This window comes from Vibrio mimicus CAIM 602 (genome assembly GCF_000338875.1).
GTDB lineage: Bacteria > Pseudomonadota > Gammaproteobacteria > Enterobacterales > Vibrionaceae > Vibrio > Vibrio mimicus.
The window spans coordinates 57672-115342 of record NZ_AOMO01000029.1 but is presented as its reverse complement, the minus strand read 5'-3'; the positions used below and the strand labels follow the sequence as shown (position 1 = coordinate 115342).

Genomic DNA, 57671 nt, shown 5'->3' with positions numbered 1-57671 from the left:
AACTCCAAGCGTCCACTGCTGCCGCGCGACTGGCAACCCTCTGTACAAGTCAAAGAAGTGTTGGATACCTGTAAGATCATTGCTGCTCAATCCAGAGATGCGTTTGGCGCGTATGTGATCTCTATGGCTCGTACCGCATCGGATGTCCTCGCGGTTCACCTGCTACTGCAAGAAGCGGGATGTCCTTATCGTATGGATGTCTGCCCACTGTTTGAAACCTTAGATGACTTGAACAATGCAGAATCGGTGATCCGTCAGTTGATGAGTATCGATCTGTATCGCGGCTTTATTCAGAACCACCAAATGGTGATGATTGGTTACTCAGACTCAGCGAAAGATGCCGGCGTAATGGCGGCAGGTTGGGCGCAGTACCGAGCGATGGATGCCCTAGTCAAAGTCAGTGAAGAAGCGGGTATTGAGCTGACGTTGTTCCATGGTCGTGGCGGCACGATTGGCCGTGGCGGCGCTCCTGCCCATGCGGCACTGCTTTCTCAGCCACCGAAGAGCTTAAAGGGCGGCCTGCGCGTAACAGAACAAGGCGAGATGATCCGCTTTAAACTGGGTTTACCTGATGTTGCGGTGAACAGTTTCAATATGTACGCCAGTGCCATTTTGGAAGCCAACCTACTGCCACCACCAGAGCCAAAGCAAGAATGGCGCGATCTGATGGATGTACTGTCTGAAGTTTCTTGTGAAGCCTATCGCCATGTAGTGCGCGGTGAGCCAGACTTTGTTCCTTACTTCCGTCAAGCTACACCTGAATTGGAATTGGGTAAATTGCCGCTAGGTTCGCGCCCATCGAAACGCAATCCAAACGGTGGTGTTGAAAGCTTGCGAGCGATTCCATGGATTTTCTCCTGGAGCCAAAACCGCTTGGTATTGCCCGCTTGGCTGGGTGCGGGTGAAGCCATTCAATTCTCGATTGATAAAGGCCATCAAGCTCTACTCGAAGAGATGTGCCGCGAATGGCCATTCTTCTCGACCCGTCTTGGCATGTTGGAGATGGTGTACACCAAGTGCAGCGCTGAAATTGCGCGTTACTACGATGAGCGCCTAGTGGAACCAGCCCTTCGTCCATTGGGTGAAAAGCTGCGCGCACAACTTCAGAAAGACATCAAAACCGTACTCAATGTGGAAAACAATGAGAACTTGATGCAAAGCGACCCTTGGGGACAGGAATCGATTCGTCTGCGTAATATCTATGTTGAGCCACTCAACATGCTGCAAGCCGAGCTGCTGTATCGCACCCGTCAATCAGATCTCCCTTCTCCAGAGCTGGAAGAGGCGTTGATGGTGACCATAGCGGGAATTGCGGCGGGAATGCGCAATACTGGTTAACAAATCGCAAAATAGCAGTGTAAAACACCAAAAGGCTGAAACTTTTCAGCCTTTTGTTTTACATTTTTGCATTATTGAGAATAATGTCAGTTTTTTGTTTATCTAGAACATTTGTATTCCACTTTATGCTTATTATTTAGATATACTATTCCCCCTCTGTGATAAGTAATGTAAAGCAATCTCACAGTCAAAGTATGCAAAGACATACGCCAATCTAGGTGATAACCGGCTTTATAAGGTGACATAAGCAGCCAGATTATTGTGCTGCGGGTATTTAAACGAACTGATATTGAGTGCCATTAGAAGCACAACAGGCGTTTAGATAGAAGTTTATGTTGACTTAATTTTTGGATTGAAGACATGTCATTACCACACGTTATCCTTACTGTTCTTAGCACACGCGATGCAACCGGGTACGATATAACTAAAGAATTTTCTGCCAGCATTGGCTACTTCTGGAAAGCCAGCCACCAGCAGGTATATCGTGAACTCAATAAAATGGGGGAACAGGGTTTAGTTACTTGTGTTCTGGAACCACAGGAAGGCAAGCCAGATCGCAAGGTTTACTCTATTACCCAAGCTGGTCGCAGCGCTTTAGGTGAGTGGTTTGATCAACCGACTGCACACCCAACCGTGCGTGATGAGTTCAGCGCTAAATTGATGGCTTGTTCAGTACAATCGGCAGAGCCTTACCGCCTGCAACTGGCTGAGCTGGTTGAAGAATCGCGCAAACTGGTTGCTCACTATCAAGAAATCGAAGCCGCTTACTACGCTAACCCTGCGGTGTTAGACAAGCAGCAACGTTTAGAGCGTTTGACTCTACGTCGTAATTTACTGGTTCGCCAAGCATGGATTCAATGGGCGGACGAAGTGTTAGCTGAATTGAGCGCGATGGCATAACGCCAAGTCGCTTGCCGATGTAAAAAAGGATGATGTCCCCATCATCCTTTTTTATTTTCTGTCTTTTACTTCTCTTCCCTATAAGCAAGGCAAGAAAATCTGATTTAAATTCCGTCACCACCAATAAAGGTTTGAGATCTGCCGTTAAATTGCTGATCCATATCCAGTGACGGTTTATCAGACTGTGGACGACCAACAATCCGTGCTGGAACTCCAGCAACAGTGGTATGCGGTGGTACCGCTTGCAACACCACAGAGCCAGAGCCAATTTTTGCCCCTTCCCCAACTTCGATGTTGCCTAAAATCTTAGCACCAGCTCCAATCATTACCCCTTCACGAATTTTCGGGTGACGATCGCCGCACTCTTTACCCGTACCGCCGAGAGTAACGTCTTGTAAGATCGAAACATCATCTTCAACCACAGCCGTTTCACCAATCACAATGCCTGTCGCGTGATCGAGCATAATGCCACGACCAATTCGTGCCGCAGGGTGAATGTCGACCTGACAAGCCACAGAAATTTGATTCTGAAAATAGGTGGCGAGTGCCTTACGCCCTTGTCGCCATAACCAGTTGGCAACCCGATAACCTTGCAGAGCGTGATAACCTTTCAGGTACAACAGCGGCATGGAATACATAGAAACCGCCGGATCTCGGTTGACCGTAGCACAGATATCGCAAGCCGCAGCTTCAGTGATATTAGGGTCAGCTTCAAACGCCTCTTCTATCACTTCTCGGACGGCCATAGCGGGCATGGAAGCGGTATTCAAGCGATTGGCCAAAATATAACTTAGTGCCGAGCTTAAACTCTCATGCTTGATAATCGTGGCATGGTAAAAACTGGCGAGCATAGGTTCTTGTTCAGACTGCTCGCGAGCTTCGGCGACAATGGTTTGCCAAACCTTGGTGTGTGCGCACTGTTTCATTACTTACTCAGTCCCAATCAGGATAGGGTGACAAGCACCCTATCGATTCAATTCCATCTCTTGCGCGGCGTATTTAACGCTCCATCTTCTTATCTCGAGCCAGCAGATCCTGAGCAGCGAGTCGCGCATCTTTTCCTTGATACAATACTTGATAAATTTGTTCAACTATTGGCATCTCAACGCCCATGCGTTTAGCGAGCATCCACACCTCTTTGGTGTTGCGATAGCCTTCAACCACTTGGCCGATATCCACTTGTGCCGTATCGACATCTTTACCTTGGCCCAACGCCAAGCCAAAACGGCGGTTACGCGATTGGTTGTCGGTACACGTCAGTACCAGATCACCCAGTCCCGCCATACCCATAAAGGTTTCTGGTTGTGCACCTAATGCAGCACCTAAACGGCACATTTCAGCCAAGCCACGAGTGATAAGAGCCGTACGCGCATTCGCCCCAAAGCCAATACCATCTGACATCCCAGCACCAATCGCAATCACGTTTTTCACGGCACCGCCAAGCTGCATACCGATAAAATCACTGTTGGCGTACACGCGGAACGTTTTACTGCAGTGGATTTTTTCTTGCAGGTCACGCACAAACTGCGCATCAGGTGAGGCAACAGAAATCGCGGTTGGCATCCCCATAGCTAACTCTTTCGCAAACGTTGGCCCTGAAAGCACCGCAAGTGGATAGTTATCACCGAGCACATCATGCGCGACGTCTTGTAATAAACGCCCCGTTTCAGGTTCCAAACCTTTGGTTGCCCAGCAGATGCGGCTATCAGCACGCAAATGCGGTTGTAAGCTTTTCAGCACAATACCAAACACATGGCTAGGCACGACCACCAGCAGATCACGACACGCTTGTACCGCTTTTTGTAGATCGGTTTCGACAATCAAGGTTTCGGGAAAAGCAATCCCCGGTAGGAACTCATGGTTAGCACGATCCGCTTCAAGGCGAGCCATATGCTCAGCTTCGTGCCCCCACAGGACAATGTTAGCTCCGTTACGAGCTAGTGAGATAGCCAGTGAAGTGCCATAAGATCCCGCACCAATCACCGTCATTTCAACAGGTTTTCCGTAACCAGTATGGTTATGTGTATCGCTCATTGTTCCGCCTATCAATAACGAAGTTGTGCTCTATTCTATACCCAAAGCATAGGCAATGGCAGTTGGCTGCTCATTCGCCTTCACAAAGCTTCTTCGCAAAATACTGAGGGTGATAAACAAAAAATGCACATCGCGGTTGCGCTGTGCATTTTACTGTAGCTTGAAACTCAATCGCGCGAATTAAGCGTTCGCTGGAGTTGCTGCGCCTTCTTGAGCTTGCTGTTGCAGATAGTTCATGAACAGTGCGTCAAAGTTTACAGGAGCTAGGTTCAGTTGTGGGAAAGTACCTTTTACCACTAGGCTTGAAATAGTTTCACGTGCGTATGGGAACAGGATGTTCGGGCAGAAAGCACCCAAGCAATGTGCCAATTGGCCAGCTTCCATCTGCTCTGCACTGAAAATACCTGCTTGTTGTACTTCACACAGGAATGCGGTTTCTTCTGCGTTTTTCACAGTAACAGTAAGACGCAGAACCACTTCGTAAACACCTTCACCCAGTTCACGGCTTTGAGTATCAAGATCCAGTTTCACATCTGGATTCCACTCTTTTTGGAACATAACTGGTGAGCTTGGCGCTTCAAAAGAAACATCTTTCAGGTAGATACGTTGGATAGCAAACTGTTGTTGCGGGGCTTGTGCTGCTTCAGCCATGGTTTCATCCTTAATTCAGGTAATTCGGTTCAAAGGTCAATATGTCCTGAGACTAACTGAGAGTATGTGGAATCACTAGGTGGGCAAGCCATTACGTGGGTGACATCACAACTCTAACCGTCAAGCGCTGACATTTTCACCAGCGCCGACTGTGTACCCAAAGTGCTTAGCGTTTACCGCGTACTAAAGGCAGGTTAGCTTCATTCCAAGCAATCAAGCCATTTTTAAGAAGATTGACCTTCTCAAATCCAGCTTTGGTCAGTAGATCAGCACTTTCACGTGCGGTTTGACCTGTTTTGCATACCACAATAATGGGGCTCGATTTATGGCTTTCAAGCCCAGCCAAGTTTCCAGCCTTAATGTCTGACGGCAAAATGTGAATTGCGTCGGTAATGTGTCCCTGTTTGAACTCATCTTTGCTGCGGATATCCACTACGATTCCGTTTTCACGGTTAATCAGATGTGTCGCTTGGGTCGCGGTCACTTCTTGGTAAGTGGCGGTGGCAGATTTATAAATGCTGGCGATTAACGCCACCAAAATACCGATCCAAGCCAGTGAAAGGATCATATTTTGCTGGAAAAACTCAATGTACTCTTGCATATCCTGTGCTCTTGCAATGGGGATTCAAATCAGACAAGGAGTATAACGAGGTTGGCTGCATGACGCGAGCGCTTACCTCGTTAAAACTGGGTCTGAAAAGGGTGAATATGTTGCAAACTGAGAAACTGATCAGGCTCGTGGAAACGGAAATGCGGTGACCTTATCAATATGATCTTCGCCCAGTGCCAACATGATCAGACGATCGATTCCCAGTGCTACCCCTGCACACTCTGGCAAACCTGCTTCCAACGCTGCGATCAAATGATAATCGATCGGCTGTTCAGCTAGCCCCATTTCTAAACGTTTGGCGTTATCAGCTTTAAAACGAGCAAGCTGTTCTGCAGGGTTATCCAACTCATGGAAGCCGTTGGCCAGTTCTATCCCTTTGAAATAGACTTCAAAACGGTCGGCTACCCGTGGGTCTGCAGGATTAATTTTGGCCAATGCCGCTTGCGAAGCCGGAAAATCATAAACAAAAGCAGGCACGGATTGGCCAATTTTTGGCTCAATACCAATGCTAAACAGCAGTTGCAATAAAGTGTCACGATCCTCTTCAGGCTCTGCGATATCACTTAAACCTAGCGTCGCGGCAACTTGCTTTAACTCACTCATCTCACCTTTTAATGGACAAACACCGAGCACATTAAGGAAGGCTTCTTGGTAAGTCATTCGCTCTGCACTGCCACAGCGCAGTACCAGTTGTAGCAAAGCGTCCATCTCATCCATCAAAGCATGGTGATCAAAGCCAATGCGGTACCATTCCAACATGGTGAACTCAGGATTGTGGTAGCGACCATTTTCTTCGTTACGAAAGGCTTTACCAAGCTGATAAATACAACCACTGCCTGCCGCTAACAAACGCTTCATATGAAATTCAGGGCTAGTCATTAGGTGCAGTGAACTGCCCTTGGCATAACCCGGCCCAACGAATTCCGTTTTAAAGGTATGTAAGTGGATATCCGTCACCGTTGCGTGACTCATGGCTGGGGTTTCCACTTCCAGCACATCACGTTCGGCAAAGAATTCTCGGATCTGGCGCAGTAAGGTAGCGCGTTGTTTTAATTGGCTTATTGATGCGGTAGGCATCCAGTCGGAACTAGTCATGATGTCGCTCAACAATTAACAGAGATAACGAATTGTACTCGTTCAGAATAAAAATCCAAACCCAATTGTGACACCAGTCACATATAGGGCAAATAGTATGCTTAAGTTTGCAATACCGAAGCAAAAACCCAACAGAATCAATTTTTCCACTTCCAAGCTCTTCTACACTACCGCTACCACTTAATGGGTGGGTGGATGCAGAAGAAAACCATGATCCCATGCGTTTGAATCACATCTAACGATTCCAGGAACCGGGCTTAAACCCAGTCCACACATAAAAAAATAATCACACTGGAGGATAACTGTGCAAATTATCACCACAGATATCGCAGTCATCGGCGCTGGCGGCGCTGGTCTTCGTACTGCTATTGCAGCGGCAGAAGCAAACCCTCATTTAGAAGTTGCTCTGATTTCTAAAGTTTATCCAATGCGTTCTCATACCGTCGCAGCCGAGGGTGGCTCCGCAGCAGTTATCAAGGATGAAGATAGTCTAGATAACCACTTCAACGATACCGTTGGCGGTGGTGACTGGCTATGTGAACAGGATGTTGTTGAATACTTTGTTGCCAATGCAACCCGTGAAATGATCCAGATGGAACAATGGGGTTGTCCTTGGAGCCGTAAAGAGAATGGTGAAGTCAACGTACGTCGCTTCGGCGGTATGAAAGTTGAGCGCACATGGTTCGCAGCCGACAAAACTGGCTTCCACATGCTGCACACCCTGTTCCAGACTTCAATGAAGTACCCACAAATCAAGCGATTGGATGAGTACTTTGTGGTGGATTTGCTGGTTGATGAAGGTGAAATCCAAGGTTTGATCGCGATTCATATGTCGGAAGGCGAACTGGTCACAATCAAAGCCAAATCGGTTGTCCTAGCCACTGGCGGCGCAGGTCGCGTTTACCACTGCAACACCAACGGCGGTATTGTGACTGGTGATGGTATGGCGATGGCTTTCCGTCACGGCGTTCCTCTACGTGATATGGAATTCGTTCAGTACCACCCAACTGGTCTGCCTGGTACCGGCATTCTGATGACCGAAGGTTGTCGTGGTGAAGGCGGTATTATCGTCAACAAAAATGGCTACCGTTACCTGCAAGACTACGGCATGGGCCCTGAAACGCCAGTGGGCCAGCCGAAGAACAAATACATGGAACTGGGTCCACGTGACAAAGTTTCCCAAGCTTTCTGGCATGAGCAGCAAAAAGGCAACACCATCAAACACCCACTGGGCGATGTGGTGCACCTAGACCTACGTCATTTAGGTGAAGAATACCTGCAAGAGCGCCTGCCATTTATCTGTGAACTGGCGAAAGCGTACGTGAACGTTGACCCAGCGAAAGAGCCAATTCCAATTCGCCCAACCGTACACTACACCATGGGTGGTATCGAAACGAATGGCGAATGTGAAACGCGCATTAAAGGTCTGTTCGCCGTCGGTGAATGTGCGTCTGTCGGTCTGCATGGTGCGAACCGTTTAGGTTCTAACTCACTGGCTGAATTCGTGGTATTTGGCCGCGTAGCGGGTGAAAAAGCGGTTGAGCGCGCAGCACAGTTCAAAGGCTGGAACGAAACAGCAATCGCTGCACAAGTGAAAGCGGTTGAAGATCGTATCGCAGCACTGATGCAACAAGAAGGTGATGAAAACTGGGCAACCATCCGTACTGAAATGGGTCACACCATGGAAGCAGGTTGTGGTATCTACCGTCAGGAAGATCTGATGCAAGACACCATCAACAAACTGGCTGAGTTGAAAGAGCGTTACAAGCGCATCAGCATCAAAGACAAAGGCAAGGTGTTCAACACTGACCTGCTATACGCGATTGAAGTCGGTTACGGTCTGGATGTGGCAGAAGCCATGGTTCACTCCGCTATCCTGCGTAAAGAATCTCGTGGTGCGCATCAACGTCTTGATGACGGTTGCACAGAGCGTGATGACGTGGAATTCCTCAAGCACTCTCTGGCGTTCTTCCAAGAAGGTCAATCACCGAAGATCGATTACAGCCCAGTGAAAATCACTAAGTCGCAGCCAAAAGCGCGTCTATACGGTGAAGCAGCAGAAAAAGCTGCGGCAGCTGAAGCGGCCGGAAAAAGCGTAGAGGAGCAAAACTAATGTCAGCACAACGTATTCAAAAAGTGGACATTCTGCGCTACGACCCAGCCAAAGATGCAGAGCCACACATGCAACGCTTCGAAGTGCCGTTTGATGAAACCATGTCGGTACTGGATGCAATTGGCTATGTGAAAGATCACTTAGACAAAGATCTTTCTTACCGCTGGTCATGCCGTATGGCGATCTGTGGATCGTGCGGCATCATGGTCAATGGTGTGCCAAAACTGGCATGTAAGAGCTTCTTACGTGATTACCCAGAAGGCGTAAAAATCGAACCGCTGGCGAACTTCCCAATCGAAAAAGACTTGATCGTAGACATGACGCCATTCATTGAGCGTCTGGAAGCGATCAAGCCATACATCATCGGTAACGATCGTAAGCCAGAAGACGGTACTAACCTACAAACTCCAGAGCAAATGGCACGCTACAAGCAATTTGCTGGCTGTATCAACTGTGGTTTGTGTTATGCCGCGTGTCCGCAGTTCGGGCTAAACCCTGAGTTTATCGGCCCTGCTGCTTTGACTCTGGCGCATCGCTACAACCTCGACAGCCGTGACAACGGTAAAGCCGAGCGTATGAAACTGATCAACGGTGAAAACGGCGCTTGGGGCTGTACCTTCGTTGGTTACTGCTCTGAAGTGTGTCCAAAACACGTTGACCCAGCGGCAGCCGTGAACCAAGGCAAAGTGGAGTCATCATTAGACTTCGTGATCGCGATGTTGAACCCTGACGGTTCACCGAAGAAAGTGGAGGCCTAAGGATGAGTAACCGTAAACCTTATGTTCGTGAAATGAAACGTACTTGGTGGAAAGATCATCCTTTCTACCGTTTCTACATGGTGCGTGAAGCAACGGTTCTGCCATTGATCCTGTTTACCTTGTTCCTAACCGTTGGCTTAGGTTCTCTGGTGAAAGGCCCTGAAGCATGGCAAACCTGGTTGGATTTTATGGCAAACCCACTCGTCGTTGCGATCAACATCGTGGCACTGGCTGGTAGCTTGTTCCATGCACAAACCTTCTTCAGCATGATGCCGCAAGTAGTGCCAATTCGCTTGGGTGGCAAACCCGTTGATAAAAAGATCATCGTGCTAGCACAGTGGGCGGCCGTGGCCTTTATCTCACTGATTGTTCTTATTGTGGTGTAAGGAGCTTATTGTGATTAATACCAACCCAAAACGTTCAGACGAACCAGTATGGTGGAGCCTGTTTGGTGCTGGTGGCACTTGGTTTGCCATGATCACCCCAATTACCATTCTGGTACTGGGCATTCTTGCGCCACTCGGTGTGATTGATGCCGAAGCACTAAGCTATGAGCGTGTAGCCAGCTTTGCAACTAGCATCATTGGTGCATTGTTCATCATCGGCACTTTAGCCCTACCAATGTGGCATGCCATGCACCGTGTTCATCACGGTATGCATGACCTGAAATTCCACACGGGTGTGGCAGGAAAAATCGCTTGCTACGGCTTTGCGACTATCATCTCAGCACTGGCTATCGTGTTTATCTTCATGATCTAACATGAAGCATCAAAAAAGCTGGCTTACAGGCCAGCTTTTTTATTGGTGTGCTCAAGCAACAAGAGCAAAACACGCATAAAAAAACCAACCGCAAGGTTGGTTTTTTCTTGTCGCCGAAGTGATTACTTCACACGGCCAACGTATTCTGCTGAGCGAGTGTCCACTTTGATCACTTCGCCGATCTGTACAAATAGAGGTACGCGAACTACCGCACCAGTAGACAGAGTTGCTGGTTTACCGCCAGTACCTTGAGTGTCACCTTTAACGCCTGGATCAGTTTCAGTCACTTCTAGCTCAACGAAGTTTGGTGGAGTTACCGCGATTGGGTTACCATTCCACAGTGTCAGCATACAAGTGTTGTTTTCTACCAACCATTTCGCATTCTCACCGACCGCTTTTGCATCTGCAGCAAGCTGTTCGAATGTGCTGTTGTTCATGAAGTGGTAGAATTCGCCATCGTTGTACAGGTAATCCAGATCGATATCGATAACATCAGCAACTTCCGCTGTGTCACCCGATTTAAAAGTTTTTTCCAGAACTTTACCAGTAAGCAGCTTACGGATTCTCACGCGGTTGAATGCCTGACCTTTACCTGGTTTTACATACTCGTTTTCGAGAATGACACAAGGCTCGTTATCAAGCATAATTTTGAGACCGCCTTTAAATTCATTCGTGCTAACAGTAGCCATTTTGTCCTCTTACTATCTTCGAGTTAAAATCAATGCCGCACATCATAACCCGAAAAGTCGTTTCTGTTGAGCAAAACTGGCTGCAACAGCTGGCAAACGCGATCTCGGATCCTGCTCAATTATTACAGCAACTCGAGATCGATCCATCGCCATGGCAAGACGGATTTGAAGCGCGCAAACTGTTTGCGCAGCGGGTGCCGCAAAGTTTTGTCGATCGCATGCAAAAAGGCAATCCTTACGATCCACTTTTACGTCAAGTTTTGCCATTGGGCGCAGAATTTGAGGTACATCCCGGCTATTCCAATGATCCTCTGGATGAGCAAAACAACGCAATTCCAGGCTTGCTACACAAGTACCAAAATCGTTGCTTGCTGATCGTGAAAGGCGGCTGCGCAATCAACTGCCGCTACTGTTTCCGTCGTCATTTCCCTTATGAAGATAACAAAGGCAGTAAAGCAATTTGGCAGCAAAGTCTTGATTACATCGCGCAGAATCCGCAACTCAATGAAGTGATCTTCTCGGGCGGTGATCCTTTGATGGCGAAGGATCATGAACTCGCTTGGTTGATTGAACGCATCGCTACGATCCCGCACATCAAACGACTGCGTATTCACTCACGATTACCTGTCGTGATCCCTGCGCGTATCACGGATGAATTGGTTGAGCTATTCGCACAAACTCGCTTGCAAGTCTTGCTGGTTACGCACATCAATCACGCCAATGAAATCAATCTGGAGCTCAAACAGCAAATGGCACGCTTACGCGCAGTTAACGTGACTCTGCTTAACCAAGGTGTGCTGCTTAAAGGCGTAAATAACTCCGTTGAAGAACAAGTTGCACTCAGTGAAACTTTATTTGATGCGGGAATTTTACCTTATTACCTGCATGTGCTGGATAAGGTGCAGGGTGCGGCGCATTTTTACGTGAGTGATGCTGAAGCACGGCAGCTTATGGCAGGCTTAATTGAGCGGGTTTCCGGTTATCTGGTACCGAAATTGACTCGAGAAATCGGAGGTAAACCCAGCAAAACTCCGCTCGATTTACACCTTGAGTGAAAAAAAAAAGCGTTGCCTTGGCAACGCTTTTTTAAATCATTACTTAGCAAAGTTAATGATTGGGAAACACTTAAAGAAACCGTTGTCAGCACAGTTGATCAAACCAATCTGTACGCCTTCAATTTTTGCAGTTTTGTTGAACAGGCCAAACTGAACAGTAGAAGTGTTCGAGAAGTTAGCCGCACCTAGGTCAACCAAGGTGTTACCTTCTGAATAGTTCACAAAACTCAAGTTAGCGCCTTTAACGTCGTTAGTCAGGTTAACCAGACCTAAGTTTGCACCGTAAGTGCTACCTGTGTTCCAGTTCAGCAGACCCAATGATGCACCAGTCATCTCTTGGTTAACTTTGCTCGCACCGAAGAATAGACCAAAGTTCACACCTGTAGTTTTGTTGGTTTCAGATAAACCAAGAATCGAGAAATCGACCCCTTTCACTTCATCAACTTTACCGTGCAATGCAGACAAACGCAGACCCGCTACTTGGTTAGCATCTGGCGTGTTGAAATTGTCGATAGAAGAAAACATGACTGGTGTTGAAGCCAGTGCTGCTGGAGCAGCCATCGCTGCAGTTAGAGCCATCAAAGCAAACGGCTTTTTCATAAAAATAACCTCCAATCAGGATGGGTAAGGGGAAAAACTAAGCAACATTATCCATATCTCTCTCGAGAATTTGTGAATATTGTGTCAGTTTTCCGCTTGAATGAGTTACTTAGGCAAGATAGAAGATGATCTCAAGCCTTGCCAGATTAAACATAAAAAAACCGGAGACTTAGCTCCGGTTTTTCAACATTAGGGGATGATGTCGGGTAGCAGTGACGCATTACTGCGCCACCGCCCCCTAAGAACCGTACGTGCGAGTTTCCCCACATACGGCTCAAGCTTTTATAAGCTTAAACTGAGTTTAAGCCAGCAACATTATCCTGTGTAACCATTACGTCTTGCATTTTCCACACAATCAGCTTTGTTTACATAGCCCTGACTAGAGGCACCAACAATACGTCCATTTGATGCAGTTCGGCGCCAACGCCATTCGTTTGAATTGTCTTTATAGAATTCCCATTTATCCATTTCTGTTACCCTGAATAATTATTAAAACAAGTGGATAAAATAGTTTCATACCCACCAGTTTCTTATACGGAATTCATATGCAACATTCAACTTTGTGACCCGCAAAATCCACATGTTACGTATGTATTTTCCTATGACAGTTTATATGCAACATCATCAAGTTCGAGCTTATGTCCGTGCCGCCATCCACTCTTCTGACGATATGGTGAATATCCCATTCATCTTCTGAGTGAAACTGCTGATGACACACCGCACATTTGTAGTCTTGTCTCTCGACAATCTTCCATAGTTTCCAGTTACCCGACAAAGATTTCTTCAACCTTTGCATCTTCAGACGCTCAAAGTATTGTTCGTTCTCAGGTAGGTAACAGTTAGCTGTTGCCCGAATTTTCACATGTTTGTCGATTTTCACTCTCGCTGCACTCAGCAAGCGGTAGTGGCCATCTTCCCCTTTCGGTTTCGGTGCGCTGAATACCCAGTTTCTATCACCCACTGTTTTAAAGTATTTCTCTTTAATCCAGCGCTTACGGCGATTCAAATGGATTCGGCGGCACCACTGCCACAACATTTTCCAGATCCGGTAATCAATATACTTGAATGTCTCACTCGCACATACCCAGCGGTGGTAGTTACACCATCCTCTGATCATCGGATTCAACTTCGCTATCACCGCTGAAGCTGGCACCGTTTTATGGCTGTTGAGATAATCTCGTACACCGCGCAGAAAATTCTTCACGTTTTTCTTTGACGGCTTAATCAACATTTTGCCGTCGTATTTACGCAAATTTTGCCCGAGAAAATCGAACCAGTCGTCTATGTGCGTAATCAGCGTTTTTTCTGCTGACAATTGCAGTCCACGTTCTGCCATAAAGGCTTCAACGATCGGTAAAACCTCATATTCCAGTAACTCTTTCGAGATCCCAGTAATGATAAAGTCATCTGCATAACGTACATAATTGACCTTAGTTTTGTAACTGGCTTTCGTGTTTTTCATCCCGAAGCGAGATTCGAGCACCGTTTCCAGTCCATCTAAGGCCATATTGGCAAGTACGGGTTAGATAATCCCACCTTGTGGTGTACCCGCATCCGTCAAGTTGAACTTCCCAGATTCCATGAATCCGGCTTTCAGCCATTTCTTGAGTATCGCCTTATCCATGGGGATATTGCCGATAAGCCAGTCATGGCTGATAAAGTCAAAACACCCTTTGATATCGCCCTCCAGCACCCAACTCGCACTAGCCTTGCGGCTGAGATTCACGAAGCATTGTTCGATGGCATCAGCACAAGAGCGATTCGGGCGAAAGCCATAGCTGTTTCTATCCGCCGTGGTTTCCGATATGGGTTCAAGAGCTAACAGGTATAGTGCCTGCATTGCTCTATCACGCATGGTTGGTATTCCCAGCGGCCTACGCTTGCCATTAGCTTTAGGAATATAGACTCGCCTCAGCGGACTTGGCTTGTAGCCTTTACGCATCAGTTGGTTTATGGCTCCCCATTTCAAAGCAGGAGTGTTCCAGATTTCTCCATCAACACCCGGTGTGTTTTTCCCTCTGTTTTCAGTGACGCGCCGAATGGCTATCACCTTGGCAGCAAACGAACGAGTTAACATGCGTTGCAGTCTTTTGACCTGTCGCCAGTCAGACTTTTTCGTTGCCTTTGCGATCCGTACCTGTAGCCCTCTCACCGTGCGATACATTAGTGACCAGTCGATGCTGTGCCACTGCTGTGTCTGGTGGGAGGATGCAGATACGTCAATTTGCATTGAAGTATGCACCTTGCTTTCCTCCATTAACGATAAGTTAAACAAGCAACACAAGGCGCATCTGTGCCCCATAGGGCAGAGATTTACCCTATGAGGCTTGAACTTGTTGCTGACAGTACCCGAGATCCTCAAATAGGAAAGGTAACGCCCACAATTGGACTCTGACAGTTTCAACTACCGTAAAACTTGACGGCTTTACTGATTTTCACGCAATTAAAGACCAAGCAGACGTGGGCCCCGTTTCCGGTGAAAGCACGTTGGCTTTCTATCCAGCTCATTACAAGCTGGCTTTCGCTTTTTCTGCTCTCCTGTGCCCGCATCCTCAACAGCGCCTCTTACGAGTTGCCTGCCCTATTGGGGCAAAGATACGGGGTTTCCGAGTTCCGTTTTCATTACACGAGTTACTTAGGTTCTACCTATCCACCGATGGCGCATAAGTCAGCGTATCCCCAGATGTAAAAGAGATAACCGGCCATATACCTTTTGGTCAGAGCGTTAGTGATGACTAATCTTCCCAAGGGATAATTAGTCGTCACGACAATAGCGTTACGCTCGTCGCGGCTGACGGTGTTTATCAGTAGTTCACTTACGTTAACCATATAACCCAGCCTAGCCCCTAAACCGCCTGCTATTGGCGATTGTCTTAACCTTCACTTCGCAGCAAGGATTAACCACTTTCGTGGGGGTACATTATCAGGAAGCTCCGCACACCGCGTTACCGCAGATGCACTATCCCTAGGCTACTATTGGCTGAACAACAGGTCTTACTGTCCAATAACCTACCCGTCCGAGTAAGAAATTGGCTAAGACAATAATGAAAACAGCTTCGCACCGTGCTGGTGGCTCAAGCTTAAATAAGACACGAATATTCCCGTTACTTCACAGACACTGATAGCGCTGCTTCAACGTATATCATTCGCCTAAAGCGAGGGACACAAACTTTCGCCCATGCCTAAAATCGGACCTCTTACGAGGACCGATATTCGGGCTTGGGTTAAGCCCGAATATCGGGTTTTATTTATTTGCTATTTCGGCGGGTGGGATAGTAACCACAACATAAAGTTAGTGGTTACTATGGACGTAGCCCGCTCGGCTAGCTACCTACGCGACTCTCGTCGCACTACATCATGCCGCCCATGCCACCCATGCCCATGTCTGGCATTGCTGGTGCATCTTTCTTCGGCAGTTCAGTAATCATCGCTTCAGTCGTGATCATTAGACCAGCAACAGAAGCTGCGAATTGCAGAGCAGAACGGGTTACTTTGGTTGGATCCAGAATACCCATTTCGATCATGTCACCGTAAACGCCAGTTGCCGCGTTGTAACCGTAGTTACCTTCGCCTGCACGTACGTTGTTCGCAACCACTGACTCTTCGTCACCTGCGTTTTTCACAATTTGACGCAGTGGTGCTTCCATTGCACGTAGTGCAACACGGATACCTACATTTTGCTCTTCGTTGTCACCAACCAGAGAAGCCAGCTTAGACGCTGCACGGATTAGTGCAACACCACCACCCGCTACCACGCCTTCTTCTACCGCAGCGCGAGTCGCGTGCAGAGCATCTTCTACGCGGTCTTTCTTCTCTTTCATTTCAACTTCAGTTGCAGCGCCCACTTTGATTACAGCAACGCCACCGGCCAGTTTAGCCACACGCTCTTGCAGTTTCTCTTTATCGTAGTCAGACGTTGCTTCTTCGATTTGTTGACGGATCTGTGCAACACGACCTTGGATCGCAGCTTGATCGCCTGCACCATCAATGATGGTTGAGTTTTCTTTCGTGATAGAAACGCGCTTCGCTTGACCTAGGTCTTCCAGAGTCGCTTTTTCCAACTCCAGACCGATCTCTTCAGAGATCACTACGCCACCAGTCAGAATCGCGATATCTTGCAGCATCGCTTTACGACGATCACCAAAGCCAGGTGCTTTGACTGCCGCTACTTTCACGATACCACGCATGTTGTTCACAACCAGAGTTGCCAGCGCTTCGCCTTCCACATCTTCTGCAACGATCAGCAGTGGACGAGATGCTTTTGCAACGCCTTCCAGCACTGGCAGCAGTTCACGGATGTTAGAGATTTTCTTGTCAACCAGCAGAATGAATGGGTTGTCCAGTTCTACACTGCCTGATTCTTGGTTGTTGATGAAGTATGGTGACAGGTAACCACGGTCAAACTGCATACCTTCTACAACATCCAGCTCGTCTTGCAGCGCTTGGCCTTCTTCAACCGTGATAACGCCGTCGCGACCGACTTTTTCCATTGCTTCAGCAATGATGTTGCCCACGCTAGAGTCTGAGTTAGCAGATATAGTACCTACTTGAGCAATCGCTTTAGTATCCGCACAAATTACTGACAGCGCTTTCAGCTCTTCCACAGCAGCCACAACCGCTTTATCGATACCGCGCTTCAGATCCATTGGGTTCATGCCTGCAGCAACCGCTTTTAGGCCTTCGTTCACAATCGCTTGAGCCAGTACTGTTGCCGTTGTTGTGCCGTCACCCGCTGCATCGTTCGCTTGTGAAGCCACTTCTTTAACCATTTGTGCGCCCATGTTCTGGAATTTGTCTTCCAGTTCAATTTCACGCGCAACCGATACACCATCTTTAGTAATGGTTGGTGCACCGAAAGATTTATCTAGAACCACGTTACGGCCTTTAGGGCCTAAGGTTACTTTTACCGCATCCGCCAGAATGTTTACGCCTTCTAGCATTTTTACACGAGCGTCATTACCAAAACGTACGTCTTTAGCAGCCATTTTTCATTTCCTTTCTAAATTCAGTTATTGATTTCGTTGGGATTCAGAATCAATTATTCAACGATTGCCAAAATGTCATGTTCAGACAAGATCAACACTTCTTTGCCATCGATCTTTTCTGTTTTTGTGCCGTAGCTTTCTGCAAAAATCACGGTGTCGCCTACTTTCACGTCCAGAGGTTGAACTGAACCGTTCTCCAGAATGCGGCCTTTACCAACAGCCAACACTTTACCGCGAGTTGATTTTTCCGCCGCAGAACCAGTTAGAACAATTCCACCAGCAGATTTTGATTCAACTTCTTGGCGTTCAACGATCACTCGGTCATGTAATGGACGAATATTCATCGGTCGTCTCTCCTGATTTAATTTTCCGTATGGTTGATAAAACGCTGATCATCAGCATGTGTCACTTATGTGGGGTAAGTTGTGCCATATCCCAAGGGGGGAAGCGTAAAAAAACGTGATTAAATTAACATTTTCAAACACCAAATCCTTCTGTCCTTATCTGCAAGACTTTGAATGACTTGATCGATCTATCCCAACCAACTTGGCGTTGTTGGTAAGCGTGAGTGAATATTCATGAGCATGTATAAGCGCCATAGTGTGATACGTAACGCAGCCAAAACAATAACGGCTTCAAGTCTGTAGGGCATAGTAAATGGTTTGCTTTATTTAATTCACATTCCATAATAACGACAGAGCAAGGTACGCCGAAGCGGGATAGATAAAGGCGAAAACCAAGCACTTTTTAGGAACAAGGATAATGAGAGACGATGAAAACGGTTGACCGCATTCTTCACACCATTAAACGTGAAGGCACCGTAACCGCCAAACAGTTGGCTGAAGACCTAGGCATTACGACCATGGGCGCTCGTCAGCATTTGCAAAGTTTGGAGGATGATGGCGTACTCTCATTTCATGATGTGAAAGTGAAAGTCGGCCGCCCTACTCGTCACTGGTCTTTGACAGCTAAAGGGCACAATCAATTTGCAGATCGCCACGGTGAGCTAACCATTCAAGTCATCGATGCGGTTGAGCATCTTTTTGGTAAAGAAGGATTGGCCAAAGTTGCCGCTGAGCGAGAGGCACAAACTCTACGCAGTTACCAAGCCGCTTTAAAAAGTTGCCACTCACTTGAAGAAAAACTGCATAAATTGGTGCAGTTGCGTGAGCAAGAAGGCTACATGGCCGAACTTGAACAAACCGACGCAGGATTTATGTTGGTGGAAAATCACTGCCCAATTTGTAAGGCTGCTACTCGCTGCCCTAACTTGTGCCAATCAGAATTAACTATTTTCCAATCATTACTGGGAGATAGCTACCAAGTACAGCGTTTAGAGCACATTGTGACTGGTGAACGACGCTGCGCTTATCTCATCTCTGCTGCTTGAATGGCGTCTTATTTATAAGAAGGGCGACTTTCGTTCCGCACAACTCACTGATAATCGATTATGCTTGGATTGTTGATAAAGTAATCAATTTTAGCATCTGGCGAGGTGAGAGCGATGACCACTCCTCCAACTGACATTCCATATATTCAAGCACTTCCGCCTTTTGACGAATTGGTTGAGCTGGCAAAACATAACCCTGAAGCCTTCACTCAGTTCAAAAAAGAGATGTGTGAAGAGATGATCCTATCTGCCTCTGAATCGATGCAGCAAAGGTTGTGGGCACAACAGAGCCACATAGATCGAGTGGTGGGTCAGTGCAAAAACCCTGTGCATACCAATGTGATTCTCATGCGTGAACTCAGCCAACAGATGGTGCGATTTCGCAATGCATTGGATGGGGATCTCCAACAAGATTCCGTCGCTGAAGTTGTTCCGTTTCGACCAAGAGCGAATTCTAATGACGAGTGGCGATAATTGCTCGCACAGTAAAAACTGAAAGAGGAGGCGAATGCCTCCTCTTTTTAATCGGTTTAATGGTTTAGCCTTTCTTCATCGGCTTAGGCTGTGGCCCGAATCGGTTACTGCCCTCGCTGCCAGCAAGAAATCCACATTCCACTAAAATCCACGCTCCACAGAGCAAAGCAGCAAAAGAAATCAGAGTTTCCGCCATTCCTGGTTGGGTATTCACCGCCAGTTCACCCGCAGGAATGGTCATTCGACCAATCACCAAAGGGACATTGAGCAACAACCACCAACTCGATTTGTCTCGGTCATGCCAACGTTTGGCTGTGATAGCCAGATCCGGCACCAAAACAAGCAACAGAAAGATCGGTAAGATCAGGTGCGCAACGCTAGGAAATAGCTGATTAGAGCCAATCGCAAAGCCTGCAATCATGGCGTAATAGCAGATATTCCACAGCCAGAAGGTTTGACGCCCAATGCGCCCCTGAAAAGAAAACAACAGTGTTTTTAACGACATGATTTTTACCTAAACACGGTCATCCATTGATGACTTTTTGAAAGCAGTCGATATCCATATCTCGGATATTAATGGTCAAACTGCGCACATGGCTGGCTTTATCCACCAAAATCTCCATCAGCTTGCGCGATAAATCGCGCTTTTGTTCAGCGCTGCGTCCGGCTAATAGCTCAAAGCTGATGTGAATAAAATCTACGCTATCGCCTTCATTACCAATCAACCAATGATGGCAGCGCAGTGCACGGGATTTTACCGAACTTGCATCAAACAGTCCTGAATCAATCGCAGCTTGATGTAAATCTTCCAGTAATCCTTGCACATTAATACGCTCATCCACTGAATTTGAGTATTCCATGACTAAGTTTGGCATTGCTTTTTCCTTGCTTACGGTTGATAAAAATCGTTCTGTACTAGATAGATGGATAGTAATAACAAGTTAAACCTAAAAAACCGAGCCACTACCGAATAATCTGTCACTCAGATCACTGGATTACTGATTTGTCGCGCCTGTGAGATCCCATAAAGACATGATGCGAGTCATGATCTGACGAATTTATTCTGCTATAGTCCTGCGAGTTTATTTTTTACATTGATTAGATATGGAGATATTCCTATGCGTCGTCCTGTTGTGATGGGTAACTGGAAACTGAATGGCAGCAAAGCTATGGTCACTGACCTGCTAAACGGCTTGAATGCAGAACTTGAAGGTGTTGCGGGTGTTGATGTAGTAGTTGCGCCACCAGCGATGTATTTAGATCTGGCTGAGCGCCTGATCAAAGAAGGCGGCAACAAGCTGATCCTGGGTGCACAAAACACAGATACTCACAACAGCGGTGCTTACACTGGTGATATGTCTCCAGCAATGCTGAAAGATTTCGGTGCTTCTCACATCATCATCGGTCACTCTGAGCGTCGTGATTACCACAAAGAATCTGACGAGTTCGTAGCGAAGAAATTTGCTTTCCTGAAAGAAAATGGCCTAACTCCAGTTTTCTGTATCGGTGAAACTGAAGCACAAAACGAAGCAGGCGAAACTGAAGCAGTATGTGCTCGCCAAATCAACGCAGTTATCGACACTTACGGTGTTGAAGCACTGAACGGCGCAATCATCGCTTACGAACCAATCTGGGCAATCGGTACTGGTAAAGCAGCAACAGCGGATGATGCACAACGCATCCACGCTTCTATCCGCGCACTGATCGCAGCAAAAGATGCAGCAGTTGCAGAACAAGTGATCATCCAGTACGGCGGTTCTGTAAAACCTGAAAACGCAGCCGCTTATTTTGCACAACCAGACATCGACGGTGCGCTGGTTGGTGGTGCATCGCTGGATGCAAAAGGCTTTGCAGCCATCGCAAAAGCAGCAGCAGAAGCGAAAAAAGCATAATTTGCTACTCACGCATGATTCAAGGCCAGCATATTGCTGGCCTTATTCTTTTTTATCCCCAAACGATTTGGAGTTATAGGTAGACGGCAAGTGAGTAAATCCCCATGAGCATAGACAAATTCTATGATTGAGGTGAACGAACATAGCCAACACCGCAACTACTTCATGTAGGAAGGGGATAGCATTCGCTGAATGTGTTCCAGCCCATACATTCTTGCCCTTACCTAGTCCCTGTTTTTAAGTTCAGGTATGCTAGGCACCTTGTTCCTTCGCGCACTCCATCCTATGCAAGATAAACACGGCCTGCTTTCTGCACCTATTCCTACCGTTTTACGGCAAATGACAGTACCGATGATCTTCGGCTTGGTCGCGATTTTAATGTTCAACCTTGTTGATACTTTTTTTATCTCGTTGCTGGGAACACAGGCGCTGGCAGCCATCAGTTACACCTTTCCCGTTACCTTCGCGGTCAACTGTATCACCATGGGTATTGGAGTTGGACTTTCTACCTGCATAGGCCGTTTGCTTGGACAAGGCGATGGACGACAAGCAGCTCGCGTTTCTAGTCATGGGTTATTACTGGCGTTATTGCTGGTGGCCGCTGCTTCGACACTTGGTTTACTAACGATTGAACCGCTGTTTTTACTACTCGGCGCCAGTCATGACCTCATCCCACTCATCAAGCAATACATGGTAGTGTGGTATTTAACTATTCCGTTGCTGGTGCTACCTATGGCAGGTAACAGTGCGATTCGAGCCACAGGCGATACCAAAACACCAGCCAAAATTATGATGCTGGCAGGTTTTATCAATGGAGCGCTCGATCCACTGCTGATTTTTGGTTACGGCCCATTTCCTGAACTAGGCATTCAAGGGGCGGCGATTGCCAGTGCCTTCTCCTGGCTTGGAGCTTTGTTCGGATCGCTCTATGTATTGATCAAGCGAGAAAAGTTACTGGCGATGCCGTCTTTGCCGCATCTTCGCCATGACTGGCAACAGATTTTAAAAATCGGCACTCCCGCCGCGCTGTCTACCGCAATGAATCCTATCTCCGGCGCCTTACTGATGATGATGCTCTCCAGTCACGGGACTGCTGCGGTTGCTGCGTATGGCGCTGCACAGCGTATTGAATCGATTCTGATTTTGGTGCTGATGTCGCTGACCTCAGCACTTACCCCATTTATGGCACAAAATCTTGGTGCACAAAACCCAGCACGCAGTTTTGCAGGACTCTTTCTGAGCCTGCGCTTTTCACTGCTGTTTCAGTTAATGGTGTTTGTGATGATGGTGCCACTGAGTATTCCGCTGGCAGCGTTGTTTTCTCAAGAACAAGCGGTACGCGATCTGCTATGGCATTATTTGTTAGTGGTGCCAATCAGCTACGGCTTTCAAGGTGTGGTAATGATGCTGGTTTCCGCTCTCAACGCCTTACATCAGCCACTGAAGGCTTTTCAATGGAGCTTTATGCGCCTGTTTGTGTTCACCCTACCCGCCGCTTGGATTGGTGGCGCTGTGTACAGCATCGAAGGGCTATTTATCGGGATTGCTGTGGGTAACGTACTGGGCGGGCTATTGGGTTATCTGTATGCGCTGAGATTACGCCGTCAGCACTTAACGTCGGATTCTGTAACTAACGTTTGATTCAGAACACCAACACCTCTTCCAACTCACAGCTGTAACAGTGTTGGTTGCAACACTGTAGTTTAAGGAATCAATGGATACGTAAGATGACAAAAAGCTGATGTATTCGACATCGGCTTTTTTTATTCTTCGGGCAAATGAATCAGCTACAGCAGCTCATCTTCCTCTTCTACACCCAAGTCCGCGCTCAGCGGCTCTTGTGAGATGATGATGCCAGTATTATCGGCATACAGATAATCTTCAGGCAGGAAGGTGACGCCACCGAAGTTGACTGGAATGTCCACTTCACCGACACCTTGTGAAGTGGCACCCACTGGAATTGATGCAATGGCTTGAATGCCAATACTCATTTCTTCCAGTTCATCCACTTCACGGACACTGCCATACACCACAATGCCTTCCCACTCATTTTCTTCCGCTAGAGCTGCCAGTTCTGCATCAATCAATGCACGACGCAGTGAACCACCGCCGTCGATCAGCAAAATACGGCCTAAACCATCTTGCTCAAGCGTTTCACGGATCAAGCCATTATCTTCATAGCACTTGATTGTAGTGATCTGACCGGCAAAAGAAGCACAGCCACCAAAGTTGCTGAACATAGGCTCCACGACATCGACTTGGTCGAGATAGATATCACACAGCGCTGAAGTATTGTATTCCATAGCTTTGTTCTCTTAGCGAAAGTCTTCCAACGAGTATATAGAGTGATAGTGCCATTGCAATGACAGAGTGCAAATTAACTTGTCAGAGTTTGGGCAATGATCACTCCTACAAACAAAAGGTTGGTGATCACAGAAGTTTTTACAACAACCGGCATCATAGGTGCAATTTGCGCTGGTTGTTCTGTAAACCAAACCTCACGGCCATGGCGTGTCACTACGAATAAACAGAGCAAAAATGGCAAGCTAATCCACAGTGCTTTATCCTGCAACACCAAGTAAGCCGCGAAAGCCAACACTGCGCCAAATAAGAGAGCAAAATGATATTGCTTGGCACGTACCTGCCCTAAACGCACCGCAACGGTACGTTTACCGCAAATCGCATCATTTTCAATGTCACGCATGTTGTTTACATTGAGCACAGCTACTGCGAGTAAGCCGCAGCCCAAGGAAGGCAGAAGCAAACTCCACTCGATATAACCAGTATGTAGGAAAAAGCTCCCCGACACGCCAAGCAGACCAAAGAACAAAAATACCGACAGGTCACCAAGCCCTACATACCCATAAGGTTTATTGCCAACGGTATAAGCAATTGCCGCGAGAATCGCCAGCACACCCAGCGCAATAAACACCAAGATATTTTGCAAATTATCTAAGGCGTAAAACACTAAAATCAGCCCCATGATAATGGTCAGCAGCACATTGATTCCCATAGCCAGCCTCATATCTTTTAAGCTGACAGCACCGGATTGAATAGCGCGCATTGGCCCAAGTCGAGATTCGTTATCCGTCCCCTTCACCGCATCGCCATAATCGTTGGCTAAGTTGGATAATATTTGCAGTAAGGTCGCCGTTAGCAGCGCTAACACAGCCACCAACCAATGAAAATGTCCTGCTGAGAAAGCTAGTGCGCTCCCCGTTAAAATTGAGATCAGAGCCAGAGGCAAGGTTTTCGGACGCGCCGCATCCAACCAAATTTGCACAGAGTTATTCATGATAATGAGAGTATGATCAACATGGCGTCAGTATACGCGGAAATACCCCAGATAAAAAAGCCCACCAATTTGAGGTGGGCTTCTTGGCTTCTAAAAATAGAGCTTTCTAAAGAATGAAACGGCTGAGATCTTCGTCTTCTACCAGTTCACCCAAACGCGCTTTCACGTAGGCGGCATCAATCACAAACGCTTGCCCGGCTTTTTCAGTCGCATCAAAGGAAATTTCGTCCATCAGGCGCTCCAGCACGGTATGCAGGCGGCGCGCTCCGATGTTTTCAGTGGTTTCGTTAACTTGCCATGCCGCATCCGCAATTTGCTTGATGCCATCTTCGGTAAACTGCACATCTACTTGTTCAGTTTTCATCAAGGCGACATATTGCTCGGTGAGTGATGCTTTCGGCTCAGTCAGAATGCGTTTGAAATCGTTACTTGATAGCGCTTCCAGCTCAACGCGAATCGGTAAACGACCTTGCAGCTCAGGGATCAGATCCGATGGTTTTGCCACTTGAAATGCACCAGAAGCAATAAATAGGATGTGATCGGTACGCACCATACCATGCTTGGTGGATACCGTGCTGCCTTCAATCAAAGGTAAGAGATCGCGCTGTACCCCTTCACGAGAAACATCAGGACCCGATACCTCACCGCGTTTACAGATTTTATCGATTTCATCGATAAACACGATGCCGTTGTTTTCGACATTGTAAATCGCCTGTTCTTTCAGCTCTTCCTGATTCACCAGCTTAGCGGCCTCTTCTTCCACCAAAACTTTCAGCGCATCTTTGATCTTCATTTTGCGCTTTTTCTTGGTATCGCCGGCTAGATTTTGGAACAGCCCTTGCAGTTGATTGGTCATCTCTTCCATGCCCGGAGGAGCCATGATTTCCACACCCATTTGTGGTGCAGAGACATTGATTTCAATCTCTTTGTCGTTGAGCTGGCCTTCACGAAGTTTTTTACGGAAAACTTGGCGCGTACTCGAATTCTCTTCTTTCTGCTCGGCTTGTCCCCACGCATCGCGAGCAGGCGGTAGCAAAGCATCCAACACACGCTCTTCCGCAAGTTCTTCCGCGCGGAATTTCACTTTTTCCATCGCTTGTTGATGAGTCAGCTTAACCGCTACATCCGTCAGATCACGGATGATCGACTCCACTTCTTTACCCACATAACCCACTTCAGTGAATTTGGTGGCTTCAACTTTAATGAAAGGCGCATTCGCTAATTTAGCTAAACGGCGGGCAATTTCGGTTTTACCCACACCAGTTGGGCCAATCATCAGAATATTTTTTGGGGTCACTTCAACACGCAAGCTTTCTTCAAGCTGCATACGACGCCAGCGGTTACGCAGAGCAATTGCCACTGCACGTTTCGCTTTGTCTTGACCAATGATGTGGCGATTCAGCTCGCTCACTATTTCGCGGGGAGTCATTTCAGACATGATTTAAATCCTTCACTCAGCTTATCGGGCACTATCTTGTGATTATTGACCTTGCGGCAACATGGCCTGCGGAATTTCGAGTTCTTCGATAGTGTGATTATGATTAGTAAATACGCAAATATCGCCAGCAATGTTCAGTGCTTTCTCAGCAATGGTTCGTGCATCCAAATCCGTATTTTCAAGTAATGCAATCGCCGCCGCTTGCGCATAGTTGCCGCCAGAGCCAATCGCTATCAGATCATGTTCTGGCTGCAATACATCACCGTTACCTGTGATGATCAGTGATGCTGTTTCATCGGCGACCGCCAAAATGGCTTCCAAACGACGCAATGCGCGATCGCTACGCCAATCTTTGGCCAGCTCGACCGCCGCTTTCGTTAGATGCCCTTGATGCATCTGCAACTTACTTTCAAAGCGCTCAAATAAGGTAAACGCATCAGCGGTGCCACCAGCAAAACCTGCCAGCACTTTGTTGTTGTATAGGCGGCGCACTTTACGTGCATTACCTTTCATGACGGTATTACCTAGCGATACCTGCCCGTCACCAGCGATGACAACTTTATTATTACGACGCACTGATACGATAGTAGTCACAAGAGGCCTCTTTATTCTTTATAGGAGAGTTAACGCTTATATGTGGCTATCGAAGGAGAATTTCAAGCCAGACCGGAGAAGTTGACTTAATACCAACAAAAAAGCCTGATCGACATCAGGCTTTTTTGTTTTTAAGAGTAATTACTGCGTTTCTTTCCAAATCGCACAAGGCTCAATCTTCGCTCGTTGCAGCTTATGTTTATCACGCTCAGCATCGCGCTTAAATTTGTATGGCCCCAGAACGACGCGATACCAACTGCTGTCCGCTTTTTTGCGAATGTGGCTGCTGATACCTTGGAATGCGATATCCAGTTTACGAGCTTCGGCTTGCTCCGACGTTTTGTAGGCGCCACATTGCATCACGTAAGGAATGTCAGAGACTTCCTGCTCTTTCGCCACCACTTCAATCTCACGATTGGGCAATGAATCCACATAATCCCACTTCTCTGTCGGTGGGGGTGGCAACGTTTCTGTTGGTTTCGGTTTACTGGTTGATGTTGTTGGAGTCTTCGAGACTGGTGTGCTCGTCTTTGGCTCAGGGTCGTTATTGAGTAGATACAAGCCATAACCAAACACGGCCAGTAACACTATTGCTACTAAACCACTGCGCCAAGGTTTACGACGCGGAGCTGCTTTTTTTCGGGTCGGCTTCTTCGGACTACGACCGCCTCTTACATAATCTCTATTAGCCACGTTGTTGTTCGGAAATTAACAAAATTGTCCACATGTTAATGCAGATCGCGGCCAGATAACAGAGTTATACCCAAACAACTTGGCCTTGTGGCCGACATCGCTGCTGCTTTAAAAGGAGGGATTAACCGAGCCAAAATGGCAAGCCGGATGGCTCGGTTCACGTTGTGATTTATTTTTTGCTTGGCGGCGCAGCACTCTCACGTACCACGAGTTTGGTTTCAAGCAAACGTGACCCGGCACGTACATCATGTCCACGCAGTAGCTCTAACATCATCAGCATAGCTTGGCGACCAATTTCATAACGAGGTTGCGAGATAGTGGTCAGCGGTGGATCACAGTACTGAGCAAACTGAATATCATCAAAGCCGACGACGGAGAGATCTTGTGGTACTCGCAGACCCAGTCGTTTAGCTTCCTGAATCGCCCCAATCGCCATCGTATCATTGTGACAGAAAATGGCGGTTGGTTGCTCTGGCAACGCCAGTAACTGGCGCACCGCTTTTGCCCCGGCTTCAAAAGTGAAATCGCCAAAAGTGCAGTAAGTCGGGTTCATAGTGATGCCAGCACGACGCAACGCCTGTTGATAGCCTTGATGACGGAATTGGCACAATGCCGCATGTTGTGGACCAGAGATCTGTGCAATGCGCTTATGCCCAAGCTGAGTCAGATAGTTCACCGCTTCAAATGCAGAAGTCAGGTTATCGATATGCACCGTCGGTAATTCAAGCTCAGGAGCAAATTCACACGCCATCACCATAGGCGGCAGATTTTTTTGTTCAGGCTTACTCACATCAAACGGTAAATCTGTACCCAGCAGTAACATGCCATCGGCTTGTTTCGTAAACACAAGGTTTACAAAGGAATTCTCCCGACGCTTTTGTTGACCACTGTCACCCAACAACACCAAATAGCCGTGCTCCATCGCCGCATCTTCAATACCGCGGATGATCTCAGAAAAGTAGGGATCACAGATATCAGGAACAATAGCAACGATGGTTTTTGACTCATTGCGGCGCAAATTGCGCGCTAAAGAATTTGGTGAGTAACCCGCTTCCAGCACCGCCTCTTCCACTCGTTTACGAGTTGATGAGGAGACTTTTTCAGGGTTCATCAACGCACGAGACACGGTCGCGGTTGAGACTCCGGCAAGCTGGGCAACATCCTTCATTGTCGCCATTTCTTTCTACCCTCTTTTCTTTATTTGGTGATGATATGCATCACACCCTAATGATGACTGTTTTATTCAGTACTAACCCTGACCAGAAAACGTTTTCATTCTGCAGATCATGGCGAGAACCGTAACATTTTGCTTAGCGAAAACGATTCACTGAGCAGATTTTACCGATAGTCTAAGGGATTCAGAACAGAAAGTTACGGCGAGATTAACAAATCTTGCACAGTCACTGTGATTCTTATCACGATAATAAGCATTAATTTGCTGACAAAATTAACACACAGCCACTTTAGAAAATGAAATACGGATTAACTGAGATCTTGCGGATCAATATCGATCGACCAACGCACTTTGCTCGCCAGCGGAAGTTGTTGCAATGCAGGACGTGCGCTTTGCAATATTTTCTGCATTAAGCTGCGATTCGGCGTTTGCAGTAACAGTTGCCAACGGAATTTTCCGGCTCTTTTCGCAAGCGGGGCGGGTGTTGGGCCAAGCACCATGCATTCGCTGTCAAACCAAGGGTTACAGCGCAAAGTTTCTCGCACTTGGCGTAGAAAATCTTCAACTTGTGCTGTTTGATTGGCTTCGGCTCGAAATAAGCTAAGGAAAGAGTATGGCGGCAACTGAGCAAGCTTGCGCTCCTCCAACGCAGTGAGAGCGAACTGATGGTAGTCTTTATGCAGTAAGGCTTGTAGCAAACTGTGCTCAGGATGATGCGTTTGTAAAACCACTTCACCCGGTTTACTGGCTCGCCCTGCACGCCCTGCGACTTGGATGAATAACTGCGCCAAGCGTTCGGCGGCACGAAAGTCACTGCTATATAGTGAGCCATCCACATCCAACAAAGCCACTAACGTAACATCGGGGAAATGGTGCCCTTTCGCGAGCATTTGTGTACCAATTAAAATCTGATATTCGCCTTTGCGGATCGCGGTTAACGCGGATTCCAAACTGCCCTTGCGCCGAGTGCTATCACGATCAATCCGAACCGAACGATACTCAGGAAACAGTGTGTGTAATTGAGCTTCAAGCTGTTCCGTACCAACGCCGACAGTAACCAGTTGAGTCGAGCCACACCCTTTACATTGATGGATCACAGGACGCTGTGAACCACAATGATGGCAGCGGATTTCATTACTGTGTTGATGGTAGGTGTAATACGCATCGCAGCGCTGACATTCCGCGATCCAGCCACATTCGTGGCACATCAAAGCCGGAGAAAAACCGCGACGGTTTAAAAACAGCATCACCTGATTGCCAGCCGAAAGATGGCGGCGCATTTCCGCAATCAAAGGAGCTGAAAGGCCACTTTCCAGATACAACCCTTTCACATCCAACACATGATTACGCGTTGGCAACGCATTCCCTGCACGCTGCGTCAGTTGCAGATGGTGGTATTTACCACTTAGAGCATTATGTAGGGTTTCCAGTGCAGGAGTCGCCGAGCCGAGCACAATCGGGATATTTTCAAGATGGGCACGCATCACAGCAACATCACGGGCGTGATAACGCAGACTATCTTGCTGTTTATAAGAGCTATCATGCTCTTCATCAACGATGATAATGCCCAATTTGGCAAACGGTGTGAGCAGTGCCGAACGTGTACCAATCACAATACCCGCGACTTTATCGCGAGCTGCCAACCAAGCATTGAGGCGTTCTGTATCATTCAGCGCGGAATGCATCACTTCCACTGGCACACTAAAACGCTGACGAAAGCGATTGATCGTTTGTGGGGTCAAGCCAATTTCAGGCACCAACACCAAGGCTTGCTCGCCGCGTGCCAACACAGGCGTGATAAGGTTGAGATAGACTTCGGTTTTGCCCGACCCCGTTACTCCTTCCAGAAGAAAGCAGCCGAAACCTTGGTGGCTATTCACTGCGGCAATCGCAATCGCCTGTTCTTGATTGAGTTTAGGTTTATCCACTTTGGCTTCAAGCTCTTGCGGCCACGGCCGCACAACAGGCTTACGCTCTTCACACTCAATCCACCCTTTCTCAACCAAAGCTTTCAATGTGCTGCTACTTACCTCTTCATCAAGCAAGGCTTGGTGAGATAAGGCTCCGTGCTGCAACAAATGGAGAACTTGTGCTTGTTTTACCGCGCCACGCTTCACGCCAAGCATCAGTTGCTCTTGGCCTAAAGCCGTCAAACGCCACTCTTTATGGCTAGTCAGCTCTGCTGCTTTCCCTTTTCGCAAGGCGCCGGGCAAAGCATTAGCATAGGTTTCACCAAGTGGATAATGATAGAACTGGCTGCACCAATGCAGCAGTGACTGCAGTTTCTCTGGCCAGACTGGTGCTTCATCCAATACGGCTTGCAGTGATTTGAGCTGTTCGATAGGAAAATCAGATTGATGAGTGAGCGACTGGACGATACCCACTAAGGTTTGTCGCCCAAAAGGCACTTGTACGCGTCCACCCAGCACAGGAAATAGATGAGCCGGGATCAGATAGTCAAAGGACTTATCCAGAGGTACAGGTAGGCAAACTCGGGCAATGGTGGGGCGCATCAGGGTCCAAAACAGCGAAAAATCAAACGGATCACAGTCTACTGGAAGCGTAGCAGAAATTCGACCTGCGCTTTTGGTGAAATAATCAGCGAGATCGATTGATCCGAAACCCGAGATTCATTAATATATCGCGCCTTACGGCATCCTAGAGGGTTGACCCTCTGGATATGCAAACTCGTTATTTTTAACACTACGTGTGGTGTCCGACGACAATCGATTCGGATGGCGACACGGCCTAAATTGAGGTTATCCCATGAAAGCTGGTATCCACCCAGAATACAAAGCAGTAAACGCAACTTGTTCTTGCGGCAACTCTTTCGTTTTCAACTCTACTCTAGGTAAAGATTCAATGCACCTAGACGTATGTGACAAGTGCCACCCATTCTACTCTGGTAAGCAACGTATCGTTGACACCGGTGGTCGTGTTGAGCGCTTCAACAAGCGTTTCGGCGCACTGTCTGCGAAGAAGTAATTTCTGCTTTACGCAAGATTTTGAAAAAGGACGCTACGGCGTCCTTTTTTCATTCATGAGATTTTAAAGCTCCTCGACTTCTCCCTTTACAATTCAAGTACTGTTCTCCCACTCACTCATCTGCATATAAAACTCTATTCGGCGAAACGTTTTGGCTATTTATTCTCCACCATTCACATTTCTACTGGTCTTATCAGCAAGATCTCCGTTTTTTTTTGTACGCTTAGCTCAGTGTCTAACCTAGGCAGTTTGCAATAGTTACTTTAAAATTTGCGACCTTTCCCATAAATAACAATAAGAGAACAGCCCTATGTCCGATGACAATCGCCTCAACCCAACTCCTGAAGAACAATTTCGCCAACGAGCTTTGGATTACCATGCTTACCCAACTGCGGGCAAAATTGGTATTGCGCTGACTAAACCTGCTGATTCAGCAGCGGATCTTGCACTGGCCTATAGCCCTGGCGTAGCAGAGCCGGTACGCGAAATCGCGCAAAACGTAGACAACGTTTATAAGTACACTGCAAAAGGCAACACAGTTGCCGTGATCTCTAACGGTACTGCGATTTTAGGATTGGGTAACTTGGGCCCTATGGCCTCTAAGCCTGTCATGGAAGGCAAGGCGCTACTGTTTAAACGTTTTGCAGGACTTGATTCAATTGATATTGAAGTCAAACATCGCACCATCGATGAATTTGTTGATACTGTAGCCAACATTGCCGATACCTTCGGTGGCATCAACCTAGAAGACATCAAAGCACCAGACTGCTTTGAGATTGAACGCCGCCTGATTGAGCGTTGTGATGTACCAGTATTCCACGATGACCAACACGGCACAGCGATTGTTACTGCAGCGGGCATGCTGAACGCTCTGGAGCTGCAAGGTAAACAACTGAAAGACTGTATCATCGTCTGTCTTGGTGCTGGCGCAGCCGCTGTGGCTTGTATGGAACTGCTGATCAAGTGCGGTGCAATGCGTGAGAAGATCTACATGCTGGATCGCAAAGGCGTGATCCACACTCGCCGTGACGATCTCAACGAATACAAACAGCTGTTTGCGAACAATACAGATAAACGCACCTTGGAAGATGTTATTGCCGGTGCAGACCTATTCTTGGGCGTATCTGGCCCTAACCTGCTGCCAGCCGACGCGCTCAAACTGATGGCAGACAAACCAGTCGTGTTTGCTTGCTCAAACCCAGATCCAGAAATCAAACCTGAACTGGCACACCAAGTACGCAATGACATGATCATGGGTACAGGACGCAGCGACTATCCAAACCAAGTCAACAACGTTCTCTGCTTCCCATTTATTTTCCGTGGTGCGCTTGATGTTCGCGCAAGTGAAATCAACGACCAGATGAAGCTGGCTGCAGTAGAAGCCATTCGCCAACTGGCTAAAGAGCCAGTACCTGCGGAAGTATTGGCAGCCGCTGGCGTTGATAAGCTGAGTTTCGGTATTGATTACATCATTCCAAAACCAATGGACCCACGTCTATTGCCACGTGTAGCTCGTGCGGTAGCGGAAGCCGCGGTGGAATCGGGCGTTGCTCGTATCCCAATGCCAGAGAATTACATGCAGGCTTAATCCACTCGCATAGTGAATTAATACAAAAAAGCCCCTCGTATGAGGGGCTTTTTTATGAATGTTATTTTTTCACTTAGCGATTTTCGCTAACGAAATTCATTACTCATCATAAGATTCGAACTCAATACCCATTTCGGTCATCAAGCGTTTGGCTTCAGCAGGAATGTCATCAGGGCGATCTTTACGCAGATCTTCGTCCGTTGGCAGAGGCTGACCTGTGTAAGCATGCAAGAAAGCTTCGCACAGCAATTCACTGTTGGTTGCGTGACGTAAGTTATTGACTTGACGGCGTGTTCTCTCATCCGTTAGCACTTTGAGAACTTTCAGCGGAATGGATACCGTGATTTTTTTTACCAACTCGCTCTTTTTCCCATGCTCTGCATAGGGGCTGATATATTCGCCATTCCAGTCTGCCATTGCGCACCTTCGTTATTTTTGGTTCGAATCGAAATTTCAAAGGCCCTAATTTTAGCGGGATTTACCGCCATAAGCAAAGACATGTAGACGTCTAGAAGTGTTGACGTCTTTATTTAACACCAGTAAAGTGTCGAGTATTTTATGGGCAACAGATAAACCTTATACCCAAACTCGGTGAAGTGGCTGTAAGACAACCCACACTGCAGCTTCAAGCAGGAAAGGTATATGATGACGCTCTCTAGGACAGAATAGCCAGCAAGGAAACTCCATGACCACACGCAAGCCAGCCACCATTGCGGTTCGTACCGGGATTGAATCCGATACTCAATATCATGCCGTTGTACCACCGATTTATCTTTCGACCAACTATGGTTTTCCCGCGTTTGGTGAAGTACCCAAATACGATTACACCCGCTCAGGCAACCCAAACCGTGGTTTGTTAGAACAGACCCTGTATGAGCTTGAATGCGGTGAAGGTGCGGTGGTGACGAACTGTGGTACCTCCGCCATCAATTTGTGGGTCACGGCGTTGCTAGGCCCTGAAGACCTGATTGTAGCACCACATGACTGCTATGGTGGTACTTACCGTTTGCTCAACACTCGCGCTAAAAAAGGCGACTTCAAAGTGCAGTTTGTCGACCAATCCAACGAACAAGCACTCACGCAAGCTTTAGCACGCAAACCAAAGTTACTGTTAATTGAAACCCCCTCCAACCCTTTAGTGCGAGTGGTGGACATCGCTCATCTTTGCCAATTAGCCAAAGTGCAAGGTACTTTGGTTGCGGTAGATAACACCTTTTTGACTCCAGTATTCCAAAAGCCTCTCACCTTAGGGGCGGATTTTGTTCTGCACTCCACCACCAAATACATTAACGGTCATTCCGATGTGATTGGCGGTGTGTTGATCTGTAAAAACAAACAACATGCTGAAGAGTTTGCTTGGTGGGGTAACTGTTTAGGTTCAACAGGCACCCCGTTTGATAGCTACATGACCTTGCGTGGCATTCGCACTTTAGGCGCGCGGATGCGTATCCATGAAGAAAGTGCACAGCAGATCTTAGCCTATCTGCAGACTCAATCATTGGTTGGCAAAATTTACCATCCAAGCCTACCCAACCACCCAGGCCATGAAATTGCGAAAAAACAACAATCAGGCTTTGGCTCTATGCTCAGTTTTGAGTTTGCAGGCAGCTTTGAGCAGTTGAAATACTTTGTTGGCAAGTTGGCGCTGTTCTCACTCGCCGAATCGCTGGGTGGAGTAGAAAGCCTGATTTGCCACCCGGCCTCCATGACTCATCGTGCGATGGGTGAAGAAGCATTAGCCAAAGCTGGAATTTCACAGCAATTGCTACGCCTTTCGGTTGGTCTTGAAGATGCCTCAGATCTCATTGCCGATCTTGACCAAGCCTTTCAGCAAACTCTTTCAGCGAATTAAGGAGACCTGTGAATGACTCACGCTCGTCAACTGCATAAATTTGGTGGTAGTAGCCTTGCCGACCCAGAATGTTATCTGCGTGTCGCGAAAATTCTTAAAAGTTATTCGAAGAGTGAAGATCTCGTGGTGGTTTCCGCGGCTGGCAAAACCACCAATCGCCTGATTAACTTTGTGGAAGAACTTAGCAAAGATGGTCGAATCGCCCATGAAACACTGCATGCGTTGCGCCAATATCAGTCCGATTTGATCACCAAACTACTGACAGCCGAAGCGGCCGAACCGCTACTCACCCAACTGCAACAAGAGATTAGCGTGTTAGGTGAGCTCAATGCCCCTCTGAGCAGCGAGCAATACGCTTGGGTGCTTGGCCATGGTGAGCAGTGGTCTGCACGCTTACTCGCAGCATTATTGAATCAGCAAGATTTACCGGCAGTGGCACAAGATGCTCGTGCATTTTTACGCGCCGAAGCGGGAACACAACCGGAAGTGGATCGCGCTCGTTCTTACCCATTACTGAAAGCAGTGTTGGCACAACATACTCAGCGTCGTGTTGTGATCACTGGTTTTATGGCGCAAAACGAACAGGGTGATACCGTACTACTGGGTCGTAATGGTTCGGATTATTCAGCGACCGTTATCGGCGCTCTGGCCGAAGTTTCACGTGTCACCATTTGGAGTGATGTGGCTGGCGTGTACAGCGCCGATCCACGCATCGTCAATGATGCATGTTTGCTACCATTATTGAGACTCGATGAAGCCAATGAGCTGGCACGCTTAGCCGCGCCAGTGCTGCATAGCCGCACGCTACAGCCTGTGGCGCAGAGCACCATGGAGCTGCATCTGCGTTGTAGCCATCAACCAGAATCCGGTTCAACTCGTATTGAGCGTGTGCTGGCCTCCGGTCGCGGTGCAAAAATCATTACTTCACTCGATGATGTGCTGCTGATTGAACTGAGTTTTGCGCATCACCATGATTTCCAACGCTTACAAGAAGATGTGTTACAACACTTGCTGCGCGTTCAACTGCAACCTCTGACTTACGAAGCGCAGCCTGATCAATACCGCTTACGCTTAGCTTACACAGCAGAAATTGCCCCCGGAGCGTTTTCAGCCCTGCAAGATGCCGCTTTCGAAGCTGAGATTAAACTGAAAGAAGGCTATGACTTAGTCGCCGCGGTCGGAGCTGGTGTCACCAAAAACCCGAACCACTGCTATGGCTTCTACCAACAACTGAATGCCTTGCCAGTCGAGTTTATCAGCGCGTCAGAATCTAGCCTCAGTTTGGTCGCCGTACTACGCCAAACACCAATCAACCAATTAGTGAATGGCATCCACAATCAACTGTTCCAAGCCCAAAAACGCGTCGCGATTACACTGTGTGGTAAAGGCAATATTGGTTCAAGTTGGCTCAAGCTGTTTGCAGAGCAAAAAGAGAAGCTGGAGCAACGCCACGGCATGAGTTTTGAACTGGTTGCGGTGGTTGATAGCCAAACCTACTGGTTTAACGAACAAGGCATCGACCCCACTCAAGTTCCAACGCATTTCCAAGACGAAGCACTGCCGAACCAAGATCAAAGCTGGCTGAAAAAGCTTGGCGCGCTGGAAGGCTACGATGAAGCCGTCGTGCTTGATGTCACCGCCAGCGAAGAGCTTGCCGAGCAGTATCTCGAAATTGCCGAACAAGGTTTGCACCTGATTTCCGCCAACAAAGTGGCAGGTTCCGCGCCAGGTAACTACTACTATCAGGTTAAAGATGCGTTCCATAAAATTGGCCGTCACTGGTTGTATAACGCTACAGTGGGCGCTGGCCTGCCGATTAACCACACCGTACGCGACCTTCGTGAAAGCGGTGATGAGATCATGGCACTCTCGGGGATTTTCTCCGGCACACTCTCATGGCTGTTCCAGCAATACGATGGCAGCTTACCATTTAGTGAACTGGTGGATTTAGCGTGGCAACAAGGTTTAACTGAACCCGATCCACGTTGCGATCTGGATGGTTCTGACGTGATGCGTAAATTGGTGATCTTAGCGCGGGAATCTGGACTTGAAATCGAGCCAAGCAGTGTGAAAGTGGAATCACTTGTACCCGCTGAGCTGCGTTCAGTGTCACTGGATGATTTTCTCGACAACAGCAAACTGCTCAACGAGCAACTGGCTGAGCGCCTAGCTCGTGCACAGAAGCAAGGCAAAGTACTGCGCTATGTGGCAAGGCTGGAGAAAAATGGCAAAGCCAGTGTTGGGGTTGAAGCGCTAGAGCAAGACCATCCACTCGCAAACTTGCTCCCATGTGACAACATCTTTGCGATTGAGAGCAAATGGTATCGTGATAACCCACTGGTGATCCGAGGCCCCGGTGCAGGACGTGAAGTGACTGCGGGCGCAATTCAATCGGATTTAAATCTGCTCGCTAGCCTGTTGTAGTTCTAAAGTAAAAGCTCGTCAAAATGACGAGCTTTTACTTCTATCTTCTATACTTTTCTGCATTAAAAGCATCATTCTCTATCTCTCTTATCTTTTAGCCACACATAGCGCTCAATTGCTTTTTCAAGCTTGAATCTACTTCACGATCAACATGAGAAATATTCATAATGGTGAGGTTGACATCAAAGCACATTCACGACATTCTACAGCCATATAGACGTCTAAACGTCAATTCGGATTCGGGCAGTGACACTCAGTCACAGGGAGTACAAGATGGGATACACACACGCTAGCCATATCGATGCATTGAACCAGAACATTGCGGAGCTTTCCGACATCAATGTTTCATTTGAGTTTTTTCCACCAAGTTCACCACAAATGGAAGAAACGCTTTGGGGCTCTGTACACCGTCTGAAAAATCTCAAGCCTAAATTTGTTTCAGTGACTTATGGCGCAAACTCAGGTGAGCGTGATCGCACTCATTCGATCATCAAAGCCATCAAAGATAAAACCGGTTTAATTGCTGCACCACACCTGACTTGTATTGATGCGACTCGAGATGAGCTGATCCAGATCGCCGATGACTACTGGCATAACGGCATTCAAAATATTGTTGCGCTGCGTGGCGATATTCCTCCGGGTGGCGGTAAACCAGACATGTACGCTTCAGATCTGGTGACACTACTGAAATCGCGTCATGATTTTGATATTTCAGTTGCCGCCTTCCCTGAAGTACATCCTGAAGCCAAAAGCGCACAAGCGGATCTGCTGAATTTGAAACGTAAAGTGGATGCGGGAGCCAACCGTGCCATCACTCAGTTTTTCTTTGATGTAGAAAGTTACCTGCGTTTTCGCGATCGCTGTGTCGCGGCAGGCATTGATGTTGAAATCGTCCCCGGAATTTTGCCCGTTTCTAACTTTAAGCAAGCGTCGCGTTTTGCTGCGCAAAACAACGTTAAAGTCCCCAATTGGATGGTGAAGCAATTTGAGGGATTGGAAGACGATCCTGTGACTCGTCAATTGGTGGGTGCAAGCCAAGCGATCGACATGGTGCGCGTGCTGTGCCGTGAAGGGGTAAAAGATTTCCACTTCTACACACTCAACCGTGCAGAAATGACCTATGCGCTATGCCACACTCTGGGTGTAAGACCACAAGCTTAAAAGAATACTTCTCGCCAAGATCAAAAACGCCGACATCACTGTCGGCGTTTTCATTAGGAGAATTACTCCACGTCTTCCATTTTGCCCAGCAGGCTACGGATGCGCTCTTGCCATGCCGCATGCTCTTGCTGAACTTGCTGTGCGCGTTGCTCAAGAGCTTCACGCGCTTCACGCAGCTCTTGCGCTTCACTTTGCAGCTGTTGCTTTTCTTCTTTCAGCTCTTCAACTTCCATTTGCAGCAGTGCAATGGTGTCGACTGCGGTTTGAATTTTCGCTTCCAGTTTTTCTAATACTTCAAAAGACATGACGTTTTACCCTTGTTGATTCGGTTGAGGTGAAGTGGGCTTCACTGATTGAGATCATTCTACTCAGCCCTGTGCACAGAAACACGCCCTAAGTTCGATCTTTTTCGCTATTCGGTTAAAAAAACCGCGCAAATTGACGCAAGCTTAACTTAAGTGACCGTCAAGCCAGCTTTGCTCCGGCCTATTCGATCAAAATTTAGCTTTTTTCGTTCGATCTTGATCAAAGGCAAAGGCCAGCGCCTGCAAAAGGCAAACGTTTACTTTGGAGTGTGGTAGAATGCCGCGCAAAATTTCTCTCTTGGTTTGGAGCAAACATGAAACGCGATTTAGCAATGGCTTTTTCCCGCGTCACCGAAGGTGCCGCACTCGCAGGCTATAAATGGTTAGGACGTGGCGATAAAAATGCCGCTGATGGTGCCGCGGTAGAAGTAATGCGTGCCCTGCTCAATCAAACCGAAATCAGCGGCGAAATTGTGATTGGTGAAGGCGAGATCGATGAAGCGCCTATGCTCTACATCGGTGAGCAAGTCGGCTTGGGTGGCGATGCGGTAGACATTGCGGTCGATCCTATCGAAGGAACCCGCATGACGGCCATGGGACAATCCAATGCACTGGCGGTGCTGGCCGCGGGCGAAAAAGGCAGCTTCCTGAAAGCACCCGACATGTATATGGAAAAATTGGTGGTCGGCCCAGGCGCGAAAGGCTGTATCGACCTTCATTTGCCACTCCAAGATAATCTACACAATGTCGCCAAGGCACTGGGCAAGCCATTAACCGATTTAGTGGTGATCACCCTTGCTAAACCGCGTCACGACAAAGTCATCGCTGAAATGCAGCAAATGGGGGTACGTGTTTTTGCGGTGCCAGATGGCGATGTGGCGGCTTCCATTCTGACTTGTATGCCAGATAGCGAAGTAGACATGATGTATTGCATTGGCGGCGCACCAGAAGGTGTGGTTTCTGCTGCGGTGATCCGCGCTCTGGATGGAGATATGCAAGGTCGTTTACTGCCTCGTCACCAAGTCAAAGGCGATACAGAAGATAACCGTATCTGGGGTGCTAAAGAGCTCGAACGCTGCCAACAAATGGGGGTTGAGGCGAACAAAGTGCTGAAGATGGAAGACATGGCACGCAGTGATAACGTCATTTTCGCCGCAACCGGTATTACCAAAGGCGACTTGCTCGATGGCATCAGCCGCAAAGGTAATATCGCAACGACAGAAACTCTGCTGATCCGTGGTCGCTGCCGCACGATTCGTCGTATCCGCTCGATTCACTATTTAGAGCGTAAAGATCCGCAAGTGCGTGACATCATTCTCTAACTCAGAAACCCGCGCATAAAAAAGACCGCCTTGGCGGTCTTTTTTGCATCTGTATTTTTTGTATCTAGATATAGAGCGCAATTCAGCTTAGAACAGCTCTTCTGCTACTTTGTACAGATCAGTGCGTACTGGACGCTTCATGTTCTCAATCGCATCAATGATGTCGTGATGAACCAGTTGCTCTTTCTGGATGCCGACACAACGACCACCATGACCTTCCATCAGGAGGTGCACCGCATAGTTACCCATGCGTGACGCTAGCACACGGTCAAATGCCGTTGGTTTACCACCACGTTGAATGTGGCCTAAAACGGTAGCGCGAGTTTCACGACCAGTTGCGGCTTCAATCTCTTTCGCCAGCTTGTTGGCATCCATCATCAGCTCAGTCAGCGCGATGATCGCATGCTTCTTGCCTTTGGTGATGCCATCTTTGATGTTAGAGATCAACTGTTCCATGTTCAGGCCAGTTTCTGGCGTGATGATGTATTCACAGCCACCCGCAATCGCTGAAGTCAGAGTCAGGTCACCACAGTGACGGCCCATGATTTCTACGATAGAGATGCGTTGGTGTGAAGAAGAAGTATCACGCAGACGGTCAATCGCTTCGATAACGGTGTTCAGTGCCGTCAGGTAACCGATAGTGTAATCTGTACCTGCGATATCGTTGTCGATGGTGCCTGGCAGACCGATACATGGGAAACCCATTTCAGTCAGTTTTTTTGCACCCATGTAAGAACCGTCACCGCCGATAACCACGAGCGCTTCAATGCCGTGTTTTCTCAGGTTTTCAATCGCCTTTTCGCGGACTTCAACTTCGCGGAATTGTGGAAAACGCGCAGAACCTAAGAAAGTACCACCACGGTTGATCACGTCAGAAACACTTGAGCGGTCTAACTGCTTAATGCGATCTTCGTACAGCCCCATATAACCGTCGTAAATACCGTACACTTCTAGGCCTGCGCCTAGTGCTGTACGGACTACACCACGAATGGCTGCGTTCATACCTGGGGCATCGCCACCACTCGTCAAAACACCGATTTTTTTAATCATGCTCACCCTCGAACTTTGCGAATCGAATATCAATTTCTACGCCGTCTGGCCTGTAGGGAGCCAGACAGAAAAATTCAAAAAAACTGTGCGTAATGTTACCTTCCCCGATTAGGAATACTACTGTTATTTGCACTAAGTTCTGTAAGTTTTCTACTTATGTAAGAGTATTACAGTTTTGTACCGACCCAGTGTTGATTCATGTCAGGATTGCCGTTTTTTTGCCAACTTGGGGAAAAGATAGCCAAACTGACGGCTTTTGTCGCCTTACTGCTGAGTTTTTTATCGATGCTCCGTCTCCATCACGACAGAATGTGGATCTTGATGGATTAAAACATCAGCACCAACAAAGGCATCTCGCAATTTATCTTCTACCCGATCTGATATCTGATGTGCTTCGAGCAACGAAATGTTGTCATCCAGTTCCAAATGTAGCTGGATGAATCGGACAGGGCCTGACATTCGCGTGCGCAATTGATGCATTCCAATCACCCCTGCAACACTTAAACAAAGTGCGTGGATTTGCTCGATCTCTTCATCTGGTAATTTACGGTCAAGCAGGGTCTGTACCGCATCATGCACCATTTTAAAGGCACTAAATAAGATATAAAGGCCGATCCCGATCGCAAATACAGCATCCGCTTGCCCGAATCCCCACCAACTTAGACCAAGAGCAACCATGATCGCCGCGTTCATCAAAAGATCCGATTGATAATGTAGTGAATCGGCGGCGATGGCTTGGCTGCCCGTTTTCTTCACCACATAGCGTTGAAATAGCACTAAACCGAATGTGACCAACATAGCGAGCGCACTGACATAAATGCCCAACTCAGGCGCATTCAGCTCATGTGGGCGGAAGAAGCGATCGACACCATTGAGGATCAAAAAGCAGGCAGAACCAGAAATAAACATCGCCTGCGCCAAAGCTGCGAGCGATTCTGCTTTACCGTGCCCAAACGCATGCTCATGATCGGCAGGCTGCAGCGCAAAGCGTAATACGATGAGGTTAACCACAGAAGCAGCAATATCGAGCACCGAGTCGATCAAGGAAGCCAAGAGGCTCACCGAACCCGTTACCCACCACGCTACCACTTTGACCACCAATAACAAGGTAGCTACCGCGGTTGCGGTCCAAGCTGCCATAGTGACCAAACGGGCGTACTCTTTTTTCATCGCCTCACCTTTTATATTCGTTTATCTAAAAGAAGCCCGAGTATATACCCAAACTAATTGAAGTTGCAGGTCGGTGGAGAATCAGACAAAAAACCACAAGGCAGCCTAAAGCTGCCTTGTGGTTTACGATACGCATGCGTTTTTTATTGGTGACGTGGCTTACCTTTACCGTGTTCACCATCCATCATGCATTGATCCATTTTCGCTTGTTGCAAACTCTGCAACTTAGTTTTCTGCTCTGCAGTTAAAATGCTCATCATTTGATGGTGTTTTTCCATCATGTTCACTCGATGCGCCACTTGTTGATCTACCATCTGCTTAGCCAGATTTTCTGCCGCCGCTTGATCAAAATCGGCAGACAGCACTAAAGCACGCTCTTGTGTATGCAAAGCTTTCATCACATCACGGTTTTGCCCACGATTCGCTCGCATCTCTTCACGATTAGCGTCGCGCATTTCTTTGAGCTGAGTTTGCTGCTCAGCGGTTAAATCAAGCTGTTTCCAAATTCCACGTTCACCGTGACCACCACAAGGGCCATCGCCTTCTTTATCCCAGCCGTGGCCGCCGTAAGCAAATGCGGCTGTGGTACCTAAAGTGAGTGGGAGGATTGCAGCAGCGAGAGTCATTTTTTTAGCCAGTTTCATTGTTCGTTCCTCTACATTACGTTATGGATTTCATGGCTGCGGGTACAGCGCTTAAACATAGAGTACGACTTGCAAGGTCAAGTGACGTATAGGGAGCGTAAAGAATCGTAAAGAGCTGATTGCTCACTGATCTCAGCTCTTTTTTCACGGTAAACTTACCTTAACCCCGCAATGAAGAGGCAGCTATGGCACACATACTTCTGATCGATGATGACACCGAACTGACCAGTTTATTAACTGAGGTATTACAGTACGAAGGCTTTGAGATTTCTGAAGCCAATGACGGCGAAGCCGGATTGGCCGCCGTGACCGATCAGATAGATCTGATTTTGCTGGATGTGATGATGCCAAAGCTCAACGGCATGGAAACGCTTAAACGCCTACGCGAAAAATGGGCCACTCCGGTGTTAATGCTGACCGCTAAAGGCGAAGAGATCGATCGCGTGATTGGCCTAGAACTCGGCGCGGATGATTATTTGCCTAAACCCTTTAGCGATAGAGAATTACTGGCGCGCATCCGGGCAATTTTGCGCCGCACGCAGAACGCCCTTGCTCCCAAACATACAGACGTGATCGAATGTCAGGATATCCAAGTTTATCCCGGTAAGCAGGAAGCCTATTGTCAGGGGCAACTGCTCGATCTCACCACCACGGAATTTGCGCTACTCACCCATTTTGTACAGTCTCCCGGTGAAACGCTCACTAAAGAGATGCTCAGTATTGAGGTATTGGGTAAACGCCTCGCCGCATTTGATCGAGCGATCGATATGCATGTATCCAACCTACGCAAAAAACTGCCAGAACGGCTGGACGGCAAAGCTCGAATCAAAACCCTACGTGGCCGCGGTTATTTGATGGTACAGGAGGAGTGATGCGCTTACCCAAGCTGAATAACCTATATGGACGAATCTTTGCCATCTTCTGGTTTACTATGCTGTTGGTACTGTTTGCGGTACTGACACTACCTCATCTCGATCCACGCAAACCTCGTGACCTGTCTCCAGAAGCCCACCAACGCTTATTGAATAACAAAGCGCGCTTTGAACAGGAGTACAAAAATAGAACAGACCTGGGCAAAATTCTGTTTCAGCTTGAAGGACGAGGCACACCACAGCGTGAACATGATGGTCGACCACGCTTTTTTGTGACGGATTTGGAAGGCAATGTTCTGACCTCATCCAAGCATGCCGATTTTCGCCTAAAAGCACTGCAAAACTTCTCTTCCAGTATTGAATCGGTGGAGAAGCCACAACAACGGCTTTATGGCCGCTATATGTTGGCAGGCCCGGTTCCCATTACTTTAGCCAAGCAGGATTTACTGCTTTATGTCGGTATGCGTTGGGATGAGCCACCGCCATTTTTATTGCGTCTATTTGATAAGCCGTTCCAACTGCTGCTGGCTATCATGCTGGTCAGCACTCCGTTACTGCTTTGGTTGGCGTGGGCATTGAGTAAGCCCGCACAAAATTTGGCTCAGGCCGCTCAGCGCGTGGCTCGTGGTGAGTTCGTGCATGACCCAAAACTGGAACGTGGTACCGCCGAGTTTCAACAAGCCGGACGCAGCTTCAACCAGATGGTGGATGCGGTCAATCAGATGGTGTCTGGACAACAGCGACTGCTCTCCGATATCTCTCACGAATTGCGTTCCCCTTTAACTCGTTTGCGTATGGCCAATGCCTTAGCGATGCGCAAACTCGGAAGCAGCAGCGAATTAGAACGCATTGATACGGAAGCCCAGCGTTTAGAACAAATGATTGGCGACTTACTCGCATTATCGCGCATGCAAACCAACAGCCACCTGATGCGTGAAGTCCAGCCATTAAGCAGCTTGTGGGAAGAGCTTCTCAAAGATGCTGAATTTGAAGCGGAGCAGATGAACAAAACGCTCACCTTTGATGCGATTCCAGATCGTAAGATCAGTGGCACTCCCAAACTGCTTATGAGTGCCTTGGAAAACGTAGTGCGTAACGCGATTCACTACGGACAAAAGCAGATCCACGTGGCGTTTACGATTCAAGATAACGTACTCAGTATCAGCGTCGATGATGATGGCGAAGGTGTCCCAGAGGAAGAATTGGCCGACATTTTCCGCCCGTTTTATCGGGTTTCTACCGCGCGCGATAGGCACAGTGGTGGTACAGGCCTTGGACTTGCCATTACTGAAAGCGCTATTCGCCAGCACAGCGGTACGATCAGTGCGACACGCAGTGCATTGGGCGGCTTGCAGGTACGCTTTACTTTACCTTTGCAGGCATCGTAATACTTTCCAACAAGGGGCAGTAATACCCGCACAATCTTCAGGTTGTTAATGATATTAATTATCATTAACATGAATTTATACCCTTCCTATAGGTTGTTCTTATAGGAAGGCGATATTCATCCAAGGAGGATTTTGCATGCCCCACTTATTTCCCGATCTGCCTTACGCTTACGATGCACTAGAACCGTACATTGATGCCAAAACGATGGAAGTGCATTACAGCAAACACCATCGCACTTATTACGATAAATTTCTCTCCGCCATTAAAGGCACAGATTACCAAGATCAGTCGCTTAGCGAGATTTTTGCACGTGTTTCAACGCTTCCCGCGGCTGTGCGTAATCATGGTGGCGGTTACTACAACCATATTTTGTATTGGAACTGCATGAAACCGAATGGTGGCGGTGAACCTCAAGGCGAACTTGCAGCAGCCATTGAACGCCACTTTGGCAGCTTTGCTCAATTTAAAGAGGCGTTTTCACAAGCCGCTGTCAATACTTTTGGCTCGGGATTTGTGTGGCTGATCGTGCAAGAGGGTCAACTGAGCATCAGCTCAACCAGCAACCAAGATAATCCACTGATGGATGTGGTTGCAGTGCGTGGTGAGCCGATCCTAGCCTTGGATGTTTGGGAGCACGCTTACTACATTCGCTACCAAAACCGCCGTCCTGAGTATATTGATGCGTGGTGGAGTGTCGTGAACTGGGAAGCCGTCAGCGAAAACTACGCTATTGCTCTCACGCAAGCTGCGTAAATAAACAGAAGGGGCTATACTCGCCCCTTCTTTGCATTCACTTGTCGTCTGTTATGTTTGATATCGCTCTCTACGAACCAGAAATCGCACCCAACACGGGTAACATCATTCGTTTATGTGCCAACTGTGGCGCGAACTTGCATCTGATCGAGCCTCTGGGTTTTGATCTGGAAGAGAAAAAAGTTCGCCGCGCAGGTTTGGATTACCATGATTTAGCACGCGTGACTCGCCATAAAGATTACGCAGCGTTTGTGGAATATTTGCAGCGCGAGCGCGGTACTTTCCGCCTCTTTGCTTGCACCACCAAAACCACACAACACCATGTTGATGCGAAATTTCAACAAGGTGATGTGCTGATGTTTGGCCCAGAGACTCGCGGTTTACCTGCCGAGTTGATTACCAGCTTGCCTGCCGAGCAGCGCATTCGCATCCCCATGATGCCGGAAGCACGCAGCCTCAATCTTTCCAATGCGGTAGCGATTATTGCCTTTGAAGCGTGGCGTCAAATGGGGTTTGATGGCGCAATGTAATGCGCCAATTGACTCTATGATTTACTTCAGGCGGTTCTGATCTTGATCGTCTTTACGCTCAAACTCGCCTTCATAGGTCGTTCCGTTAGAGTTTGAGCGATCGGTAAATGGGTTAGGCTGTTCAAAACCTTGCCCACCCGTATGGATGTTGCGTACTACCACACGGCTCATCAAATGATTGGCCAGATAAGCCCTTGGCGCAGGCAGCAAGATCAGCATACCCATTATGTCGGTCAAAAAGCCGGGGGTAAGCAACAAAACGCCCGCCACCGCCAACATCACACCTTCTAAAATCTGCTGCGCTGGCAGTTGGCCTTGTGCCAATCGCTGCTGCACTGTAAGTAACGTCTGCAAACCTTGGCTACGCACCAGTGATGCCCCAACCACAGCCGTCAGCAACACTAAAGCGATGGTTGGCCATAAACCGAGCACACCACCAACCTGAATAAACAGAGCAATTTCAATCACAGGGACTGCAATAAATAAGAACAGTAATATCGGGAACACAATGCCTCCTTGGTTTGTCGTCAGTGTATGCTTTACGCCCCCCTCAACCAAATCGGAGGGTGTAAAAAAGTGTGTGCTTTCACATCCTGACGCTCAAAATCATCATCCATACATACTCTGTTCATACTTTGCCAAACTATGACTCGATAAAACCTCAAATAGTGATCCAGTTACTATTTTTAATATGCAGTTACAGTATTATGTGCATCGCAAGTCAGGACGGATTTCCAGCCAAAAACTCTGACGAATGGATTCTTATATTACAGAAATGGCTATTAATTTAGTTTTTTACCAGAATAATTATCTAAGGATCCCCTTATGGCTACCCTATCTGAAGCGCCTAAAACAGCGACTCCGGCTACCCGCATTGAAGAAGATCTGTTAGGTCAACGTCACGTTCCTGCTGATGCTTACTACGGCATTCATACCCTACGCGCTGTAGAAAACTTCAATATCTCTAATGTTACGATCTCTGACGTACCTGAATTTGTACGCGGTATGATCATGACCAAAAAAGCGGCGACTCTGGCGAACAAAGAGCTGGGCGTAATTCCAAAAGATGTGGCGAACTACATCATCCAAGCGTGTGATTTGATCCTTGAAACAGGTAAGTGCATGGACCAATTCCCGTCAGATGTATTCCAAGGCGGTGCTGGCACATCAGTGAACATGAACACGAACGAAGTTATTGCGAACGTGGCTCTAGAACTGATGGGCAAAGAAAAAGGTCAATACGAGTTCATCAACCCGAATGACCACGTGAACAAAAGCCAATCTACCAACTGTGCTTACCCAACTGGTTTCCGCATCGCGGTTTACAACAGCATCCTGAAAGTCATTGATGCGATCGAATACCTGAAAGGCGCATTCGAACTGAAAGCGATCGAGTACAAAAACATCCTAAAAATGGGTCGTACTCAGTTGCAAGATGCAGTGCCTATGACGGTAGGCCAAGAATTCCACGCATGGGCAGTCACTCTGAATGAAGAGATTCGTGCTCTGCAATACACTTCAAAACTCTTGCTGGAAGTGAACTTAGGCGCAACGGCTATCGGTACTGGCCTTAACGCAGCACCTGGCTACCAAGAGCTAGCTGTAAAATATCTGGCTCAAGTGACTGGCCTAGAAACTGTACCAGCAGAAGATCTGATCGAAGCAACATCTGACTGTGGTGCTTACGTGATGACTCACGGTGCCCTGAAGCGTCTAGCGATGAAGATGTCTAAGATCTGTAACGATCTACGTCTGCTCTCTTCTGGTCCTCGCGCGGGTCTGAATGAAATCAACTTGCCTGAACTGCAAGCGGGTTCTTCAATCATGCCAGCAAAAGTAAACCCAGTAATCCCAGAAGTAGTAAACCAAGTTTGCTTTAAAGTGTTTGGTAACGACAACACCATCACTTTCGCAGCAGAAGCAGGTCAACTGCAGTTGAACGTTATGGAGCCAGTGATTGCTCAAGCAATGTTTGAGTCTATCTCTCTGCTGACTAACGCGTGTGTGAACCTACGTGACAAGTGCATTGATGGCATCACAGTGAACAAAGAAATTTGTGAAAACTACGTGTTCAACTCAATCGGTATCGTCACTTACCTAAACCCATACATTGGCCACCATGAAGGTGACATTGTTGGTAAGATCTGTGCTGAAACCGGTAAGAGCGTACGTGAAGTGGTACTTGAGCGTGGTTTGCTTACCGAAGAGCAACTCGATGACATCTTCTCGGTTGAAAACCTGATGCATCCTCAGTATAAAGCGAAACGTTACGAATAATCGCTCTGTTAAAGCCCCCTCCGTTGGGGGCTTTTCACATTGCACTCAATGTGTGTGATGAAAGCATTATTTGAACGCTCGTTGTGTGAGTGTTGAGATAATTTTTTCATCTTTAAATGAGGTAATCATTATGATTTGGGTCGAACTGGTCGTTGTTCTTCTCTTCATTTTCCTGGGCGCACGGATTGGCGGTATCGGCATTGGTCTTGCTGGTGGTGCCGGTGTGATCGCCTTGTCATTAATCCTTGGTGTACCAACCAAACAAGCCTTTATTCCAGTTGATGTTATTTTGATCATCATGTCTGTAATCACGGCTATCGCAGCAATGCAAGTTGCTGGTGGTATGGATTGGTTGGTGCAATTAGCAGAAAACTTCCTGCGCAAACATCCGGAAAGAATCACCTTCTATGCCCCAATCGTCACTTTCCTGATGACATTGATGGCGGGCACAGGCCACACAGCATTCTCCACTTTGCCTGTGATTGCTGAAGTGGCGAAAGGCCAAGGTGTACGTCCTTCACGTCCACTCTCTATTGCCGTTGTGGCTTCGCAAATTGCTATCACAGCATCGCCAATTTCTGCTGCTGTCGTTGCATTTGCCGCTATGTTGGTGCCATTTGGTGTGGATTATCTGACTCTGCTCGCTATCTGTATCCCAACCACGTTTGCGGCTTGTATGGTCGGAGCCTTTGTTTCTAACTACATGGGTTGTGAACTGAAAGACGATCCAATCTATCAAGAGCGTCTGGAGCAAGGTTTGATCAAGCTGGCTGGCACACAAAAACGTGAAATTCTGCCAACCGCGAAAACCGCAACTTACATTTTCTTGGCTGCGATCATTCTGGTGGTGTGCTACGCCGCGGCGATTTCAAACTCGATTGGTTTGATCGAAAACCCAGCGCTTGGCCGTAACGAAGCGATCATGACTTTCATGCTGGCAGCCGCTGCAGGTATTGTGCTGTTGACCAAAATTGATGCTGCGAAAATTCCAGCCGCTTCCACTTTCCGTTCAGGTATGACGGCTTGTGTCTGCGTACTTGGTGTAGCTTGGTTAGGTTCAACGTTTGTAAACGCGCACGTGGATGGCATCAAAGAAGTCGCAGGTACTTTACTGGCTGACTACCCATGGATGCTGGCGATGGTACTCTTCTTCGCTTCTATGCTGCTTTACTCACAAGGTGCAACCACTGTAGCGCTGATGCCTGCGGCTCTTGCCATTGGTGTTGCTCCTCTGACTGCAGTAGCGTCATTTGCGGCAGTAAGTGCGCTGTTCGTACTACCAACTTACCCAACTTTGTTGGCGGCAGTAGAAATGGATGACACGGGTTCAACTCGTATTGGTAGCTATGTGTTTAACCACCCATTCTTCATTCCTGGCGTGGTGACTATCGCTAGTGCAGTGGCATTTGGCTTTGCCTTTGGCAGCCTGTTTATCTAAGAATAAAGTGCAAAATCACGGGAGCTTCGGCTCCCTTTTTTATTGTTGTGAAACTTATTGGCGCATCCGAAGGTCTGATTAGGTTACTATGACAACCAAATGATTGATAACGATTTGACCCATGCGCACACTGTTACTCTGTTTTTCGCTGTTGTTCGCCCTGCTCACTCAACCAGCTTGGGCGCTGTTTGGTAATAACTCGAGCACCAGCACGCCAAGTTTTGCCTCTAGCTCAAACCGTTTTGTTCCGGTCGATGAAGCCTTTCCGTTTAACGCTTTCCAGCAAAATAACACCTTGTTTATCGACTGGCAGGTGAAAGAAGGCTACTACCTATATCAAGACCGAATCAGCATCAGCGGCGAAAATATTCAACTTGGCGAGTACTTGCTAACGGAAGGTGAGCCCTACCGCGATGAGTTTTTCGGTGATGTGAAGATTTACACCACACCACTTTCCGTTCCTTTGCAGTTAAATGAATACCAAAACGGCGCAAAAGTGATCGTGCAGTATCAAGGCTGTGCCAAAGCGGGATTTTGTTATCCACCGGAAACTCGGGTTATTGATATCACCCCCTTTAGCACCAGCGACTCCGCCAATACGCCAGACTTCAATATAAGTACAACGTTGTTCGACAACACAACGACAGCCGATACCACGCCATCACCAACTTCAGCACACGACTCGCTGGCTGATAAACTCGCACAAAACTGGTGGACGCCACTGCTGTTTTTAGCGCTGGGTGTTGGCCTTGCCTTTACTCCTTGCGTGCTGCCTATGTACCCAATTTTGACCAGCATAGTGCTTGGTGGCGCGCAGCTTACCCAGCGCCGTGCTCTGCTGTTAAGCGTGATTTACGTGCAAGGCATGGCACTCACCTACACTTTGCTCGGTTTGGTAGTCGCCTCCGCTGGATTGCAATTTCAAGCCGCGCTGCAACACCCGTATGTTTTGATTGGGCTGAGTGTACTGTTCGTTGCCTTAGCGCTTTCTATGTTTGGTTTGTACAGCTTACAACTGCCTAGCAGCATGCAAACTTGGTTGAACTCACTGAGTAATGCACAGCAAGGCGGTAGCCTGCCCGGTGTATTCGCTATGGGTGCAATCTCCGGCTTGGTGTGCTCACCCTGCACCACCGCTCCGCTTTCCGGCGCACTACTTTATGTCGCGCAAAGTGGCGATTTGCTCACGGGTGCCGTTGCGCTCTACGCATTGGCCATCGGCATGGGAATTCCGCTGATTTTGGTCGCGGTCTTTGGTAATAAACTACTACCAAAAGCAGGCAACTGGATGGAACGCGTGAAAACCCTGTTCGGTTTTGTGTTGCTCGCAGCCCCTATCTTCCTGTTAGAGCGCATTCTTCCTGAGTTTTGGTCTACCTTGCTTTGGTCTGTTCTCGGTTTAGCGGCATTTGGCTGGCTATATCATGTCAAAAACAGCCTACCGTTTGGCGGCTGGAAGCAGAGCTTGATTGGGATTGTGGCAATTTTAGGGCTACTCGCCTCAGCACAACCTGTTCTCAATCATTGGTATTCACCTAACCAAGCAGCGCAGCGCGTTAGCCAAGTTCAATTTACACGCATTGCGAACCTAAGCGAGCTGCAAAACGCACTGGCGGATGCCAAAGCACAAGGCAAACCCGTCATGCTCGATTTCTATGCCGATTGGTGTGTGGCTTGCAAAGAGTTTGAGAAGTACACTTTCCACGCCGAACAAGTGGAAACCAAGCTCAGCAACTTCGTATTGCTGCAAGCGGATGTCACCAAAAATCAGCCGCAGGATATTGAACTGCTGAAAGCATTAAATGTGCTGGGTTTGCCCACCATTGAGTTTTGGAATACGCAAGGTGAAGCCATTCCGAATGCGCGGATCACGGGCTTTATGGCGGCAGAGCCTTTTATCGAACATCTTGCACAACACGGTTTGTAACGTGAAGCCCCGCTCACAGAGAGAAATAATGTGATTGGGGCAGCCAACATCACTGTGGCTTCAAGTCGGAATAAAAAACCAGAAGTCAGCAGGGGTTATTCAAGCTTATGCATTTAAAAAGGGATACAGTTCAGACTTTTAACAGGTAAAGATTGTTCACTCAGGTAAAGAGAACAATAATTTGGTTAACTGTTTGGTAAACCTGTTGTGACGTCATGGACTCGACCTACACCATCATCATTGCTGATGACCATCCACTGTTTCGTAATGCGCTGTTTCAATCCGTGCACATGGCGATCAGCGGTGCGAATTTGCTGGAAGCAGATTCACTTGATGCTTTGCTGCATCTACTCAATAAGGAGTCGGAGCCCGATTTGCTCCTGCTCGATCTCAAAATGCCCGGCGCGAATGGGATGTCTGGTTTGATTCATCTGCGTTCCGAATACCCCGACTTACCGATCGTAGTGATCTCGGCCAGCGAAGAGCCAAGCGTGGTTTCGCAAGTCAAGAGCCACGGCGCGTTCGGTTTTATCCCCAAATCAAGCGATATGCGCAGCCTCATTGCCGCGCTAAATCAAGTACTCAATGGTGAGCCTTATTTCCCTGCTCATTTATTGGTGGATGGGTTTGTAGGCAATGATTTAGCCGAAAAAGTGGCAGCACTCACGCCGCAGCAATATAAGGTGTTGGGCATGCTTTCGGATGGACTGCTCAACAAGCAGATTGCTTATGAACTGAATGTTTCGGAAGCGACCATCAAAGCGCATATGACGGCGATTTTCCGCAAACTTGGGGTGAAAAACCGTACTCAAGCGGTGATCTTACTAAAAGAAATGAGCGAGTAATCCACTCGCTCATTTCTTCTTACTTGCTCTATACCCAAACTACTTGGAGTTGCAGGTAGGTGGCAAGTGAGTGAATCCCTATGAGCATAGATACGCTATGTGATTGGGGTGAAGGAACGCAGCCAACACCACTGCTGCTTCAAGTAGGAAGGGGATTTTTACTCCGCACCTTCTTGCAACTCTTCTTCAGGCGGAAGACGCAGGCCAATTTTCGTCACTTTCCAATCCACCACGTCAGCCACTACCCATTGCAAGCCGCGCCATTCAAAGTAGTCACCCAACACAGGGGTTTCGCCTAAGTGCTCTAGCACCAAATCTTTTAACTTGGTTTCAGCAGTTAACTCACCTAAATCCAGACCATAGAGCAAAGCCACATCTTGCAGTTTCGCTTCAATATCGAGGAAGAAGTCTCCAAAGAAGCGAACTAGTGATGCTTTTTCTGGGGCTTCACTGAACAAGCGGCTGAGTGATTCAAGATCGCGCTCTTGCGCCATCACACACAAAGTGTCGCCTTCGCATAACTCGGTACTGCCCGATGGGTGCAACAGTTGATTATCACGAAACACAGCAGCAATCCGCGTGCCTTCTGGCATAAACAAATTGCGCAGCGGCTCACCAATACACCACTTATCTGCTTTCAGTTTGTAAATAAACAGCTCCCACTCGCTGGTCGGATAAATTTCCACACCCGTTCGTGAAATCGGCTCCGGTTTCGGCGGCAGTTCAACTTTGGCTAGTGTCATCGCTTTGGTTAGCGTTCCACCCTGTACCACCAGCGACACCATAACCACGAAAAACGCGAGATTGAAGTAAAGCTGAGCATTCGGCAAACCCGCCATCATTGGGAATACGGCTAAGATGATTGGCACAGCGCCACGTAAGCCAACCCAAGAGACAAACCATTTCTCACGGGCAGTAAAGCTCTTAAACGGTGCCAAACCAATCCATACCGCAATGGGGCGAGCAAAGAGGATCATACCCACTGCCAGTGCTAGGCCAGGTAGCGCAATCTCCATCAACTCCGATGGTGTTACTAACAGACCAAGTACCAAGAACATGCCGATTTGCGCTAGCCAAGTCATGCCATCAAGCACGTTGAGAATGGAATGTCGGCTACGGGTTGGGCGGTTGCCAAGCAACAAACCTGCAAGATAGATAGAGAGAATGCCACTGCCCCCCAACGCGTTGGAGAGAGCAAAGATCATCAAACCGCCACTCACCGCAAGAATGGAGTACAAACCTTCAGGCAATTGGTTGCGGTTTATCAGCCACCACAAAATCCAGCCCCCCGCTAAACCGAGCAAAGCACCAACACCAAATTGCTGCACGAAATTGAGCAGTAAAAAGCCCGCACTGAGATTTGCTTCGGCACTGCTGAGTACAGCGATTAAGGTTACAGTCAGAAACACCGCCATAGGGTCGTTGGTGCCCGATTCGATTTCCAAAGTCGCGCCAACCCGTTCATTGAGGCTACGGCCTTTGAGTAGAGAAAATACCGCCGCCGCATCCGTGGAACCAACAATCGCGCCCACTAACACACCTTGCAGTAAGCTCAGATCAAACAGCCACATTGCCAGCAAACCAGTGAGCAAAGTGGTAATGGCAACACCTAGCGTCGCCAGCGACACAGAAGGCCAGAATGCCACTCGAAAACTCGCCACACGGGTGCGCATACCACCATCGAGCAAGATGATCGCGAGAGCAAGGTTACTGACTAAATAGGCGACTGGGTAATTATCAAAAGCAATCTTCCCAATGCCATCTTCCCCCGCCAGCATTCCCACCGCGAGAAAAACCAACAAAATCGGAATACCCAATTTCGAGGAGACAGGACTGAGCAATACGCTGATGCCTATCAATAAGGCACCTATCATAAAAAAACTGTTAATCGTAACGGCGTCCACTCTCCCTCCCAATCTGTTGCTAACGGATTGTCTTGTTTAATCAAGTAATTTGAACGTCTATTGTGCACGAATTCGTGACATCAATGAGAAAAGTTTATGTAAACAAATCACGCTTTACCGGACTTTTTACTATAAAAAGCTCAATGAATAGGAATGCCCCCTTATACTTTCGGCTAACTTAACATCTAATTAACATCTCTTTTTTTGCCGTTTTCTATACCAAAATGGTTTGCTATCACAGCTAATTCGCAAGTAAAAACACACTTCTAGCATAAGCAGAGTTGTGCCATTAAAGTGAATAAACCTAGCCAACATCGCGGCTGTATCAAGAACGAAGAGAGATCGGTAAGCTCTCGGTTTCGTGTCATTTTTCGCCTTTTCTCCCCCGACTAAAGTTGCACAGATCCCTTGTCATTCGGCTGCTAACCTAAGACACGTAACATTGTGTTAACACCTCTAACGGAATAACGAAAAGGAAGGAGAAGGCCATGGCGTTCGAATCATCAGAACATGCTCAAGCCTACTGGAAGGAAAACTTGGGGATCATGGGCTCACTGCTTGCAGTGTGGTTTTTAGTCTCATACGGCGCGGGAATTTTATTTGTCGATGCGCTCAACACCATTCAATTTGCCGGGTTCAAACTCGGGTTCTGGTTCGCGCAACAAGGTTCTATCTACACCTTTGTTGCCCTGATCTTTATCTATGTTGCGCGCATGAATGCGCTCGACAAGAAATACAACGTACAAGAAGACTAAGGGGCTGAACATGGATATTCAAACCTGGACGTTTATTCTGGTCGGCATCACTTTTGCGCTCTATATCGGTATTGCGATTTGGGCGCGTGCCGGATCAACCAGTGAGTTCTATGTCGCGGGCGGTGGCGTTCATCCTGTTGCAAACGGTATGGCGACCGCTGCGGACTGGATGTCAGCAGCTTCTTTCATTTCAATGGCTGGCATCATCTCTTTTATCGGCTATGACGGCACCGTTTACCTAATGGGTTGGACGGGCGGTTATGTGCTGCTTGCACTTTGCCTAGCCCCTTATCTGCGTAAGTTCGGTAAGTTTACTGTGCCTGATTTTATCGGGGATCGTTACTACTCAAGAACCGCGCGTATGGTTGCCGTATTCTGTGCCATCTTCGTGTCGTTCACTTATGTTGCAGGCCAAATGCGCGGTGTAGGCGTGGTGTTTGCGCGCTTCCTCGAAGTCGACATCAACGTTGGTATCGTGATCGGTATGGCAATCGTGTTCTTCTACGCGGTTATGGGCGGCATGAAGGGCATTACCTATACCCAAGTTGCGCAGTACTGTGTACTGATCTTCGCTTTCTTGGTTCCAGCCATCTTTACTTCGCTGATGATGACAGGCAACCCAGTTCCACAAATCGGTTTTGGTTCTACCCTCTCTGGCACTGACCAATATCTGCTGACTAAGCTTGATGGACTCACTCAGGAGCTCGGCTTTACCGCCTATACGGACGGTTCAAAGAGTATGGTTGATGTCTTCTTCATTTGTGCGGCGTTAATGGTGGGTACCGCAGGTCTACCACACGTAATCATCCGTTTCTTCACTGTACCAAAAGTATCGGATGCACGTATCTCTGCAGGTTGGGCTCTCGTGTTTATCGCTTTCTTGTATACCACAGCACCTGCGGTAGCAGCATTTGCTCGTGTGAACATGATCGATACTCTGAACGGCCATGACATGAAAGGTGTACCAGCGGCTGAAGCACCAACGTGGTTCCACAACTGGGAAAGCACCGGACTTGTGAAATGGGAAGATAAGAACGGCGACGGACGTCTGTTCTACTCAGGCGATGCGCGTAACGAGATGACCATCAACAATGACATCATCGTTCTGGCTTCACCTGAAATTGCCAAACTACCAAACTGGGTTGTGGCTCTGTTGGCTGCGGGTGGCCTTGCGGCAGCACTATCTACCGCTGCGGGTCTACTGCTGGTTATCTCAACGGCGATTTCTCATGACTTGTTGAAGAAAGGCTTTAAACCCAATATGACCGATAAGCAGGAGTTGCTCGCCGCGCGGATTGCCGCAGCGTTAGCCATCGTCGGTGCGGGTTATCTGGGTATCAACCCACCAGGATTCGTGGCTCAGGTAGTTGCCTTTGCCTTCGGTCTGGCAGCCTCCTCCTTCTTCCCAGCGATCATCCTTGGCATCTTCTACAAGAAGATGAACAAAGAAGGGGCGATCAGCGGTATGTTGGCAGGTATCTTGTTTACTGCGGCTTACATCATCTACTTCAAGTTCGTGAACCCAACCGCCAGCGTTCCTGCTAACTGGTGGTTTGGTATCAGCCCAGAGGGTATTGGTACACTCGGTATGTGCTTGAACTTTGTGGTCGCGATTGTTGTGAACAAGTTCACCGCAGAAGTTCCAAGTGATGTACAAGAAATGGTTGAATCCATCCGCTATCCAAAAGGTGCGGGCGCAGCACACGACCACTAATGCTTGAACTATGATGCTTTATTGAATTGTAGGGATTCAGATAAAGCAAAGCCCGAGGTGATAACCTCGGGCTTTCTTTTTCCTCGCATCCACATTCCCAATCCATCGCTCTAAACAAAATTGACGATGAATTGGAACCATGAACTTAACTAGGCTTTGACGCTCGCCATGGCAAAATTAGGGTTTACCGCAGTCAGCTTTTTGATCAGGTAGTTGAGCAATACACCAT

Annotated in this window: 54 protein-coding genes and 1 pseudogene (2 of these 55 cut by a window edge); 27 read left to right on the top strand and 28 right to left on the bottom strand. The window is 47.8% G+C overall.

Translation table 11 applies throughout. The features are described 5' to 3' along the window. Both ppc and D908_RS10230 read left to right on the top strand, forming a co-directional pair. On the top strand, window positions 1-1338 hold the 3' portion of the coding sequence (gene ppc, locus D908_RS10225) for a phosphoenolpyruvate carboxylase (RefSeq protein ID WP_005524351.1). It extends 1293 nt beyond the left edge of the window; 1338 of the gene's 2631 nt are visible here — the last part of the coding sequence; its start codon lies off the left edge, out of view; it ends in the stop codon at window positions 1336-1338. 360 nt (window positions 1339-1698) lie between these two features. Then, complete coding sequence (locus tag D908_RS10230; RefSeq protein WP_000056566.1) at window positions 1699-2238, top strand: PadR family transcriptional regulator; 540 nt, start codon at window positions 1699-1701, stop codon at window positions 2236-2238. 104 nt (window positions 2239-2342) lie between these two features. Here D908_RS10230 and cysE read toward each other — a convergent pair whose 3' ends face one another. From cysE to epmA, 5 genes are all read right to left on the bottom strand, one after another. After that, window positions 2343-3164 carry a serine O-acetyltransferase gene (gene cysE, locus D908_RS10235; protein WP_000806521.1) on the bottom strand — a complete coding sequence of 274 codons (822 nt, stop codon included), beginning with the start codon at window positions 3162-3164 and terminating at the stop codon, window positions 2343-2345. A gap of 73 nt (window positions 3165-3237) precedes the next feature. After that, window positions 3238-4272 (bottom strand): NAD(P)H-dependent glycerol-3-phosphate dehydrogenase, encoded by a 1035-nt coding sequence (gene gpsA, locus D908_RS10240; protein WP_005524349.1) that lies wholly within the window; start codon window positions 4270-4272, stop codon window positions 3238-3240. A gap of 180 nt (window positions 4273-4452) precedes the next feature. Beyond that, a complete protein-coding gene (secB, locus tag D908_RS10245) occupies window positions 4453-4923 on the bottom strand; it encodes a protein-export chaperone SecB (RefSeq protein WP_000796510.1) in 471 nt (156 codons plus the stop codon). A 166-nt stretch (window positions 4924-5089) separates the two neighbouring features. After that, entirely contained in the window at window positions 5090-5524 is a 435-nt protein-coding gene (locus D908_RS10250; RefSeq protein WP_005524342.1) for a rhodanese-like domain-containing protein, read from the bottom strand. 129 nt (window positions 5525-5653) lie between these two features. Continuing rightward, complete coding sequence (gene epmA / locus D908_RS10255) at window positions 5654-6628, bottom strand: elongation factor P--(R)-beta-lysine ligase (RefSeq protein ID WP_005524340.1); 975 nt, start codon at window positions 6626-6628, stop codon at window positions 5654-5656. A gap of 304 nt (window positions 6629-6932) precedes the next feature. On the opposite strand from epmA, the gene frdA reads away from it, so the two are divergent. The 4 genes from frdA to frdD are packed head-to-tail and all read left to right on the top strand — an operon-like array spanning window position 6933 to window position 10258. Further along, window positions 6933-8741 carry a fumarate reductase (quinol) flavoprotein subunit gene (gene frdA, locus D908_RS10260; protein ID WP_005524337.1) on the top strand — a complete coding sequence of 603 codons (1809 nt, stop codon included), beginning with the start codon at window positions 6933-6935 and terminating at the stop codon, window positions 8739-8741. Further along, window positions 8741-9499, top strand: a complete 759-nt coding sequence (locus tag D908_RS10265) for a succinate dehydrogenase/fumarate reductase iron-sulfur subunit (protein ID WP_005524335.1) — start codon at window positions 8741-8743, stop codon at window positions 9497-9499. The genes frdA and D908_RS10265 overlap by 1 nt, the downstream gene beginning before the upstream one ends. A gap of 2 nt (window positions 9500-9501) precedes the next feature. After that, on the top strand, window positions 9502-9885 hold the full coding sequence (gene frdC / locus D908_RS10270; RefSeq protein WP_000071095.1) for a fumarate reductase subunit FrdC: 384 nt from the start codon (window positions 9502-9504) through the stop codon (window positions 9883-9885). Window positions 9886-9895: 10 nt separating this feature from the next. Then, window positions 9896-10258: a fumarate reductase subunit FrdD gene (gene frdD / locus D908_RS10275; protein ID WP_005524333.1), complete on the top strand. Its 363-nt coding sequence runs from the start codon at window positions 9896-9898 to the stop codon at window positions 10256-10258. A 122-nt stretch (window positions 10259-10380) separates the two neighbouring features. Here the strand turns inward: frdD and efp are convergent, their stop codons facing one another. After that, complete coding sequence (gene efp, locus D908_RS10280) at window positions 10381-10947, bottom strand: elongation factor P (protein ID WP_000246892.1); 567 nt, start codon at window positions 10945-10947, stop codon at window positions 10381-10383. Window positions 10948-10979: 32 nt separating this feature from the next. On the opposite strand from efp, the gene epmB reads away from it, so the two are divergent. Further along, entirely contained in the window at window positions 10980-12002 is a 1023-nt protein-coding gene (epmB, locus tag D908_RS10285; RefSeq protein ID WP_001120186.1) for an EF-P beta-lysylation protein EpmB, read from the top strand. A 39-nt stretch (window positions 12003-12041) separates the two neighbouring features. Here epmB and D908_RS10290 read toward each other — a convergent pair whose 3' ends face one another. From D908_RS10290 to D908_RS10300, 5 genes and pseudogenes are all read right to left on the bottom strand, one after another. Further along, window positions 12042-12602, bottom strand: a complete 561-nt coding sequence (locus tag D908_RS10290) for a VC2662 family protein (protein ID WP_000742820.1) — start codon at window positions 12600-12602, stop codon at window positions 12042-12044. A 315-nt stretch (window positions 12603-12917) separates the two neighbouring features. Beyond that, on the bottom strand, window positions 12918-13070 hold the full coding sequence (locus tag D908_RS20445) for a YegP family protein (protein WP_005524330.1): 153 nt from the start codon (window positions 13068-13070) through the stop codon (window positions 12918-12920). A gap of 115 nt (window positions 13071-13185) precedes the next feature. Further along, window positions 13186-14832: pseudogene (gene ltrA / locus D908_RS0119335) on the bottom strand (group II intron reverse transcriptase/maturase). A 1120-nt stretch (window positions 14833-15952) separates the two neighbouring features. After that, window positions 15953-17587 (bottom strand): chaperonin GroEL, encoded by a 1635-nt coding sequence (gene groL, locus D908_RS10295; RefSeq protein WP_000729141.1) that lies wholly within the window; start codon window positions 17585-17587, stop codon window positions 15953-15955. Window positions 17588-17640: 53 nt separating this feature from the next. Then, a complete protein-coding gene (locus tag D908_RS10300) occupies window positions 17641-17931 on the bottom strand; it encodes a co-chaperone GroES (RefSeq protein WP_001026275.1) in 291 nt (96 codons plus the stop codon). Between the two features lie 428 nt (window positions 17932-18359). Between D908_RS10300 and D908_RS10305 the strand changes: the two genes are divergently transcribed. Beyond that, window positions 18360-18977, top strand: a complete 618-nt coding sequence (locus D908_RS10305) for a helix-turn-helix transcriptional regulator (RefSeq protein ID WP_000859354.1) — start codon at window positions 18360-18362, stop codon at window positions 18975-18977. A gap of 114 nt (window positions 18978-19091) precedes the next feature. After that, window positions 19092-19451 carry a DUF3135 domain-containing protein gene (locus D908_RS10310; RefSeq protein ID WP_000211145.1) on the top strand — a complete coding sequence of 120 codons (360 nt, stop codon included), beginning with the start codon at window positions 19092-19094 and terminating at the stop codon, window positions 19449-19451. A 64-nt stretch (window positions 19452-19515) separates the two neighbouring features. On the opposite strand, the gene D908_RS10315 is transcribed toward D908_RS10310, so the two are convergent. Both D908_RS10315 and D908_RS10320 read right to left on the bottom strand, forming a co-directional pair. Further along, window positions 19516-19956 (bottom strand): DUF805 domain-containing protein, encoded by a 441-nt coding sequence (locus tag D908_RS10315; protein WP_000054145.1) that lies wholly within the window; start codon window positions 19954-19956, stop codon window positions 19516-19518. A 19-nt stretch (window positions 19957-19975) separates the two neighbouring features. Continuing rightward, the gene (locus D908_RS10320; protein WP_001133281.1) at window positions 19976-20326 is read right to left on the bottom strand and encodes a 5-carboxymethyl-2-hydroxymuconate Delta-isomerase; all 351 of its coding nucleotides are present in this window, start codon (window positions 20324-20326) and stop codon (window positions 19976-19978) included. A 243-nt stretch (window positions 20327-20569) separates the two neighbouring features. Here D908_RS10320 and tpiA point away from each other — a divergent pair, with 243 nt between their 5' ends. Next, the gene (gene tpiA, locus D908_RS10325; protein WP_001254173.1) at window positions 20570-21343 is read left to right on the top strand and encodes a triose-phosphate isomerase; all 774 of its coding nucleotides are present in this window, start codon (window positions 20570-20572) and stop codon (window positions 21341-21343) included. A 285-nt stretch (window positions 21344-21628) separates the two neighbouring features. Further along, a complete protein-coding gene (locus D908_RS10330) occupies window positions 21629-22984 on the top strand; it encodes an MATE family efflux transporter (RefSeq protein ID WP_167733107.1) in 1356 nt (451 codons plus the stop codon). Between the two features lie 146 nt (window positions 22985-23130). On the opposite strand, the gene rraA is transcribed toward D908_RS10330, so the two are convergent. The 7 genes from rraA to priA all read right to left on the bottom strand — a co-directional run bounded on the left by rraA (window position 23131) and on the right by priA (window position 31050). Continuing rightward, window positions 23131-23646 carry a ribonuclease E activity regulator RraA gene (gene rraA, locus D908_RS10335; protein ID WP_000456240.1) on the bottom strand — a complete coding sequence of 172 codons (516 nt, stop codon included), beginning with the start codon at window positions 23644-23646 and terminating at the stop codon, window positions 23131-23133. Window positions 23647-23720: 74 nt separating this feature from the next. Continuing rightward, window positions 23721-24638, bottom strand: a complete 918-nt coding sequence (locus D908_RS10340; protein WP_005512015.1) for a 1,4-dihydroxy-2-naphthoate polyprenyltransferase — start codon at window positions 24636-24638, stop codon at window positions 23721-23723. Between the two features lie 106 nt (window positions 24639-24744). After that, complete coding sequence (gene hslU / locus D908_RS10345; protein WP_005524323.1) at window positions 24745-26076, bottom strand: HslU--HslV peptidase ATPase subunit; 1332 nt, start codon at window positions 26074-26076, stop codon at window positions 24745-24747. 42 nt (window positions 26077-26118) lie between these two features. After that, window positions 26119-26670: an ATP-dependent protease subunit HslV gene (hslV, locus tag D908_RS10350; RefSeq protein ID WP_000208246.1), complete on the bottom strand. Its 552-nt coding sequence runs from the start codon at window positions 26668-26670 to the stop codon at window positions 26119-26121. 141 nt (window positions 26671-26811) lie between these two features. Further along, window positions 26812-27363 carry an SPOR domain-containing protein gene (locus D908_RS10355; protein WP_005524321.1) on the bottom strand — a complete coding sequence of 184 codons (552 nt, stop codon included), beginning with the start codon at window positions 27361-27363 and terminating at the stop codon, window positions 26812-26814. 169 nt (window positions 27364-27532) lie between these two features. Then, window positions 27533-28540 (bottom strand): DNA-binding transcriptional regulator CytR, encoded by a 1008-nt coding sequence (gene cytR / locus D908_RS10360; protein WP_000224452.1) that lies wholly within the window; start codon window positions 28538-28540, stop codon window positions 27533-27535. A 305-nt stretch (window positions 28541-28845) separates the two neighbouring features. Then, window positions 28846-31050, bottom strand: a complete 2205-nt coding sequence (priA, locus tag D908_RS10365; RefSeq protein ID WP_005524318.1) for a primosomal protein N' — start codon at window positions 31048-31050, stop codon at window positions 28846-28848. Between the two features lie 253 nt (window positions 31051-31303). Here priA and rpmE point away from each other — a divergent pair, with 253 nt between their 5' ends. Together rpmE and D908_RS10375 are read left to right on the top strand one after the other, a co-directional pair. Then, window positions 31304-31522, top strand: coding sequence for a 50S ribosomal protein L31 (rpmE, locus tag D908_RS10370; protein ID WP_000643443.1), 219 nt, complete (start codon window positions 31304-31306; stop codon window positions 31520-31522). Between the two features lie 310 nt (window positions 31523-31832). Further along, the gene (locus tag D908_RS10375) at window positions 31833-33110 is read left to right on the top strand and encodes a malic enzyme-like NAD(P)-binding protein (RefSeq protein ID WP_005524317.1); all 1278 of its coding nucleotides are present in this window, start codon (window positions 31833-31835) and stop codon (window positions 33108-33110) included. Between the two features lie 99 nt (window positions 33111-33209). Here D908_RS10375 and metJ read toward each other — a convergent pair whose 3' ends face one another. After that, the gene (gene metJ / locus D908_RS10380) at window positions 33210-33527 is read right to left on the bottom strand and encodes a met regulon transcriptional regulator MetJ (protein ID WP_000796267.1); all 318 of its coding nucleotides are present in this window, start codon (window positions 33525-33527) and stop codon (window positions 33210-33212) included. 268 nt (window positions 33528-33795) lie between these two features. Here metJ and D908_RS10385 point away from each other — a divergent pair, with 268 nt between their 5' ends. The 3 genes from D908_RS10385 to metF all read left to right on the top strand — a co-directional run bounded on the left by D908_RS10385 (window position 33796) and on the right by metF (window position 38547). Beyond that, entirely contained in the window at window positions 33796-34962 is a 1167-nt protein-coding gene (locus D908_RS10385) for an O-succinylhomoserine (thiol)-lyase (protein ID WP_005524315.1), read from the top strand. A 12-nt stretch (window positions 34963-34974) separates the two neighbouring features. Continuing rightward, complete coding sequence (locus D908_RS10390) at window positions 34975-37386, top strand: bifunctional aspartate kinase/homoserine dehydrogenase II (protein ID WP_005524314.1); 2412 nt, start codon at window positions 34975-34977, stop codon at window positions 37384-37386. A gap of 273 nt (window positions 37387-37659) precedes the next feature. After that, the gene (gene metF / locus D908_RS10395; protein ID WP_005524313.1) at window positions 37660-38547 is read left to right on the top strand and encodes a methylenetetrahydrofolate reductase; all 888 of its coding nucleotides are present in this window, start codon (window positions 37660-37662) and stop codon (window positions 38545-38547) included. 62 nt (window positions 38548-38609) lie between these two features. Here the strand turns inward: metF and zapB are convergent, their stop codons facing one another. Then, window positions 38610-38852, bottom strand: coding sequence for a cell division protein ZapB (gene zapB / locus D908_RS10400; RefSeq protein WP_000007391.1), 243 nt, complete (start codon window positions 38850-38852; stop codon window positions 38610-38612). A 314-nt stretch (window positions 38853-39166) separates the two neighbouring features. On the opposite strand from zapB, the gene glpX reads away from it, so the two are divergent. Then, window positions 39167-40174, top strand: a complete 1008-nt coding sequence (gene glpX, locus D908_RS10405) for a class II fructose-bisphosphatase (RefSeq protein ID WP_000817532.1) — start codon at window positions 39167-39169, stop codon at window positions 40172-40174. A gap of 87 nt (window positions 40175-40261) precedes the next feature. Here the strand turns inward: glpX and pfkA are convergent, their stop codons facing one another. The 3 genes from pfkA to D908_RS10420 form a co-directional block, all read right to left on the bottom strand. Then, a complete protein-coding gene (gene pfkA / locus D908_RS10410; protein WP_000591799.1) occupies window positions 40262-41224 on the bottom strand; it encodes a 6-phosphofructokinase in 963 nt (320 codons plus the stop codon). A 279-nt stretch (window positions 41225-41503) separates the two neighbouring features. Next, on the bottom strand, window positions 41504-42394 hold the full coding sequence (fieF, locus tag D908_RS10415) for a CDF family cation-efflux transporter FieF (RefSeq protein ID WP_000712640.1): 891 nt from the start codon (window positions 42392-42394) through the stop codon (window positions 41504-41506). Window positions 42395-42537: 143 nt separating this feature from the next. Then, the gene (locus D908_RS10420; RefSeq protein WP_005524312.1) at window positions 42538-43038 is read right to left on the bottom strand and encodes a CpxP family protein; all 501 of its coding nucleotides are present in this window, start codon (window positions 43036-43038) and stop codon (window positions 42538-42540) included. Between the two features lie 185 nt (window positions 43039-43223). Between D908_RS10420 and D908_RS10425 the strand changes: the two genes are divergently transcribed. The 4 genes from D908_RS10425 (at window position 43224) to trmL (ending at window position 46582) form a co-directional block, all read left to right on the top strand. After that, entirely contained in the window at window positions 43224-43910 is a 687-nt protein-coding gene (locus D908_RS10425; protein WP_000940149.1) for a response regulator, read from the top strand. Beyond that, the gene (gene cpxA, locus D908_RS10430) at window positions 43910-45298 is read left to right on the top strand and encodes an envelope stress sensor histidine kinase CpxA (protein WP_005524311.1); all 1389 of its coding nucleotides are present in this window, start codon (window positions 43910-43912) and stop codon (window positions 45296-45298) included. Before D908_RS10425 ends, cpxA begins: the two co-directional genes overlap by 1 nt. A 136-nt stretch (window positions 45299-45434) precedes the next feature. Beyond that, window positions 45435-46052 carry a superoxide dismutase gene (locus tag D908_RS10435; protein WP_001120288.1) on the top strand — a complete coding sequence of 206 codons (618 nt, stop codon included), beginning with the start codon at window positions 45435-45437 and terminating at the stop codon, window positions 46050-46052. A 53-nt stretch (window positions 46053-46105) separates the two neighbouring features. Then, the gene (trmL, locus tag D908_RS10440; protein ID WP_005524310.1) at window positions 46106-46582 is read left to right on the top strand and encodes a tRNA (uridine(34)/cytosine(34)/5-carboxymethylaminomethyluridine(34)-2'-O)-methyltransferase TrmL; all 477 of its coding nucleotides are present in this window, start codon (window positions 46106-46108) and stop codon (window positions 46580-46582) included. A gap of 21 nt (window positions 46583-46603) precedes the next feature. On the opposite strand, the gene D908_RS10445 is transcribed toward trmL, so the two are convergent. Next, window positions 46604-47089 (bottom strand): FxsA family protein, encoded by a 486-nt coding sequence (locus tag D908_RS10445; RefSeq protein WP_000483996.1) that lies wholly within the window; start codon window positions 47087-47089, stop codon window positions 46604-46606. Between the two features lie 318 nt (window positions 47090-47407). On the opposite strand from D908_RS10445, the gene aspA reads away from it, so the two are divergent. The 4 genes from aspA (at window position 47408) to D908_RS10465 (ending at window position 53069) form a co-directional block, all read left to right on the top strand. Next, window positions 47408-48859 (top strand): aspartate ammonia-lyase, encoded by a 1452-nt coding sequence (aspA, locus tag D908_RS10450; RefSeq protein WP_000224046.1) that lies wholly within the window; start codon window positions 47408-47410, stop codon window positions 48857-48859. A 130-nt stretch (window positions 48860-48989) separates the two neighbouring features. Next, a complete protein-coding gene (locus D908_RS10455) occupies window positions 48990-50297 on the top strand; it encodes an anaerobic C4-dicarboxylate transporter (protein WP_000638386.1) in 1308 nt (435 codons plus the stop codon). Between the two features lie 121 nt (window positions 50298-50418). Further along, the gene (locus D908_RS10460) at window positions 50419-52224 is read left to right on the top strand and encodes a protein-disulfide reductase DsbD (protein ID WP_005524309.1); all 1806 of its coding nucleotides are present in this window, start codon (window positions 50419-50421) and stop codon (window positions 52222-52224) included. Window positions 52225-52439: 215 nt separating this feature from the next. Next, on the top strand, window positions 52440-53069 hold the full coding sequence (locus D908_RS10465; RefSeq protein WP_000378640.1) for a response regulator: 630 nt from the start codon (window positions 52440-52442) through the stop codon (window positions 53067-53069). A 158-nt stretch (window positions 53070-53227) separates the two neighbouring features. Here the strand turns inward: D908_RS10465 and D908_RS10470 are convergent, their stop codons facing one another. Next, window positions 53228-54973, bottom strand: a complete 1746-nt coding sequence (locus D908_RS10470; protein WP_005524307.1) for a potassium/proton antiporter — start codon at window positions 54971-54973, stop codon at window positions 53228-53230. Between the two features lie 488 nt (window positions 54974-55461). On the opposite strand from D908_RS10470, the gene D908_RS10475 reads away from it, so the two are divergent. Further along, complete coding sequence (locus D908_RS10475) at window positions 55462-55728, top strand: DUF4212 domain-containing protein (protein ID WP_000863675.1); 267 nt, start codon at window positions 55462-55464, stop codon at window positions 55726-55728. A 10-nt stretch (window positions 55729-55738) separates the two neighbouring features. Then, on the top strand, window positions 55739-57442 hold the full coding sequence (locus tag D908_RS10480) for a sodium:solute symporter family protein (RefSeq protein ID WP_005524301.1): 1704 nt from the start codon (window positions 55739-55741) through the stop codon (window positions 57440-57442). Window positions 57443-57591: 149 nt separating this feature from the next. On the opposite strand, the gene D908_RS10485 is transcribed toward D908_RS10480, so the two are convergent. Beyond that, window positions 57592-57671, bottom strand: the 3' portion of a protein-coding gene (locus D908_RS10485; protein ID WP_005514675.1) for a 7-cyano-7-deazaguanine/7-aminomethyl-7-deazaguanine transporter. It continues 592 nt past the right edge of the window; 80 of the gene's 672 nt are visible here — the last part of the coding sequence; its start codon lies beyond the right edge, outside the window — the gene reads right to left on this strand; its stop codon occupies window positions 57592-57594.

Coding starts and splice junctions, on each gene's coding strand:
- D908_RS10230 (WP_000056566.1), top strand. CDS start 1,699: ATGTCATTACCACACGTTATCCTTACTGTTCTTAGCACACGCGATGCA.
- cysE (WP_000806521.1), bottom strand. CDS start 3,164: ATGAAACAGTGCGCACACACCAAGGTTTGGCAAACCATTGTCGCCGAA.
- gpsA (WP_005524349.1), bottom strand. CDS start 4,272: ATGAGCGATACACATAACCATACTGGTTACGGAAAACCTGTTGAAATG.
- secB (WP_000796510.1), bottom strand. CDS start 4,923: ATGGCTGAAGCAGCACAAGCCCCGCAACAACAGTTTGCTATCCAACGT.
- D908_RS10250 (WP_005524342.1), bottom strand. CDS start 5,524: ATGCAAGAGTACATTGAGTTTTTCCAGCAAAATATGATCCTTTCACTG.
- epmA (WP_005524340.1), bottom strand. CDS start 6,628: ATGACTAGTTCCGACTGGATGCCTACCGCATCAATAAGCCAATTAAAA.
- D908_RS10265 (WP_005524335.1), top strand. CDS start 8,741: ATGTCAGCACAACGTATTCAAAAAGTGGACATTCTGCGCTACGACCCA.
- frdC (WP_000071095.1), top strand. CDS start 9,502: ATGAGTAACCGTAAACCTTATGTTCGTGAAATGAAACGTACTTGGTGG.
- efp (WP_000246892.1), bottom strand. CDS start 10,947: ATGGCTACTGTTAGCACGAATGAATTTAAAGGCGGTCTCAAAATTATG.
- epmB (WP_001120186.1), top strand. CDS start 10,980: ATGCCGCACATCATAACCCGAAAAGTCGTTTCTGTTGAGCAAAACTGG.
- D908_RS10290 (WP_000742820.1), bottom strand. CDS start 12,602: ATGAAAAAGCCGTTTGCTTTGATGGCTCTAACTGCAGCGATGGCTGCT.
- D908_RS20445 (WP_005524330.1), bottom strand. CDS start 13,070: ATGGATAAATGGGAATTCTATAAAGACAATTCAAACGAATGGCGTTGG.
- groL (WP_000729141.1), bottom strand. CDS start 17,587: ATGGCTGCTAAAGACGTACGTTTTGGTAATGACGCTCGTGTAAAAATG.
- D908_RS10300 (WP_001026275.1), bottom strand. CDS start 17,931: ATGAATATTCGTCCATTACATGACCGAGTGATCGTTGAACGCCAAGAA.
- D908_RS10305 (WP_000859354.1), top strand. CDS start 18,360: ATGAAAACGGTTGACCGCATTCTTCACACCATTAAACGTGAAGGCACC.
- D908_RS10310 (WP_000211145.1), top strand. CDS start 19,092: ATGACCACTCCTCCAACTGACATTCCATATATTCAAGCACTTCCGCCT.
- D908_RS10315 (WP_000054145.1), bottom strand. CDS start 19,956: ATGTCGTTAAAAACACTGTTGTTTTCTTTTCAGGGGCGCATTGGGCGT.
- D908_RS10320 (WP_001133281.1), bottom strand. CDS start 20,326: ATGCCAAACTTAGTCATGGAATACTCAAATTCAGTGGATGAGCGTATT.
- tpiA (WP_001254173.1), top strand. CDS start 20,570: ATGCGTCGTCCTGTTGTGATGGGTAACTGGAAACTGAATGGCAGCAAA.
- D908_RS10330 (WP_167733107.1), top strand. CDS start 21,629: ATGCAAGATAAACACGGCCTGCTTTCTGCACCTATTCCTACCGTTTTA.
- rraA (WP_000456240.1), bottom strand. CDS start 23,646: ATGGAATACAATACTTCAGCGCTGTGTGATATCTATCTCGACCAAGTC.
- D908_RS10340 (WP_005512015.1), bottom strand. CDS start 24,638: ATGAATAACTCTGTGCAAATTTGGTTGGATGCGGCGCGTCCGAAAACC.
- hslU (WP_005524323.1), bottom strand. CDS start 26,076: ATGTCTGAAATGACTCCCCGCGAAATAGTGAGCGAGCTGAATCGCCAC.
- cytR (WP_000224452.1), bottom strand. CDS start 28,540: ATGGCGACAATGAAGGATGTTGCCCAGCTTGCCGGAGTCTCAACCGCG.
- priA (WP_005524318.1), bottom strand. CDS start 31,050: ATGCGCCCCACCATTGCCCGAGTTTGCCTACCTGTACCTCTGGATAAG.
- rpmE (WP_000643443.1), top strand. CDS start 31,304: ATGAAAGCTGGTATCCACCCAGAATACAAAGCAGTAAACGCAACTTGT.
- D908_RS10375 (WP_005524317.1), top strand. CDS start 31,833: ATGTCCGATGACAATCGCCTCAACCCAACTCCTGAAGAACAATTTCGC.
- metJ (WP_000796267.1), bottom strand. CDS start 33,527: ATGGCAGACTGGAATGGCGAATATATCAGCCCCTATGCAGAGCATGGG.
- D908_RS10385 (WP_005524315.1), top strand. CDS start 33,796: ATGACCACACGCAAGCCAGCCACCATTGCGGTTCGTACCGGGATTGAA.
- D908_RS10390 (WP_005524314.1), top strand. CDS start 34,975: ATGACTCACGCTCGTCAACTGCATAAATTTGGTGGTAGTAGCCTTGCC.
- metF (WP_005524313.1), top strand. CDS start 37,660: ATGGGATACACACACGCTAGCCATATCGATGCATTGAACCAGAACATT.
- zapB (WP_000007391.1), bottom strand. CDS start 38,852: ATGTCTTTTGAAGTATTAGAAAAACTGGAAGCGAAAATTCAAACCGCA.
- glpX (WP_000817532.1), top strand. CDS start 39,167: ATGAAACGCGATTTAGCAATGGCTTTTTCCCGCGTCACCGAAGGTGCC.
- pfkA (WP_000591799.1), bottom strand. CDS start 41,224: ATGATTAAAAAAATCGGTGTTTTGACGAGTGGTGGCGATGCCCCAGGT.
- fieF (WP_000712640.1), bottom strand. CDS start 42,394: ATGAAAAAAGAGTACGCCCGTTTGGTCACTATGGCAGCTTGGACCGCA.
- D908_RS10420 (WP_005524312.1), bottom strand. CDS start 43,038: ATGAAACTGGCTAAAAAAATGACTCTCGCTGCTGCAATCCTCCCACTC.
- D908_RS10425 (WP_000940149.1), top strand. CDS start 43,224: ATGGCACACATACTTCTGATCGATGATGACACCGAACTGACCAGTTTA.
- cpxA (WP_005524311.1), top strand. CDS start 43,910: ATGCGCTTACCCAAGCTGAATAACCTATATGGACGAATCTTTGCCATC.
- D908_RS10435 (WP_001120288.1), top strand. CDS start 45,435: ATGCCCCACTTATTTCCCGATCTGCCTTACGCTTACGATGCACTAGAA.
- trmL (WP_005524310.1), top strand. CDS start 46,106: ATGTTTGATATCGCTCTCTACGAACCAGAAATCGCACCCAACACGGGT.
- aspA (WP_000224046.1), top strand. CDS start 47,408: ATGGCTACCCTATCTGAAGCGCCTAAAACAGCGACTCCGGCTACCCGC.
- D908_RS10455 (WP_000638386.1), top strand. CDS start 48,990: ATGATTTGGGTCGAACTGGTCGTTGTTCTTCTCTTCATTTTCCTGGGC.
- D908_RS10460 (WP_005524309.1), top strand. CDS start 50,419: ATGCGCACACTGTTACTCTGTTTTTCGCTGTTGTTCGCCCTGCTCACT.
- D908_RS10465 (WP_000378640.1), top strand. CDS start 52,440: ATGGACTCGACCTACACCATCATCATTGCTGATGACCATCCACTGTTT.
- D908_RS10475 (WP_000863675.1), top strand. CDS start 55,462: ATGGCGTTCGAATCATCAGAACATGCTCAAGCCTACTGGAAGGAAAAC.
- D908_RS10480 (WP_005524301.1), top strand. CDS start 55,739: ATGGATATTCAAACCTGGACGTTTATTCTGGTCGGCATCACTTTTGCG.